This window comes from Streptomyces seoulensis, assembly GCF_004328625.1.
GTDB lineage: Bacteria > Actinomycetota > Actinomycetes > Streptomycetales > Streptomycetaceae > Streptomyces > Streptomyces seoulensis.
Map to the genome: position 1 here is coordinate 2,032,741 of NZ_CP032229.1, position 56,486 is coordinate 2,089,226.

Annotated in this window: 49 protein-coding genes and 2 tRNA genes (2 of these 51 only partly in view); 28 read left to right on the plus strand and 23 right to left on the minus strand. The window is 72.2% G+C overall.

The genetic code is table 11. The annotated features are described in order from the left end of the window. The 5 genes from clpX to D0Z67_RS09500 all read right to left on the minus strand — a co-directional run. Nucleotides 1-449, minus strand: partial view of an ATP-dependent Clp protease ATP-binding subunit ClpX gene (gene clpX / locus D0Z67_RS09480; RefSeq protein WP_031182281.1) — the 5' end (the start) only. Its footprint begins 838 nt before the window's first position; the window shows 449 of its 1,287 coding nt (coding positions 1-449); its start codon is at nucleotides 447-449; its stop codon lies beyond the left edge, outside the window. A 170-nt stretch (nucleotides 450-619) separates the two neighbouring features. Continuing rightward, entirely contained in the window at nucleotides 620-1,285 is a 666-nt protein-coding gene (locus D0Z67_RS09485; RefSeq protein ID WP_031182282.1) for an ATP-dependent Clp protease proteolytic subunit, read from the minus strand. 65 nt (nucleotides 1,286-1,350) lie between these two features. Next, nucleotides 1,351-1,956 carry an ATP-dependent Clp protease proteolytic subunit gene (locus tag D0Z67_RS09490; protein WP_031182283.1) on the minus strand — a complete coding sequence of 202 codons (606 nt, stop codon included), beginning with the start codon at nucleotides 1,954-1,956 and terminating at the stop codon, nucleotides 1,351-1,353. Nucleotides 1,957-2,203: 247 nt separating this feature from the next. Next, entirely contained in the window at nucleotides 2,204-3,577 is a 1,374-nt protein-coding gene (gene tig, locus D0Z67_RS09495) for a trigger factor (protein ID WP_031182284.1), read from the minus strand. A gap of 174 nt (nucleotides 3,578-3,751) precedes the next feature. Continuing rightward, nucleotides 3,752-3,828, minus strand: a tRNA-Pro gene (locus tag D0Z67_RS09500). A 157-nt stretch (nucleotides 3,829-3,985) separates the two neighbouring features. On the opposite strand from D0Z67_RS09500, the gene D0Z67_RS09505 reads away from it, so the two are divergent. Beyond that, a tRNA-Gly gene (locus D0Z67_RS09505) sits at nucleotides 3,986-4,056 on the plus strand. Between the two features lie 64 nt (nucleotides 4,057-4,120). Here D0Z67_RS09505 and D0Z67_RS09510 read toward each other — a convergent pair. Next, entirely contained in the window at nucleotides 4,121-4,315 is a 195-nt protein-coding gene (locus D0Z67_RS09510) for a hypothetical protein (RefSeq protein WP_031182285.1), read from the minus strand. Nucleotides 4,316-4,769: 454 nt separating this feature from the next. On the opposite strand from D0Z67_RS09510, the gene D0Z67_RS09515 reads away from it, so the two are divergent. Continuing rightward, on the plus strand, nucleotides 4,770-5,915 hold the full coding sequence (locus D0Z67_RS09515) for an acyltransferase family protein (RefSeq protein ID WP_031182286.1): 1,146 nt from the start codon (nucleotides 4,770-4,772) through the stop codon (nucleotides 5,913-5,915). 10 nt (nucleotides 5,916-5,925) lie between these two features. Here D0Z67_RS09515 and D0Z67_RS09520 read toward each other — a convergent pair whose 3' ends face one another. The 4 genes from D0Z67_RS09520 to D0Z67_RS09535 form a co-directional block, all read right to left on the minus strand. Beyond that, nucleotides 5,926-6,378: an HD domain-containing protein gene (locus D0Z67_RS09520; RefSeq protein WP_031182287.1), complete on the minus strand. Its 453-nt coding sequence runs from the start codon at nucleotides 6,376-6,378 to the stop codon at nucleotides 5,926-5,928. A 22-nt stretch (nucleotides 6,379-6,400) separates the two neighbouring features. After that, nucleotides 6,401-7,573 carry a PP2C family protein-serine/threonine phosphatase gene (locus D0Z67_RS09525; RefSeq protein ID WP_031182288.1) on the minus strand — a complete coding sequence of 391 codons (1,173 nt, stop codon included), beginning with the start codon at nucleotides 7,571-7,573 and terminating at the stop codon, nucleotides 6,401-6,403. Between the two features lie 238 nt (nucleotides 7,574-7,811). Beyond that, the gene (locus D0Z67_RS09530) at nucleotides 7,812-8,621 is read right to left on the minus strand and encodes an Fpg/Nei family DNA glycosylase (RefSeq protein WP_031182289.1); all 810 of its coding nucleotides are present in this window, start codon (nucleotides 8,619-8,621) and stop codon (nucleotides 7,812-7,814) included. Between the two features lie 67 nt (nucleotides 8,622-8,688). Continuing rightward, complete coding sequence (locus D0Z67_RS09535) at nucleotides 8,689-9,174, minus strand: ribose-5-phosphate isomerase (protein ID WP_031182290.1); 486 nt, start codon at nucleotides 9,172-9,174, stop codon at nucleotides 8,689-8,691. A gap of 245 nt (nucleotides 9,175-9,419) precedes the next feature. On the opposite strand from D0Z67_RS09535, the gene D0Z67_RS09540 reads away from it, so the two are divergent. Continuing rightward, nucleotides 9,420-10,844: an amino acid permease gene (locus tag D0Z67_RS09540; protein ID WP_031182291.1), complete on the plus strand. Its 1,425-nt coding sequence runs from the start codon at nucleotides 9,420-9,422 to the stop codon at nucleotides 10,842-10,844. 469 nt (nucleotides 10,845-11,313) lie between these two features. On the opposite strand, the gene D0Z67_RS09545 is transcribed toward D0Z67_RS09540, so the two are convergent. Next, the gene (locus D0Z67_RS09545) at nucleotides 11,314-11,889 is read right to left on the minus strand and encodes a biotin transporter BioY (RefSeq protein WP_031182292.1); all 576 of its coding nucleotides are present in this window, start codon (nucleotides 11,887-11,889) and stop codon (nucleotides 11,314-11,316) included. A gap of 308 nt (nucleotides 11,890-12,197) precedes the next feature. On the opposite strand from D0Z67_RS09545, the gene D0Z67_RS09550 reads away from it, so the two are divergent. Beyond that, nucleotides 12,198-13,580 (plus strand): amino acid permease, encoded by a 1,383-nt coding sequence (locus D0Z67_RS09550; RefSeq protein WP_031182293.1) that lies wholly within the window; start codon nucleotides 12,198-12,200, stop codon nucleotides 13,578-13,580. Between the two features lie 143 nt (nucleotides 13,581-13,723). Beyond that, a complete protein-coding gene (locus D0Z67_RS09555; protein WP_031182294.1) occupies nucleotides 13,724-14,371 on the plus strand; it encodes a superoxide dismutase in 648 nt (215 codons plus the stop codon). Between the two features lie 110 nt (nucleotides 14,372-14,481). Here D0Z67_RS09555 and D0Z67_RS09560 read toward each other — a convergent pair whose 3' ends face one another. Beyond that, nucleotides 14,482-15,144 carry a mycothiol-dependent nitroreductase Rv2466c family protein gene (locus D0Z67_RS09560; protein ID WP_030814089.1) on the minus strand — a complete coding sequence of 221 codons (663 nt, stop codon included), beginning with the start codon at nucleotides 15,142-15,144 and terminating at the stop codon, nucleotides 14,482-14,484. Nucleotides 15,145-15,283: 139 nt separating this feature from the next. On the opposite strand from D0Z67_RS09560, the gene pepN (D0Z67_RS09565) reads away from it, so the two are divergent. Together pepN (D0Z67_RS09565) and D0Z67_RS09570 are read left to right on the plus strand one after the other, a co-directional pair. Beyond that, the gene (pepN, locus tag D0Z67_RS09565; protein ID WP_031182295.1) at nucleotides 15,284-17,854 is read left to right on the plus strand and encodes an aminopeptidase N; all 2,571 of its coding nucleotides are present in this window, start codon (nucleotides 15,284-15,286) and stop codon (nucleotides 17,852-17,854) included. Between the two features lie 206 nt (nucleotides 17,855-18,060). Further along, nucleotides 18,061-19,098, plus strand: a complete 1,038-nt coding sequence (locus tag D0Z67_RS09570; protein ID WP_031182296.1) for a hypothetical protein — start codon at nucleotides 18,061-18,063, stop codon at nucleotides 19,096-19,098. On the opposite strand, the gene D0Z67_RS09575 is transcribed toward D0Z67_RS09570, so the two are convergent. Beyond that, nucleotides 19,095-19,562, minus strand: a complete 468-nt coding sequence (locus tag D0Z67_RS09575) for an NUDIX hydrolase (protein WP_199812212.1) — start codon at nucleotides 19,560-19,562, stop codon at nucleotides 19,095-19,097. The two genes, D0Z67_RS09570 and D0Z67_RS09575, sit on opposite strands and share 4 nt — an antisense overlap. Nucleotides 19,563-19,762: 200 nt before the next feature. Between D0Z67_RS09575 and D0Z67_RS09580 the strand changes: the two genes are divergently transcribed. The 3 genes from D0Z67_RS09580 (at nucleotide 19,763) to pepN (D0Z67_RS09590) (ending at nucleotide 27,119) form a co-directional block, all read left to right on the plus strand. Beyond that, nucleotides 19,763-23,062, plus strand: a complete 3,300-nt coding sequence (locus D0Z67_RS09580; protein WP_031182298.1) for a S8 family serine peptidase — start codon at nucleotides 19,763-19,765, stop codon at nucleotides 23,060-23,062. A 331-nt stretch (nucleotides 23,063-23,393) separates the two neighbouring features. Beyond that, nucleotides 23,394-24,410, plus strand: coding sequence for an aspartate-semialdehyde dehydrogenase (locus tag D0Z67_RS09585; protein ID WP_031182299.1), 1,017 nt, complete (start codon nucleotides 23,394-23,396; stop codon nucleotides 24,408-24,410). A 138-nt stretch (nucleotides 24,411-24,548) separates the two neighbouring features. Next, nucleotides 24,549-27,119, plus strand: a complete 2,571-nt coding sequence (gene pepN / locus D0Z67_RS09590; protein WP_031182300.1) for an aminopeptidase N — start codon at nucleotides 24,549-24,551, stop codon at nucleotides 27,117-27,119. A 56-nt stretch (nucleotides 27,120-27,175) separates the two neighbouring features. On the opposite strand, the gene D0Z67_RS09595 is transcribed toward pepN (D0Z67_RS09590), so the two are convergent. Next, nucleotides 27,176-27,589, minus strand: coding sequence for an ATP-binding protein (locus D0Z67_RS09595; RefSeq protein WP_031182301.1), 414 nt, complete (start codon nucleotides 27,587-27,589; stop codon nucleotides 27,176-27,178). A 142-nt stretch (nucleotides 27,590-27,731) separates the two neighbouring features. Between D0Z67_RS09595 and D0Z67_RS09600 the strand changes: the two genes are divergently transcribed. Then, the gene (locus tag D0Z67_RS09600) at nucleotides 27,732-28,274 is read left to right on the plus strand and encodes a UTRA domain-containing protein (RefSeq protein WP_031182302.1); all 543 of its coding nucleotides are present in this window, start codon (nucleotides 27,732-27,734) and stop codon (nucleotides 28,272-28,274) included. Beyond that, the gene (locus D0Z67_RS09605) at nucleotides 28,271-29,047 is read left to right on the plus strand and encodes a GntR family transcriptional regulator (protein ID WP_031182303.1); all 777 of its coding nucleotides are present in this window, start codon (nucleotides 28,271-28,273) and stop codon (nucleotides 29,045-29,047) included. The genes D0Z67_RS09600 and D0Z67_RS09605 overlap by 4 nt, the downstream gene beginning before the upstream one ends. A gap of 5 nt (nucleotides 29,048-29,052) precedes the next feature. Here the strand turns inward: D0Z67_RS09605 and D0Z67_RS09610 are convergent, their stop codons facing one another. The 4 genes from D0Z67_RS09610 to D0Z67_RS09625 form a co-directional block, all read right to left on the minus strand. Beyond that, the gene (locus D0Z67_RS09610; RefSeq protein WP_031182304.1) at nucleotides 29,053-30,462 is read right to left on the minus strand and encodes an FAD-dependent monooxygenase; all 1,410 of its coding nucleotides are present in this window, start codon (nucleotides 30,460-30,462) and stop codon (nucleotides 29,053-29,055) included. A 104-nt stretch (nucleotides 30,463-30,566) separates the two neighbouring features. Further along, nucleotides 30,567-30,803, minus strand: a complete 237-nt coding sequence (locus D0Z67_RS09615) for a hypothetical protein (protein WP_031182305.1) — start codon at nucleotides 30,801-30,803, stop codon at nucleotides 30,567-30,569. A 71-nt stretch (nucleotides 30,804-30,874) separates the two neighbouring features. Next, entirely contained in the window at nucleotides 30,875-32,977 is a 2,103-nt protein-coding gene (gene malQ / locus D0Z67_RS09620) for a 4-alpha-glucanotransferase (RefSeq protein WP_031182306.1), read from the minus strand. Beyond that, a complete protein-coding gene (locus D0Z67_RS09625; RefSeq protein ID WP_031182307.1) occupies nucleotides 32,978-33,205 on the minus strand; it encodes a hypothetical protein in 228 nt (75 codons plus the stop codon). A gap of 144 nt (nucleotides 33,206-33,349) precedes the next feature. On the opposite strand from D0Z67_RS09625, the gene D0Z67_RS09630 reads away from it, so the two are divergent. Genes D0Z67_RS09630 through D0Z67_RS09650 form a run of 5 tightly spaced genes read left to right on the plus strand, consistent with a single transcriptional unit; the run spans nucleotide 33,350 to nucleotide 37,478 of the window. Beyond that, entirely contained in the window at nucleotides 33,350-33,916 is a 567-nt protein-coding gene (locus tag D0Z67_RS09630; protein ID WP_031182308.1) for an RNA polymerase sigma factor, read from the plus strand. Further along, entirely contained in the window at nucleotides 33,913-34,758 is an 846-nt protein-coding gene (locus D0Z67_RS09635) for a zf-HC2 domain-containing protein (protein ID WP_031182309.1), read from the plus strand. Before D0Z67_RS09630 ends, D0Z67_RS09635 begins: the two co-directional genes overlap by 4 nt. 16 nt (nucleotides 34,759-34,774) lie before the next feature. Beyond that, nucleotides 34,775-35,554, plus strand: a complete 780-nt coding sequence (locus tag D0Z67_RS09640; RefSeq protein ID WP_031182310.1) for an ABC transporter ATP-binding protein — start codon at nucleotides 34,775-34,777, stop codon at nucleotides 35,552-35,554. Then, entirely contained in the window at nucleotides 35,551-36,882 is a 1,332-nt protein-coding gene (locus D0Z67_RS09645) for a hypothetical protein (RefSeq protein WP_031182311.1), read from the plus strand. Before D0Z67_RS09640 ends, D0Z67_RS09645 begins: the two co-directional genes overlap by 4 nt. Beyond that, entirely contained in the window at nucleotides 36,879-37,478 is a 600-nt protein-coding gene (locus D0Z67_RS09650; protein WP_031182312.1) for a hypothetical protein, read from the plus strand. The genes D0Z67_RS09645 and D0Z67_RS09650 overlap by 4 nt, the downstream gene beginning before the upstream one ends. Nucleotides 37,479-37,512: 34 nt before the next feature. Here D0Z67_RS09650 and D0Z67_RS09655 read toward each other — a convergent pair whose 3' ends face one another. After that, the gene (locus tag D0Z67_RS09655; RefSeq protein ID WP_031182313.1) at nucleotides 37,513-38,049 is read right to left on the minus strand and encodes an HNH endonuclease; all 537 of its coding nucleotides are present in this window, start codon (nucleotides 38,047-38,049) and stop codon (nucleotides 37,513-37,515) included. Between the two features lie 288 nt (nucleotides 38,050-38,337). On the opposite strand from D0Z67_RS09655, the gene D0Z67_RS09660 reads away from it, so the two are divergent. The 10 genes from D0Z67_RS09660 (at nucleotide 38,338) to D0Z67_RS09705 (ending at nucleotide 52,410) form a co-directional block, all read left to right on the plus strand. Continuing rightward, complete coding sequence (locus tag D0Z67_RS09660) at nucleotides 38,338-39,459, plus strand: mechanosensitive ion channel family protein (protein WP_031182314.1); 1,122 nt, start codon at nucleotides 38,338-38,340, stop codon at nucleotides 39,457-39,459. A 129-nt stretch (nucleotides 39,460-39,588) separates the two neighbouring features. After that, nucleotides 39,589-40,854 carry a 6-phospho-beta-glucosidase gene (locus D0Z67_RS09665; protein WP_031182315.1) on the plus strand — a complete coding sequence of 422 codons (1,266 nt, stop codon included), beginning with the start codon at nucleotides 39,589-39,591 and terminating at the stop codon, nucleotides 40,852-40,854. Continuing rightward, nucleotides 40,845-41,825: an N-acetylglucosamine kinase gene (locus tag D0Z67_RS09670; RefSeq protein ID WP_031182316.1), complete on the plus strand. Its 981-nt coding sequence runs from the start codon at nucleotides 40,845-40,847 to the stop codon at nucleotides 41,823-41,825. Before D0Z67_RS09665 ends, D0Z67_RS09670 begins: the two co-directional genes overlap by 10 nt. Before the next feature lie 175 nt (nucleotides 41,826-42,000). Further along, entirely contained in the window at nucleotides 42,001-43,407 is a 1,407-nt protein-coding gene (locus D0Z67_RS09675) for a hypothetical protein (RefSeq protein WP_420824430.1), read from the plus strand. Nucleotides 43,408-43,421: 14 nt separating this feature from the next. Beyond that, nucleotides 43,422-44,456, plus strand: a complete 1,035-nt coding sequence (locus tag D0Z67_RS09680; protein ID WP_031182318.1) for a glutamate ABC transporter substrate-binding protein — start codon at nucleotides 43,422-43,424, stop codon at nucleotides 44,454-44,456. A 45-nt stretch (nucleotides 44,457-44,501) separates the two neighbouring features. Then, the gene (locus D0Z67_RS09685; protein WP_031182319.1) at nucleotides 44,502-45,815 is read left to right on the plus strand and encodes a coiled-coil domain-containing protein; all 1,314 of its coding nucleotides are present in this window, start codon (nucleotides 44,502-44,504) and stop codon (nucleotides 45,813-45,815) included. 53 nt (nucleotides 45,816-45,868) lie between these two features. Beyond that, nucleotides 45,869-48,268: a serine/threonine-protein kinase gene (locus tag D0Z67_RS09690; protein WP_420824444.1), complete on the plus strand. Its 2,400-nt coding sequence runs from the start codon at nucleotides 45,869-45,871 to the stop codon at nucleotides 48,266-48,268. A gap of 2 nt (nucleotides 48,269-48,270) precedes the next feature. Then, nucleotides 48,271-49,572, plus strand: coding sequence for a PP2C family protein-serine/threonine phosphatase (locus D0Z67_RS09695; RefSeq protein ID WP_031182321.1), 1,302 nt, complete (start codon nucleotides 48,271-48,273; stop codon nucleotides 49,570-49,572). Nucleotides 49,573-49,662: 90 nt separating this feature from the next. Continuing rightward, nucleotides 49,663-50,976: a vWA domain-containing protein gene (locus D0Z67_RS09700; RefSeq protein ID WP_031182322.1), complete on the plus strand. Its 1,314-nt coding sequence runs from the start codon at nucleotides 49,663-49,665 to the stop codon at nucleotides 50,974-50,976. Nucleotides 50,977-51,018: 42 nt separating this feature from the next. Further along, nucleotides 51,019-52,410, plus strand: a complete 1,392-nt coding sequence (locus D0Z67_RS09705) for an FHA domain-containing protein (RefSeq protein ID WP_031182323.1) — start codon at nucleotides 51,019-51,021, stop codon at nucleotides 52,408-52,410. A gap of 19 nt (nucleotides 52,411-52,429) precedes the next feature. Here the strand turns inward: D0Z67_RS09705 and D0Z67_RS09710 are convergent, their stop codons facing one another. After that, a complete protein-coding gene (locus D0Z67_RS09710) occupies nucleotides 52,430-53,407 on the minus strand; it encodes a methyltransferase domain-containing protein (protein WP_031182324.1) in 978 nt (325 codons plus the stop codon). A 106-nt stretch (nucleotides 53,408-53,513) separates the two neighbouring features. Here D0Z67_RS09710 and D0Z67_RS09715 point away from each other — a divergent pair, with 106 nt between their 5' ends. Next, nucleotides 53,514-53,918 (plus strand): globin, encoded by a 405-nt coding sequence (locus D0Z67_RS09715; RefSeq protein ID WP_031182325.1) that lies wholly within the window; start codon nucleotides 53,514-53,516, stop codon nucleotides 53,916-53,918. A gap of 51 nt (nucleotides 53,919-53,969) precedes the next feature. Here D0Z67_RS09715 and D0Z67_RS09720 read toward each other — a convergent pair whose 3' ends face one another. The 3 genes in view from D0Z67_RS09720 to ettA are tightly spaced (at most 7 nt apart) and all read right to left on the minus strand, a layout consistent with a single transcriptional unit that may run on beyond the window. Next, complete coding sequence (locus D0Z67_RS09720) at nucleotides 53,970-54,653, minus strand: DUF8185 domain-containing protein (RefSeq protein ID WP_031182326.1); 684 nt, start codon at nucleotides 54,651-54,653, stop codon at nucleotides 53,970-53,972. Further along, nucleotides 54,650-55,066 (minus strand): acyl-CoA thioesterase, encoded by a 417-nt coding sequence (locus D0Z67_RS09725; protein ID WP_031182327.1) that lies wholly within the window; start codon nucleotides 55,064-55,066, stop codon nucleotides 54,650-54,652. Before D0Z67_RS09725 ends, D0Z67_RS09720 begins: the two co-directional genes overlap by 4 nt. Nucleotides 55,067-55,073: 7 nt before the next feature. Next, nucleotides 55,074-56,486, minus strand: partial view of an energy-dependent translational throttle protein EttA gene (ettA, locus tag D0Z67_RS09730; RefSeq protein WP_031182328.1) — the 3' portion only. 252 nt of this gene lie beyond the right edge of the window; only the last 1,413 of its 1,665 coding nucleotides appear in the window; its start codon lies off the right edge, out of view — the gene reads right to left on this strand; it ends in the stop codon at nucleotides 55,074-55,076.

Consider the following 56,486-nt stretch of genomic DNA (forward strand, 5'->3'; position numbering starts at 1 on the left):
GCGGTGGCGTCCGCGATGGCGAAGGGGACGTTGAGCATGCGGGCCAGGGTCTGGGCCAGCAGCGTCTTGCCGGAGCCGGTGGGGCCGAGCAGCAGGATGTTGGACTTGGCCAACTCGATGGCGTCCTCGCGGCCTTGGCCGCCGCCGTTCTCCCCGGCCTGGACGCGCTTGTAGTGGTTGTACACCGCGACGGAGAGGGCCTTCTTGGCCGCTTCCTGGCCGACCACGTAGCTCTCGAGGAACTCGTAGATCTCACGGGGCTTGGGGAGTTCCTCCCAGCGCACCTCGCTGGTCTCGGCCAGCTCTTCCTCGATGATCTCGTTGCAGAGATCGATGCATTCGTCGCAGATGTACACACCGGGACCTGCGATGAGCTTCTTGACCTGCTTCTGGCTCTTGCCGCAGAACGAGCACTTGAGCAGATCGCCGCCGTCACCGATGCGTGCCACGGTGTGCTTCCCCTTCGCCTGGGAGACGCCTGGACACAGAACGGGTCCAACGACTCCTGGTGCTGCCTTATGTCGACGGTACCTTGCCGGGCCCGGTGTTCGGGCCCCCCTTGGCAGGGTTCACTTTGACGTGCACCCTGCCAAGAGGGCCCCGAAGTGCGCAACCTCGGTCAGCGGACCGCTTCGTTGTTCATCTTGCGGGTGGAGATGATCTGGTCGACGAGGCCGTACTCCAGCGCCTCCTCGGCCGTGAGGATCTTGTCGCGCTCGATGTCCTCGCGGATCTTCTCGATCGGCCGGTTGGTGTGCGTCGCCAGCATGTCCTCCAGCTGCTCACGCATCCGGGTGAACTCCTTGGCGATGATCTCCAGGTCGGAGAGCTGACCGCGCCCGGTGGAGCCCGCCGGCTGGTGGATCAGCACACGCGAGTTCGGCAGCGCCATGCGCTTGCCGGGGGTGCCGGCGGCGAGCAGGATGGCGGCGGCCGAGGCGGCCTGGCCCATGCACACCGTCTGGATGTCCGGCTTCACGAACTGCATGGTGTCGTAGATGGCCGTGAGGGCCGTCATGTCACCGCCGGGGCTGTTGATGTAGATCGAGATGTCCCGGTCGGGGTCCATCGACTCCAGGCACAGCAGCTGCGCCATGACGTCGTTGGCCGAGGCGTCGTCGATCTGGACGCCCAGGAAGATCACGCGCTCCTCGAAGAGCTTCGCGTACGGGTCGTACTCGCGGACGCCCTGGGAAGTGCGCTCGACGAAGCGCGGGATGATGTAACGGCTGTCGGGGCGGGGGCCCTCGTACATACCGCTGGCGGCGCCGGGAAAGTCGTTCATGGGGTGTTCACCGTCCTGGTGGCGTGCTGGGAGCTGTCGATGGCGTGCGTGCGGGGCGTGGCCGGTCAGGCGCCGGTGCCGCCGCCTCCCGGGACACCCGAGGCGTGCGTGATGATCTCGTCGATGAGACCGTACTCCTTGGCCTCTTCCGGGGTGAACCAGCGGTCGCGGTCACCGTCGCGGATGATCGCCTCCACCGTCTGGCCGGAGTGCTGGGCGGTCAGCTCGGACATGCGCTTCTTCGTACGCAGCAGGTACTCGGCCTGGATCTTGATGTCCGAGACCGTACCGCCGAGGCCCGCGGAGCCCTGGTGCATCATGATGTCCGCGTGCGGCAGCGCGAAGCGCTTGCCGGCCGCGCCGCCGGTGAGCAGGAACTGGCCCATCGAGGCCGCCATGCCCATGGCGATGGTGACCACGTCGTTCGGGATGTACTGCATGGTGTCGTAGATCGCCATGCCGGCCGTCACCGAGCCGCCGGGGCTGTTGATGTAGAGGTAGATGTCCTTCTCGGGGTCGGCGGCGAGGAGGAGCAACTGGGCGGTGATCTTGTTGGCGATGTCGTCGTCGACCTGCTGGCCGAGGAAGATGATCCGCTCGCCCAGCAGCCGGTTGTAGACCTGGTCACCGAGGCCACCACCGATGGAGGGCTCGCCGGCGGCGGTAGGCATCAGATTCGTCACGTATCCACCTGCTCGTCTTACGACGGCGCCGGGCCGTCTCACGTAGTCCTGCCGGGGCTTGGCGGGGTCGGCTGATTCCCCTGCTCCCCGTATTCATGGACCCTAACGCTCTGGTCCCCCGGGAGAATCCCGCAGAAGCAGGTGTTCGCCGGGGGCGTAGTGCTGTGTGGTGATGCGACAGGCCCCCGGAAGACTCGCTTCCGGGGGCCTGCTGTCAAGCGGACGTACCTGAGGGTCAGCCCTCGGTCTTCTCGTCGGCGGACTCGGTGGCCTCGGTGGTCTCCTCGGTCTCCTCGTCCTCGTCGTCCAGGTCGACGATCTCGCCGTTGGTGTCCTTGACGGTCGCGGCCTCGACCACGACGGCCAGGGCCTTGCCGCGGGCGACCTCACCGACGAGCAGCGGCACCTGGCCGCCCTCGACGACGGCCTGGGCGAACTGGTCGGGGGACATGCCGGAGGAGGCGGCGCGGCGCATGAGGTGCTCGGTGAGCTCCTCCTGGTTGACGCCCAGGTTCTCCTTCTTCACCAGCTCGTCGAGGACGAACTGGGTCTTGATGCCCTTGACCGCGGCCTCACGGGTCTCGGTGTCGAACTCCTCGGCGGTCTTGCCCTGGATCTCCAGGTACTTGTCGAGGGTCAGGCCCATCTGGCCGAGCTGGTGGTGCTCCAGGTTGTGCTTGCGGGTGTTGACCTCGTCCTCGAGGAGCTTCTCGGGGACGGGGACCTCTACCAGCTCGAGGAGCTTGTCGAGCACACGCTCCTGGGCCTGGGTGGCCTGGTCGTACTGCTTCATGTTGGCCAGGCGCTTGGTGCTGTCGGCCTTCAGCTCGTCCAGGGTGTCGAACTCGGACGCGAGCTGCGCGAAGTCGTCGTCCAGCTCGGGCAGTTCACGGGCGGCGACCTGAGTGACCTTGACGGTGACCTCGGCCTCGCGGCCGGCGGCGGAGCCGCCCTTCAGCTCGGAGGTGAAGGTGGCCTCCTCGCCGGCGGACAGGCCCTTGACGGCCTCGTCGATGCCGTCGAGCAGCTCGCCGGAGCCGATGGTGTAGGACACGCCGCTGGCGACGCCGTCCTCCAGCACGTCGCCGTCGACCTTGGCCTCCAGGTCGATCGTCACGACGTCGCCGTCCTCGGCGGCACGCTCGACCGGGGAGGTCGAGGCGAAGCGCTCACGGAGCTGCTCGACCGACTTCTCGACGTCCTCGTCGCTGACCTCGATGGCGTCGACCTCGACCTCGATGCCGGAGTAGTCCGGGATCTCCAGGGTCGGGCGGATGTCGACCTCGGCGGTGAAGTTCAGCGTCTCGCCGTCCTTCAGCTCGGTGATGTCGACCTCGGGCTGGCCCAGCGGGGTCAGCTCGGCCTCGTTGACCGCCTCGGTGTAGAACTTCGGGAGCGCGTCGTTGACGGCCTCTTCGAGCACCGCACCGCGACCGAACCGCTGGTCGATGACGCGGGCCGGGATCTTGCCCTTGCGGAAGCCCTTCACCGTGACCTGCTGGTTGATCTTCTGGTACGCCGCGTCGAGGCTGTCCTTGAGCTCCTCGAAGGGCACCTCGACAGTGAGCCGAACCCGAGTCGGGTTCAGGGTCTCCACGGCGCTCTTCACGGTTCGGTCTCCTTGTGGCTGACTTCTTGGGTTCTGCCGGAGCCAGACAGCCCCGGCGGATAGCCGCCCGGAGGAGTAGCAGGCCATGAGGCCGGACACACGGGCGCGCAGCTTGCATAGTAACCGCAGCCGGTCAGCGCCCCAAAAGGCGATCTTCACGACACCGTGAGCCAGTGGTCGGGGTGGCGGGATTTGAACCCACGGCCTTCCGCTCCCAAAGCGGACGCGCTACCAAGCTGCGCCACACCCCGTCTGGTGCGAGTCGTAGGGTACATGCCCCGGCCGGGCGCGTCGTCGCGTCGCGCGGGGCACCGGGGGCACCCCGTGGCACCGCCAGGTTCGCCCGCACGCCGGGGGCTCCGCTACGATGCCTCCAGTGCCGCGGTCACCGACGCGCGGTGCGCACTCGCGGGCGTAGCTCAATGGTAGAGCCCTAGTCTTCCAAACTAGCTACGCGGGTTCGATTCCCGTCGCCCGCTCTTATGACTCAGGGGCCCGGCTGCCGTCACGGCGGCGCCGGGCCCCTGAGTCGTTCGCGCGACCTCAGAAGCTGATGGAGTTGACCATCTCCGCTATCGAGTTGAGGAAGCGGCTGATGGAGGGCGCCATCCCGGTGGAGGCGAGGAAGAAGCCGAAGAGGATCGCCACGACGGCCGGACCGGCCTTGATGTTCCCTCCCCGCATCAACACCACCAGGATGATCGCCAACAGCAGCACCACGGACAGTGAAATGGCCACAACTGATCACACCCTCGGTCGGTTCGCTCTCCCGGCCTGGAGGCACCGTGCAGCACACCTCCGCCAGAACCATCGTGCCACCAACCAGCCCTCTGTATGCGGCTAGTGACACATCGTCGGCCAGGTGTCCCGGCGCGGGGCGTGCCCCGGTCGCCAATTCGACGTCTCACCATGGGTGATGGCGACAGTAATTGCCCAACATCATTTCCACACCCACACATCGCCGCGTGAACCTCTCTCACGGGTAATTCCCATTGAGCGGTGACCGGTCGACCATGACCCAATTCGGATGGATGAATCGGGACATCGAGGGGCAAAGAACCGACCGTATTGTGCCTGCCATCACCCCGCTTCCGCAGGCACGTTGCGGGATTTCCGGGGTATCCGAAGCCGATAAACGTGAATGACCTCGATGGTTTTACGGACTCACACACGCGAGGCTAGGGTGCCTGAGATGTTCGACGCCTCCCCGTCCCCCGGTCAGACCCGCGCGCCGACGCCACCGGCTGCCCAGCCGGTGCCGGAGAGATCCGCGAAGCAGCGCGACTCGTTCTTCGACAACGCCAAGTACCTGGCGATCGTGCTGGTGGCGATGGGGCACTCGTGGGAGGCGCTGTACGCGGACAGCCGCGTGCTCCGGTCCCTGTACATCTTCGTGTACACCTTCCACATGCCGGCGTTCATCATCATCTCCGGCTACTTCTCGCGCAGTTTCGACATGCGCCCGGACCGGCTGAAGCGGCTGATCACCGGGGTCGCCGTGCCGTACGTGATCTTCGAGACGGTCTACTCCCTCTTCCGGGACCACTTCGGCCAGGACGGCGAGACCGGGATCACCCTGCTCGACCCGTACTTCCTGTCCTGGTTCCTGGCGGCGCTGTTCGTGTGGCGGCTGACGACCCCGCTGTGGAAGGTCGTTCGCCGGCCGCTCCCGCTGGCCCTCGCCATCGCGATGCTGGCGACCGTCTCCCCCGCGATCAGCAACGACCTGGACTTCCAGCGGCTGTTGCAGTTCCTGCCGTGCTTCGTGCTGGGGCTGTGCCTGAAGCCGGAGCACTTCCGGATGGTGCGCACCCGTGCCATGCGCATCGCCTCGGTGCCGATCGTCGCGGGCGCGCTGGCCGTGGCGTGGCTCGTGGTGCCGCACATCGACTTCGGCTGGTTCTACCGCCGGGACGCCGCCCAGGAGATGGGCGCCCCCTGGTGGACCGGCCCGCTGATGACGCTGGCCCTGTTCGCCTGCTCGGTGGTGCTGACGGCCTGCTTCCTGGCCTGGGTGCCGGGGCGCCGGATGTGGTTCACCTCGCTGGGCGCGGGCACGATCTGCGGCTATCTGCTGCACGGCTTCGTCCTCAAGTACACCCGCTGGGAGGGCTGGTACGACGCCCACTGGCTGCACAGCCCGCTCGGCGCGCTGCTGGTGACCGCCTTCGCGGTCACGGTCGTCACGCTGCTGTGCACGGCTCCGGTGCGCCGGGTGTTCCGGTGCGTGATGGAGCCGAAGATGGAGTGGGCGTTCAAGCAGGACCCCGCCCAGCAGGCGCGGGAGCGTCAGCACGGCGAGCGCAAGCAGCCCGTACGGGAGAAGGCGGGCGTGTAGCGCGCCTCCCCTACTCCTCTTCCGGCCGGCCGAGAAGCGCGCGCATCCGCGTGTACTTCTCGGCCAGTCGCATGCGGGTCGGCCCGTCCAGCACCGCGAGGCGGGCCGGGTCGGCGTTGTGCGCGAGGTCGGCGTGCTTGACCAGGGCGGCGCCCGGGGTGGCGAGGATGCGGCGGGCGTACTCCTCGGGCGGCTCGCCGGGGCGCTTGGTGAGGGCGAGCACGATGGCCTTGGTGCGCGGGGTGAGGGCGGCGCCGTCGAGCCACTCCTCGGTGAGCGCGTCGTCCTCGACGGAGTCGTGCAGCCAGGCCGCCGCGATCTGCTCCGCGTCGCCCCCGCGTGCCCGTACCCCCTCGGCGACGGCCGCGAGGTGTTCGGCGTACGGGCGGCCCGCCTTGTCGGTCTGGCCGGCGTGGGCGTGGCGGGCGAGGTCCTCGACCTGGGCCAGGGTGAGCTCAGTCATCGGTCCAGTCTCGCACCGGGGTTCAGCGCACGGGCGCGGATGCCTCGCGGCAGATCAGCAGCAGGGCGCGGTCGTCGTTGACGTCCTTGGCGACGGCCTCGATGAGGTGCCAGGCGGCGCCGTGGAAGCCGCCGGCCACATAGCGGTCGGCCTCGCCGGTGAGGCGGTCGATGCCCTCGGCGATGTCCCGGTCGCTGGCTTCCACCAGGCCGTCGGTGAAGAGCATCAGGACGTCTCCGGGCCGCAGGGTGCCCTTCGTGGAGTCGAACTGGCCCCCGTCGTACACCCCGAGGAGATGCCCCTCGGCGGCCTTCTCCTCCCAGCGGCCGGTGCCGGCGCTGAGCTGGAGGCCCGGGGGGTGTCCGGCGGAGTACAGCTCGTAGTCGCCGGAGTCGAGGTCGAGCACCAGGTGGATGGAGGTGGCGAAGCCCTCGTCCCAGTCCTGGCGGAGCAGGTAGCCGTTGGCGGCGGGCAGGAAGGAGTGCGGGGGCAGCGAGCCGAGCAGGCCGCCGAAGGCGCCGGACAGCAGCAGGGCGCGGGAGCCGGCGTCCATGCCCTTGCCGGAGACGTCGGTGAGGACGACCTCCAGGGTGCGGCCGCCGTTGGTGCGGGCGGCGACGACGAAGTCACCGGAGAAGGACTGGCCGCCCGCCGGGCGCAGCGCCATCTCCTGGTGCCAGCCCCGCGGCAGCTGCGGCAACTCGCTCTGGGCGCGGATGCGTTCGCGGAGGTCGAAGAGCATGGTGCCGCCGCGGCGCCAGGGCACGCCGACCCGGCTGCGGAACTGGGCGGTCAGCAGCCCGAAGAACCCGCAGGCGGCGACGACCAGCACGATGCCGGGGGTGACCCTGGAGGGTCCCTCGGTGTACGGGCCGAGCCGTACCGACTCCACGATGAGGGCGGCGGCCGCCGTGGCGTACAGGCCGAGCAGGCTGGCGGGGCGCAGGACCAGGCCGCCGGCGACGATCGGGATGACCAGGGTGGCCGGGGAGCACCAGACGGAGTTGGCCAGTGTGAGGGCCATGAGCGCGGGAATGGTGAGGAGCAGGCCGACCAGGGCTATCCAGTCGGGGCCGTCGCCGCGGAAGTAGTCGACCGCGCTTCTGCGCAGCGCGACGCGGACCCGGTGCCACTCCATCTTCCACCGGGCCGTGAACGTCTCGGCCTTCGCGCGCCGTTCTCGTCCTGCTGCCATCAGTTCGGGACCCTATCCATCCAGCCGGCCGCGTGGTACGGGAGGTCCCACTTGTCCCCCGTGCGAGGTCACTTCGCGTTTCGACCACGCGGTCCGACTACACAGTGAACGGCACGGAAGGCCATCCGCGCTGCCACCCGGCGGAAATTCCCCGCCCTCCCGGGCGGCAGGCTGCGCTTACTGGCAGGACAGAACGGGGCGCACGACCGGTTCACGGATGCGCACGGGGCGCACGAGGTCAGCCCGGCTGACAGGCGGGGCACCAGAAGAGGTTGCGGCCGGCGAGCCCGGCGGTGCGGATCTCGCTGCCGCAGAGGTGGCAGGGCTGGGCGGCCCGGCGGTAGACGTACACCTCGCCGCCATGGTCGTCGACGCGGGGCGGGCGGCCCATCGCTTCCGGGGTGTGCTCGGGGCGGACGGTGTCGATGCGGCCCAGGCGTACGCCCTCGCGCATCAGCGCCGCAAGGTCGGCCCAGATCGCGTCCCACTCGGCCTTGGTGAGGTCGCGGCCGGCGCGGTAGGGGTCGATGCCGTGCCGGAAGAGGACCTCGGCGCGGTAGACGTTGCCGACGCCCGCGATGACCTTCTGGTCCATCAGCAGGGCGGCGACCGAGGTGCGGCTGCGGCTGATCCGCGCCCAGGCGGCGGCCGGGTCGGCGTCGGGGCGCAGCGGGTCGGGGCCGAGGCGGTCGTGGACGGCCCGCTTCTCGGCGTCGGTGATCAGCGCACAGGTGGTCGGGCCGCGCAGGTCGACGTAGGCGGTGTCGTTGGCGAGGCGGAGCCGGACGGTGTCCGTCGGCGGGGGCGCGGGGGCCGGGCCGAAGGCGACCTTGCCGAAGAGACCGAGGTGGATGTGGACCCAGTCGCTGTCGCGGAAGCCGAGGAAGAGGTGCTTGCCGTGGGCGTCGGTGGTGGTCAGCCCGGCGCCGGTGAGCAGATCGGCGGCGTCGGCGAACTTGCCCTGGGGGCTGGTCACCAGCGGGGCGGTACCGGCGAAGCGCTCGGCGTAGTCCCGCGCCAGCCGGTGGATCGTGTGCCCTTCTGGCACGGCCGGGCGTCCTTCCTGGGTCTGCGGGGCGCCCCCGCCGCGCTCGGGCGGCGGGGGCGACGCGGGGTTACTGCTGGGGGTGGTGCGCCGGGATGGGCGGGAGCTCGCCGGTGTTCTCGTACTCCGTCAGCATGTCGATGCGCCGGACGTGGCGCTCCTCGCCGGAGAACGGGGTGCCCAGGAAGATCTCGACGAACTTGGTCGCCTCGTCCTCGGTGTGCATCCGGGCGCCGACGGCGATGACGTTGGCGTCGTTGTGCTCGCGGCCGAGCGCGGCGGTCTCCTCGCTCCAGGCGAGGGCGGCGCGCACCCCCTTCACCTTGTTGGCGGCGATCTGCTCGCCGTTGCCGGAGCCGCCGATCACGATGCCGAGGGAGCCGGGGTCCGCGACGGTGCGCTCAGCGGCCCGGAGGCAGAAGGGCGGGTAGTCGTCCTGGGCGTCGTAGATGTGCGGCCCGCAGTCGACGGGCTCGTGCCCCGCCGCCTTCAGCCACTCGACGAGGTGGTTCTTGAGTTCGTAGCCCGCATGGTCGGAGCCGAGATACACGCGCATGGACCGAGTGTGTCACGCCCGAATCCGGGCAGCAGCTCCGGGTTCGATCGGGGATATGTGATGCGGACCATAGAACCTCAAGGAAACCTCAAGTAACAATCCGGATTCAGAGGTTCCCGAATTCGTTCCCCTCAGATTCACTGGACCGCCTCGTACACCGCTCGTGCGAGGCCCCGTACGACGACGTACGACTGCTGCGCCGTACGTACGGGAACCGCTCCACCTGGCGCAAAGGAATTCCGCCCATGTCCCATGGTTCCGGGCTGCAAGCAGGTCTCAAGAACCGCCACCTTTCGATGATCGCCATCGGAGGTGTGATCGGTGCCGGTCTTTTCGTCGGCTCCAGTACGGGTATCGCCACCGCGGGCCCCGGCATCCTGCTGTCCTACGCCCTCGTCGGCACGCTCGTCGTCCTCGTGATGCGGATGCTGGGCGAGATGTCCGCGGCCAACCCGACCTCCGGGTCCTTCTCCGCGCACGCCGACCGCGCGCTCGGCCGCTGGGCCGGGTTCTCCATCGGCTGGCTGTACTGGTTCTTCTGGGTCGTGGTGCTCGCCGTCGAGGCGACGGCCGGCGCGAAGATCCTGGAGGGCTGGATACCGGCCGTCCCGCAGTGGGGCTGGGCGCTGATCGTGATGCTGGTGCTCACGGCCACCAACCTGGTCTCGGTGGGCTCCTACGGCGAGTTCGAGTTCTGGTTCGCCGGGATCAAGGTCGTGGCGATCGGCGCGTTCATCGTGGTCGGCGCGCTGGCGGTCTTCGGGGTGCTGCCGGGGGCGCACAGCGACAAGGCGGGCCTGTCCAACCTCACCGCGCACGGGGGCTTCCTGCCGCACGGGCCGGGCGCGATCCTCACCGGTGTGCTGCTGGTCGTCTTCTCCTTCATGGGCTCCGAGATCGCCACGCTGGCGGCCGGTGAGTCGGAGAACCCGCAGCGCGCGGTCACCAAGTCGACCAACAGCATCATCTGGCGCATCGCGGTCTTCTACCTGGGCTCGATCCTCGTCGTGGTCTCGCTGCTGCCGTGGAACGACCCGTCGATCAAGACCGACGGCTCCTACGTGGCCGCGCTGAACTCGCTGGGTATCGCGCACGCCGGTCAGATCATGAACTTCATCGTGCTGACCTCGGTGCTGTCCTGTCTGAACTCGGGTCTGTACACCGCGTCCCGGATGGCGTTCTCGCTCGGTGAGCGGGGTGACGCGCCGAAGATGTTCGCGAAGACCAACTCCCGCGGTGTGCCGATGGCCGCGATCCTGGCCTCGGTGCTGTTCGGCTTCGTCGCGGTGTTCTTCAACTACAAGTTCCCCGACTCGGTCTTCCTCTTCCTGGTGAACTCCAGCGGCGCGGTCGCGCTCTTCGTCTGGCTGGTCATCTGCTTCTCGCAGCTCCGGATGCGGAAGATCATCCAGCGGGAGGCGCCGGAGAAGCTCGTCGTCAAGATGTGGCTCTACCCGTACCTCACCTGGGCCACGGCCGCGCTGATCGTCTTCGTCCTCGGCTACATGCTGACCGACACGGAACACGACGGCCGCGAGACGGTCCTGCTCTCCCTGATGGTCGCCGCCATCGTCCTGATCATCGCCTTCGTGAAGCAGTCGGTCACGGCGAAGAAGAACCAGCCGGAGATCCCGGCGACGGAGGACCCGGAGAAGGTCCCGGCGGCCTAGCCTCCGGCCCGACATCGACGTGAGAGGGGAGGGAGCCCGGCGGGGCTCCCTCCCCTCTCACGTCTCTGTCAGCCACCGAGCACGAGCCCCACGCCGACGAAGAGCGGCAGTGTGAGGAGCACCCTGATCGGCAGCCCCGCGGGGAACGGCGGCAGTTCGGCCTCCGGCACCCCGGCCTCCCGGGCGAGGACCGGCGTGCCAGGCCCTCGTGCTGGCCTGGCACGGACAGCGTCATACCGAAGAGCATCCCGCTGAACGCTCCGAGACACCCCGCGACGGAGCGGCCCTCCAGGGCGTAGAGCCCCATCGCCACCAGAACACCCAGAGGGAGGGCGAGTCAGAGTGGCCCGGCCGCGCGGCCGGCCCCCAAGGGCGTGACGACACGGCTCCGTCCTCGGACCACGCGCGCGCCGACCTCGTGAAAAAGCCCCAGGACCGGTCGGTCCTGGGGCTTTTTCGGTGCCTGGCGTCAGCGCTTCAGGAACTTCCACGCCGTCGGGAGGACGCCCATCGCCAGGGCCGCCTTGAGGGCGTCACCGATGAGGAAGGGGGTCAGGCCCGCCGCGATGGCCGCTGTGGCGGACATGTGGGCGGTGAGGGCGAGGTAGGGGACGCCGACGGCGTAGATGATGGCCTCGCCGACGAGCATCGTGCCCGCCATGCGCAGCGGGGAGCGGTCCGCGCCCCGGCGGGCGAGGGCGCCGACGGCCGCGGCGGCGAGGAGCATGCCGAGGACGTAGCCGAAGGAGACGGACGCGCCGGAGCCGCCCTGGGCGAACCACGGCACACCGGCGAGGCCCGCGGCGGCGTACAGCGCGAGGGCGGCGAAGCCGCGGCGGGCGCCGAGCGTCGTGCCGACCAGCAGCGCGGCGAAGGTCTGCCCCGTCACCGGGACCGGCGAGCCGGGCACCGGCACCGCGATCTGGGCCGCGACACCGGTGAGCGCAGCCCCGCCGAGCACGAGGGCGGCGTCGCGCACGCGCGAGGTGGGAAGGAGGTCGGCGAGGACGGCGCCGGGCCGAGCGGTGACGCTGGCGGTGCTCATGGGGACTCCGCGGGTCTGTGGACAGGGGCAGGGGACAACACCGCGACGCTATACCGGCCCGCACGCGCCGATCACCGTCTGTGCTCGACAAAGGCGTGAACAGCGGCTTGGTGGGCTTCGCACAAAGGATGCGCCTTACACCGGACCCGGCGTGATACCGGTCACCGAGCGCCCCGCCACCCGGTGAACGGACGTAAGCATTCCGTAGGCACACCGTCCGCATACCGGACACTCCGCGTACCCCCCGGCCGGCTTCGCCCAGACTGGGGGAGTTTTTACCCACCTACCGCACTGGACGAGCCGCGCCGATGCCCAGCACCACCACGCAAGCGTCCCAGGAGCAGAAGCAGGGCGTCCCGCTCTCCTCCGGCCTCAAACAGCGCCACCTCTCCATGATCGCCCTGGGCGGGGTGATCGGCGCGGGCCTGTTCGTCGGCTCCGGCGCCGGTATCGCCGCCGCGGGCCCCTCCATCGTGGTCGCCTACACCCTCTCCGGCCTGCTGGTCCTGCTGGTGATGCGGATGCTGGGCGAGCTGTCCTCGGCGTACCCCTCCTCGGGGTCGTTCTCCGCGCACGCCGAGCGCGCGATCGGGCCGTGGGCCGGGTTCACCGTCGGCTGGTCGTTCTGGGTCATGCAGTGCACGGTGGTCGGCCTGGAGGGCATCGGCGCCGGGAAGATCGTCAGCGGCTGGCTGCCCGGGACCCCGCAGTGGGCCTGGGTCGCGCTGTTCATGCTGGTCTTCTGCGGCGCCAACCTGACCGCGGTGAAGAACTTCGGCGAGTTCGAGTTCTGGTTCGCCGCCCTCAAGGTCGCCGCGATCTGCGGCTTCCTGCTGCTCGGCGTGCTGGCCATAGCGGGCGTACTGCCCGGCACCCACTCCCCCGGCGCCTCCCACCTCACCGACTTCCTGCCCAACGGCGGCGAGGGCCTGGTCCTCGGCCTGCTCGCGTCGGTGTTCGCGTACGGCGGTCTGGAGACGGTCACCATCGCGGCCGCCGAGTCCGAGGACCCGGTGCGGGGCGTGGCGAGCGCGGTGCGCACCACGATGTGGCGGATCGCGCTGTTCTACATCGGCTCGATGGCCGTCGTGGTCACCCTGGTGCCGTGGGACTCGAAGGAGGTCGTGGAGCGCGGCCCGTACGTCGCCGCCCTGGACACCCTCGGCATCCCCGGCGCCGGCCGCGTGATGGACGTCGTGGTGCTGGCCGCGCTGCTCTCCGCGATGAACGCCAACATCTACGGCTCCTCGCGCATGCTGCACTCCCTGGTCCAGCGGGGCCTCGGCCCGAAGGCGCTGGCGAAGGTGTCCGGCGGGGTGCCCCGGATCGCGGTGCTGGTCTCGTCGGTGTTCGGCTTCGGCTGCGTGCTGCTGAGCTACTGGCGCCCGGACGACGTGTTCATGTGGCTGCTCAACATGATCGGCGCGGTCATCCTGGTGGTCTGGATGTTCGTCGGCGCCTCCCAGCTCCTGCTGCGCCGCCGCGCCGAGCGCGCCGGTGACCCGCCGCCCGCCGTGCGGATGTGGGCGTTCCCGTGGCTGACCTGGGCCGCGCTGCTGGGCATGGTGGTGATCCTGGTACTGATGGCCCAGCAGCCCGGTACCCGCGTCCAGCTCTACTCCACCGGCGGCATGACCCTGGCCCTGGCGGCGGGCGGCTACGTCTGGCAGCGGGCGCGCGCCCGGAGCTGAGCCCCCGCAGCAGCCCGCAGAAGAAGGCCCTCACGTGCACGACACGTGGGGGCCTTTCGCGTACCCCCATGTCCGGGCGGAGCTTTTTGTTGCTAGCGTGTAGTTGCAAGTAAGTTGCAATAAGGCTCGGAGGGGACCCGTCCATGTCCGTCTACACGCTGCCCGAACTGCCCTACGACTACGCCGCGCTCGCGCCGGTCATCAGCCCCGAGATCATCGAGCTGCACCACGACAAGCACCACGCGGCCTATGTGAAGGGCGCCAACGACACCCTGGAGCAGCTCGCCGAGGCGCGGGACAAGGACGCCTGGGGCTCGGTGAACGGGCTCGAGAAGAGCCTCGCCTTCCACCTCTCCGGCCACATCCTGCACAGCATCTACTGGCAGAACATGACCGGCCCGAAGGACGGCGGCGGCGAGCCGCTGGAGCGGGACGGGGTGGGCGAACTGGCGGACGCGATCAAGGAGTCGTTCGGCTCCTTCGCGGCCTTCAAGGCCCAGCTGACCAAGGCGTCGGCCACCACCCAGGGCTCCGGCTGGGGCGTGCTGGCGTACGAGCCGCTGAGCGGCCGGCTGATCGTGGAGCAGATCTACGACCACCAGGGCAACGTCGGCCAGGGCTCCACCCCGGTGCTGGTGTTCGACGCCTGGGAGCACGCCTTCTACCTCCAGTACAAGAACCAGAAGGTCGACTTCATCGAGGCGATGTGGCAGGTCGTGAACTGGCAGGACGTGGCCCGGCGCTACACCGCCGCCAAGTCCCGCGCGGACGTGCTGCTGCTGGCCCCCTGAAGTTTCCGAGCGTCCCGCCTCGTGATCGTCTTCTCAACCTTCACCCGGCGGGCGGATGAAGGAAGCCCCCCGCGAGGACGTGACTCGCGGGGGGCTTCTTCACACGGCGGCTAGAGGTTGCTGAAGTCCGGGCCGACCGTACGGCTGCGCTTCAGCTCGTAGAAGCCCGGCACCGAGGCGACCGCGAGGGTGCCGTCCCACAGGCGGGCCGCCTCCTCGCCCTTGGGGGCCGGGGTGACGACCGGGCCGAAGAAGGCGATCTGCTCGCCGTCCGGGCCGGGGACCGCGATGACCGGGGTGCCCACGTCCTGGCCGACCTTCTCGATGCCCTCCTTGTGGGAGGCGCGCAGCTCGGCGTCGAACTCGAAGTCGGTCTGGTCGAAGTAGTCGATCAGGTCGGCGGGCAGGCCGACCTCGTCCAGCGCGCCCACGACGGCCTCGCGGCTCGGGCCCTCGCCCTCGTTGTGGATACGGGTGCCGAGCGCGGTGTACAGCGGGCCGAGCACGTCCGCGCCGTGCTTCTGCCAGGCGGCGGTGACCACCCGGACCGGCTGCCACGCCTTGGTGGCGAGCATCTCCCGGTACTCCTCGGGCAGCTCGTCGATGCGGTCCTCGTTGAGGACGGCGAGGCTCATGATGTGCCAGCGCACCTCGATGTCCCGGACCTTCTCCACCTCCAGCACCCAGCGGGAGGTCATCCAGGCCCAGGGGCAGAGCGGGTCGAACCAGAAGTCCACCGGGGTCTTGCCCGACGTGGTCGCGGTCTCGGACATGTCTCTCCTCGCGAGAAGGTCTTTTCAGCGGCAACAGCGCCCCGGGCCGCGCAATTCCCCGATGCCGCCGGTCAGGGCCGCATGGCAGGATCGTCCCGTTCAGTGCCCCGCATCTTGCGACCACAAGGGAGTGCCGCCCGTGCCCGGTGAGAATCTGTCCCGCGACGAGGCCCGTGAGCGGGCCGCCCTGCTGTCCGTCGACGGGTACGACGTGGCGCTGGACCTGCGCTCCGCCGTGGGCGAGTCCGAGGCCGAGCCGCGGACCTTCCGCTCGGTGACCACGATCCGCTTCCGCTGCGCCGAGCCGGGCGCGACGAGCTTCGCCGACCTGATCGCGCCGGGCGTGACCGCGGTGTCGCTCAACGGCCGCGACCTCGACCCCGGCGAGGTGTTCGACGGCACCCGGATCACGCTGGAGGACCTGGCCGCCGACAACGAGCTGATCGTGGATGCCCAGTGCGCCTACTCCCGCACCGGCGAGGGCATGCACCGCTTCGTCGACCCCGAGGACGGCGAGGTCTACCTCTACACGCAGTACGAACCGGCCGACTCACGCAGGGTGTTCGCCAACTTCGAGCAGCCCGACCTCAAGGCGCCCTTCCGCTTCGAGGTCCGCGCGCCCGAGGGCTGGACGGTGTGGAGCAACGGCGCCGGTGAACTCACCGACGGGGTCTGGCGGTTCGCGGAGACCAAGCCGATCTCCACCTACATCACCTGCGTGGTGGCGGGCCCGTACCACTATGTGACCGACTCCTACGAGCGTGTGCTGGCGGACGGGTCCACGCTGGAGATCCCGCTCGGCGCGATGTGCCGCAAGGGTCTGGCGCCCTACTTCGACGCCGAGGACGTCTTCCTGATCACCAAGCAGGGGCTGGACTTCTTCCACGAGAACTTCGACTACCCGTACCCCTTCGGGAAGTACGACCAGGCGTTCGTGCCGGAGTACAACCTCGGCGCGATGGAGAACCCGGGGCTGGTGACCTTCCGGGAGGAGTACATCTTCCGGGGCAAGGTCACGCAGGCGTCGTACGAGGCGCGGGCCAACGTCATCCTGCACGAGATGGCGCACATGTGGTTCGGCGACCTGGTCACCATGGTGTGGTGGGACGACCTGTGGCTGAAGGAGTCCTTCGCGGACTTCATGGGCACCTTCGGCAACGTGGGCGCGACCCGCTTCAAGGACGCCTGGACGACGTTCGCCAACCGCCGCAAGGCATGGGCGTACCGCGCCGACCAGCTCCCCTCCACGCACCCGATCACCGCCGACATCCGCGACCTCCAGGACGCCAAGCTCAACTTCGACGGCATCACCTACGCCAAGGGCGCCTCCGTCCTCAAGCAGCTGGTGGCGTACGTCGGCCAGGACGCCTTCCTGGAGGGCGCCCGGCGCTACTTCAAGCGGCACGCGTACGGCAACACCCGGCTGGGCGACCTGCTGTCGGTGCTCGCGGAGACCAGCGGCCGGGACATGTCGGCGTGGTCGGCGGCCTGGCTCCAGACGGCCGGGGTCAACTCCCTCACCCCGCAGGTGCTGTTGGACGACGAGGGCCGGATCGCCGAGCTGGCCGTGGTGCAGGAGGCGCCGGAGTCGCATCCCGAACTGCGCCCGCACCGGGTGAAGGTGGGCCTGTACCGGCTGGACGATAAGGGCGGGCTGGAGCGGTACCGGAGCATCGAGGCGGACGTCGAGGGCCCGCGCACGGTGCTGGCCGAGCCGGCCGGCGCCCAGGCCCCCGACCTCGTCCTGGTCAACGACGACGACCTCACCTACTGCAAGATCCGCTTCGACGAGACCTCGCTCGCCACCCTCCGCGAGCACCTCGGCGACCTGGCCGACCCCCTCGCCCGTGCCCTGTGCTGGTCGGCGCTGTGGAACCTGACGCGGGACAGCCTGCTGCCCGCGCGGGAGTTCGCGGGGCTGGTGCTGCGGTTCGCGGGCCGGGAGTCCGACATCGGCGTGCTCCAGATGCTGCACGCCTGGGCCGGCACGGCCCTGGAGCGGTACGCGGCCCCCGAGTGGCGGGCCACGGGCGGGGAGCTGCTGGCGCAGGGCGCGCTGAAGGAGCTGAGGTCGGCCGAGCCGGGCAGCGAGGCGCAGCTGGCCTGGGCGCGGTTCTTCGCCTCGGTCGCGACCGGCGCGGCCGACCTCGCCCTGCTGAAGGACCTGCTGGACGGCACCGAGACGGTCGAGGGCCTCACCGTGGACCAGGAGCTGCGCTGGGCGTTCCTGGAGCCGCTCGCCGCGCACGGGGTGGCCGGTGAGGAGGTGCTCGCGGCCGAACTGGCCCGCGACGACACCGCTTCGGGCAAGCGGCACCAGGTGCGCTGCCTGGCCGCCCGGCCCTCGGCGGCGGTCAAGGCGCAGGCGTGGGCGCAGGTCGTGGAGTCGGACGCGCTGTCCAACGCGCTGGTGGAGGCGACCCTTTCGGGCTTCGGCCGGCCGGGCCAGGAGGAACTGACCGCGCCGTACGCGGAGAAGTACTTCGCGGTGCTGGAGCGGGTGTGGCGGGAGCGGTCGATCCAGATCGCCATGCACATCGTCAACGGACTGTTCCCGGCGCACCAGGACCGGCCCGAGACGCTCGCGGCGACGGACGCGTGGCTCGCGGAGCACGCGGACGCGGCCCCGGCGCTGCGGCGGCTGGTGCTGGAGGCGCGGGACGACCTGGCGCGGGCGCTGCGCGCACAGGCGTGCGACGCGGGAGCCTGATCCTTGGCCTGAGCTTCGGCACCCGGTGACCGTTACGGAATCCGGGCACGGCGCCCCGTAACCCCTGGTCCTTCCCGATCGGACCAGGGGTTTTGGCCGCCTAGTCGGCATCCGAACACCCGTCCTTTAGTACCGTGTTGTCCGCATTGTTCGACGAATGTGTAACAGCGGTTACGGGTGGGCCGGAAGTAGGGCATTCCAGAGCCATGACGCACGACACCCCGCTCTCCCCCCGCCCCCTCCGCCACCTCACCGAGGTCCACCGCCGGGTCCTCACCGCCGCCCAGCTGCGCACCCACGGGGTGACCACCGCCGAGCTGAACGAGCGGTGCCGGGCCGACGGCCCCTGGCGGCTGCTGCTGCCCAACGTGGTCCTGCTGCACCCCGGTTCGCCCACGAGCGAGGAGCGCCTGCACGGCGCGCTGCTGTACGCCTCCCGCGAGTCCGTGCCCGGTGTGCCCGCCCAGCCCGGCGCGGGCGACCCGCACCGGGGTGCCTACGCCGAGGCGATGCTCACCGGCCTGGCCGCCCTCGCCCTGCACGGCCTGCCCTCCGCGCCCCCGCTGCTCTCCCTGGAGCGGATCGACGTCCTGGTCCCCCGGCTTCGCCGGCTGCGCTCGACCGGCTATGTGCGGGTGGTGCGCACCGCGGACCTCCCGGCGGCGCGGCCCGTCGCGGGCCTGCCGGTGGCCCCGGTGGCGCGGGCGGTCGCGGACGCGGTGGCCCATCTGACGGACGCGGACACGGTACGGCGGCTGCTGGCCGAGGCGGTACGCGACGGCCACTGCGATCCGGCAGGGCTGGTACGGGAGTTGACCGAGGCCAGGCTGATGGGCCGGGCCCATGTGGTGGACGCGGTGGACTCGCTGGTGGCCGAGGGCCGCGCGGTCGCCGAGGACCGGCTGTACCGGATGGTCACCGGGTACGGGCTGCCCGACCCGGTGTGGAACGTGGACCTGCGCCTGCCCGGCGGCCCCCACCTGGGCGGCCTGGACGCCTACTGGCCCGAGCAGGCGGTCGCCGTCGAGCTGGACACCCGGGCCCCGCGCCAGGACGAGGACGCGACCTGGTCGGAGTACGCCCGCAAGCGGGAGCACCTGGAGCGGCTCGGCATCACGGTCGTCCACATCACCCCGAAGAAGCTCAGGGAAGCGGCCGAACAGCAGGCCGCGGTCGTCCGCACGGCCCTGATGGCCGCCGGCGACCGCGACCCGGCCGCGTATGTGGTGGTGCTGCCCCGCTAGCCGGTCTCGCCCAGCGTGCCCAGGCGGCCGGTGGGCGGGCGGTCGCGCCACAGACCGAGGGCGGTGTCGACCAGGGAGACGCGGGTCAGGCCGGGCACGGCACCCAGGTCGTGCCAGGCGGCCAGGTCGGTGGAGCCGCCCACCTCGTAGCGGAGTTCACCGCCGGTGACGTGCGCCGCGTACAGCAGCCGGACCCCGTGGTGGTCGATCTGGCGGCCGGGGAAACGGCCGGGCAGCACCGCCCGGTTGGTGTGCACGCCGAGCAGGTCGGTCACCTCCACCCGGTACCCGGTCTCCTCGGCCACCTCGCGGCGCACGGTGTCGTACGGGTCCTCGCCGAACTCGGCGCCGCCGCCCGGCAGTACCCACTCGTGGCCGCCGCCCCGCGCGGGTGAGCGGGCGAGCAGGAGCTGTCCGTCGCGGACACACACGGCGTAGGCCGCCACCCTCAACTTGCGTCGCATGACGGGACGTTAGCGCGTCCGGTGCGGGAAACGAGTGAATTCGGGCTCATTCGGTCCCCAACCGCACACATCGCATCGCGGGTTTTCCCCATACATCGATCTCGTTTCGGTCAACGAACCCCAAAATCCGGTCGCTTGGGAAAGGCTGCGCTGGTCCGGCACCGGACCTCGCGGACAACCCTCACCGACTAAGGGATGCGATGACCCACTCCCCCGACCGTGACCCCATACCCGGCCCGAGACGCCTGGCGCGCCTGACGCTGGCCGCCGGCGTGGTAGCCGCCCTCTGCGCGGCCGGCCCCGTGCCCATGGCGCTCGCCGCCGACGCGCCGCCCGCCCAGGCCGCCGACCCCGGCGCCAAGCCCGCGCCCCGCAAGCTCGGCGCGGACGACGCCGACCGGCTGGCGGAGGCCAAGGCGGACGGCGCCAAGAGCGTCACGATGATGATCGCCACCGCGCCGGGCGCCACCGGACAGGTCGCCTCCCAGCTCGACGCCGCCGGCACCGTGGGCCGCACCTTCGACAAGGTCGGCTACGTCCGCGCCACCGTCCCGACCACCAAGGCGGACTCGGTCATCGCCGCCGCGGCGAAGCTCTCCTCGGTGCAGGCGATCGACCTGCGCCAGGAGATCCCGCTGGACGACCCGGCGCCGGGCGCGGACACCGCGAAGGACGCCAAGAACGCCCGTACGGAGGCCACTTACCCGGCGCCCGGCAGCAGGACCCCGGCGAAGAACCCGTACAACCCGTCCTTCGAGACCGGTGCCGTCGACTTCGTGCAGAGGAACCCGAAGGCGGACGGGCGCGGGGTCACCATCGGCATCCTCGACTCCGGGGTGGACCTCGGCCACCCCGCGCTGCAGAAGACCAGCACCGGTGAGCGCAAGATCGTGGACTGGGTCACCGCCACCGACCCGGTGAGCGACGGCGACGGCACCTGGCGGCGGATGACCGCGGCGGTCTCCGGCCCGTCCTTCTCCGTCGGCACCGGTGCGAACGCGGAGACCTTCAAGGCCCCGGAGGGCTCGTACAAGTTCAACTACCTGTACGAGTCCGCGACCGCCGGCGGCGACATGAAGGGCGACCTCAACCGCGACGGTGACACCACCGACGCCTGGGGCGTGCTGTACGACCCGGCCACCGGCACGGTCCGCGTCGACACCGACGACGACCTGGACTTCACCGACAACCCGCCGATGAAGCCGTACAAGGACGGCTACCAGATCGGCTACTTCGGCACCGACGACCCGACGACGGACGTCGTGGAGCGCATCCCGTTCGTGGTCGAGATCCGCAAGGACGTCGTCTACAACGCCTCGGGCGCCAAGGCCGACTACGTCAACATCGGCGTCATCGAGTCCGAGCACGGCACCCATGTCGCGGGCATCACCGCGGCCAACGGGCTGTTCGGCGGGAAGATGAACGGTGCCGCGCCCGGCGCCAGGATCGTCTCCTCGCGCGCCTGCACCTGGTCCGGCGGCTGCACCAACGTCGCCCTCACGGAGGGCATGATCGACCTGGTGACCAACCGGGGCGTGGACATCGTCAACATGTCCATCGGCGGTCTCCCGGCGCTGAACGACGGCAACAACGCCCGCGCCGCGCTGTACACCCGGCTCATCGACACCTACGGCGTCCAGCTCGTCATCTCGGCCGGCAACTCCGGCCCCGGCGCCAACACCATCGGCGACCCCGGCCTGGCCGACAAGGTCATCTCGGTCGGCGCCGCGATCTCCAAGGAGACCTGGGCGGCGAACTACGGCTCGGCGGTGACGACCCCGTACGCGCTGATGCCGTTCTCCTCGCGCGGCCCGCGTGAGGACGGCGGGTTCACGCCGACCATCACCGCGCCCGGCGCCGCGATCAACACCACCCAGACCTGGCTGCCCGGCTCCCCGGTCGCCGAGGCGGGCTACACCCTGCCCGCCGGCTACTCGATGCTCCAGGGCACCTCGATGGCCTCCCCGCAGGCCGCCGGCGCCGGCGCGCTGCTGCTCAGCGCAGCCAAGCAGAAGAACATCGACCTCACCCCGGCCGTGCTGCGCACCGCGCTAACCTCGACCGCGCACCACATCAAGGGCGCGCAGGCGTACGAGGAGGGCTCCGGCCTGATCGACGTCGTGGACGCCTGGACCGCGATCCGGCTCGGCGCCTCGGCGCACGAGTACGACGTCAGGGCCCCCGTCGACACCGCGCTCGACGGCGCCCTGAAGACCCCCGGCTTCGGCACCGGCCTGTACGACCGCGAGGGCGGCCTGAAGTCCGGCCAGCGCAAGATGTACGAGGTCACGGTCACCCGCACCACCGGCGCCGACCGCGCGGTGTGGCACCTGCTGAGCTTCGCCAACGACCCGGAGCACACCTACCGCGTCGTCGGCAGCCCGCTGGTGCGGCTGCCGCTGAACCAGCCGGTCACCGTCAAGGTCGAGGCCGCGCCGAGGTCGGCCGGGCTCAAGAGTGCGATCCTGCGCGTGGACGACCCGCTGACCGTGGGCGTCGACAAGCAGATCCTCACCACGGTCGTGGTGGCGAGCCCGGTGGACTACGCCCGCTCCTTCTCCGCCTCGGTGCAGCGCAACAGCACCCGGTCCTACTTCCTGACCGTGCCCGAGGGCGCGAAGTCGCTGGAGGTGGCCATCGGCGGCCTGAAGTCCGGCAGCCAGACCCGCTTCATCGCCATCCACCCCTACGGGACGCCGGTCGACAACACCAGCACTCCGTACTGCTACAACAACTACCTCGACGGCAACGGCTGCAAGCCCGACGTGCGCTCCTACGCCGACCCGCAGGCCGGTGTCTGGGAGGTCGAGGTCGAGGCGCGCCGCACCTCTCCCCTGCTGGACAACCCCTACCAGCTGGACGTCTCCGTGCTCGGCGCGGTCTTCGACCCGGAGACCGTGACGGTGCCCGAGGCCAAGGTGGGCGTCCCGGCCACCGCGTCCTGGAAGGTCACCAACAAGTACGCCGCGCTCGACGGCAAGCTGACCGGCGGCCCGCTCGGCTCCGCGAAGGCCGCCCGCCCGGCGATCAAGGAGGGCGAGACCGCGACCACCACGGTCGACGTCCCGGCCGGCGCCAAGTCGCTGGACGTGGCCATCGGCAAGGTCTCGGACCCGGCCGCCGACCTCGACCTCGCGGTGTACGACGCCGCGGGCAAGCTGGTCGGCCAGTCCGCCGACGGCGACTCCGAGGAGGCCGTCTCCATCGTCTCCCCCGCCGCGGGTACCTACACCGTCCAGGTCGTGGGCTACTCCGTCCCGGCCGGCTCCACCGACTACGACTACCGGGACGTGTTCTTCTCCGACACCCTCGGCGCGGTCACGGTCGACGGCTCCCCGGTGAAGCTCGCCACGGGCGCCTCCGCCACGGTGACCGGCCAGGTCACGGCCGCCGCCGAGGCCCCGGCGGGCCGCGAGTTCTTCGGCCGCGTCCAGCTCGTGAACGCGCGCGGCACGGTCGCGGGTACCGCGAGTGTGCAGATCGGCAAGGTCACGCCGTAGCGGTGTGAGTCTCCGGCCGAAGGGGCGGGTGTCCTGGTGGGCGCCCGCCCCTTCGGCGTGTGCGGCGTGCGTCACACCTCCGTATGGCGGTGGGCCGGACGGGCAGGGGCCGGACAGCACGGCTTGCGGCCGACGGGTCCGGGGGAGGGAACTTCTACGGCCGCTCCCCGCGCGGGACCGCAGGTCCGCAACCGTTCGTCCGGCTACGGGTGTCCCTCACATCGGGCACATCCGTACAAAGGATTGGACACGCGGCCCTGTGTCGGCCGCATGATGGAAAAGTGCCGGTCAAGCAAGTGACCCGGTACTGGGACAGACAGAGGGAGTCGTCGTGAGGGTCGGAATCGTCGGAGCCACCGGTCAGGTCGGCACGGTCATGCGCAAGATCCTCAAGGAGCGGGACTTCCCGGTCACCGAGCTGCGCCTGTTCGCCTCCGCCCGCTCGGCCGGGACCGTGCTGGACGGCGTCACGGTGGAGGACGCCTCGGCCGCCGACTACTCCGGCCTCGACATCGTGCTCTTCTCGGCCGGCGGCGCCACCTCCAAGGCGCTCGCGGAGAAGGTCGCCGCGCAGGGCCCGGTCGTGATCGACAACTCCTCGGCCTGGCGCCGGGACCCCGAGGTGCCCCTGGTGGTCTCCGAGGTGAACCCGCACGCCATCGCGGACCGCCCCAAGGGCATCATCGCCAACCCGAACTGCACCACGATGGCCGCGATGCCGGTACTGAGCCCGCTGCACGAGGAGGCCGGGCTCGAGGCGCTGGTCGTCGCCACCTACCAGGCGGTCTCCGGCTCGGGTCTCGCGGGCGTGGCCGAGCTGCACGGGCAGGCGCAGAAGGTCATCGCCGACGCCGACAAGCTGACCCACGACGGCGACGCGGTGGACTTCCCCGAGCCGGGCGTCTACAAGCGCCCGATCGCCTTCAACGTGCTCCCGCTGGCCGGCTCCATCGTGGACGACGGTCTGCACGAGACCGACGAGGAGCAGAAGCTCCGCAACGAGTCCCGCAAGATCCTGGAGATCCCCGGACTGAAGGTCTCCGGCACCTGTGTGCGCGTCCCGGTCTTCTCCGGCCACTCCCTCCAGGTCAACGCCCGCTTCGCCCGCCCGATCTCCGTCGAGCGCGCGACCGAGCTGCTGGCGCAGGCGCCGGGTGTCGCCCTCTCCGAGATCCCGACCCCGCTCCAGGCGGCCGGCCAGGACCCCTCGTACGTGGGCCGCATCCGCACCGACGAGACGGTGGACAACGGCCTCGCCCTGTTCATCTCCAACGACAACCTCCGCAAGGGCGCCGCGCTCAACGCGGTACAGATCGCGGAGCTGGTGGCGGCCGAGCTGAAGAGCTGAGCCCGCTTCGAGAAGGGGCGCGCACCGGTTCCGGTGCGCGCCCCTTCTGGTGCCGGTGACCGGCGGCATAAGGACATCGCGTTCGCGGATCTCCCGTGGAAGGATGGCGCAACCCACACATAACGAGGAGATGACCGCGTGCCTGGCACAAACCTGACTCGGGAAGAGGCGCAGCAGCGGGCCGACCTGCTCAGCGTCGACTCGTACGAGATCGATCTCGACCTTTCCGGCGCGCAGGAGGGCGGGACCTTCCGGTCCGTCACCACGGTGCGCTTCGACGTGGCCGAGTCCGGCGCCGAGTCCTTCATCGACCTGGTGGCACCGGCCGTGCGCGAGGTGACGCTCAACGGGGACGCGCTGGACCCGGCGGAGGTCTTCAAGGAGTCCCGGATCGCGCTGCCCGGTCTGCTGGAGGGCCGCAACATCCTGCGGGTGGTGGCCGACTGCGCGTACACCAACACCGGTGAGGGTCTGCACCGGTTCGTGGACCCGGTCGACGAACAGGCGTACCTGTACACGCAGTTCGAGGTGCCGGACGCGCGGCGCGTGTTCGCCAACTTCGAGCAGCCGGACCTCAAGGCGACGTTCCGGTTCACGGTGACCGCGCCCGAGGGCTGGACCGTGATCTCCAACTCCCCGACGCCGGAGCCCAAGGACAACGTCTGGGCGTTCGCGCCGACCCCGCGCATCTCGACGTACATCACCGCGCTGATCGTGGGCCCGTACCACTCGGTGCACAGCGTGTACGAGAAGGACGGGCAGTCCGTGCCGCTCGGCATCTACTGCCGGCCCTCGCTCGCCGAACACCTCGACGCCGACGCGATCTTCGAGGTCACCCGGCAGGGCTTCGACTGGTTCCAGGAGAAGTTCGACTACGCGTACCCCTTCGAGAAGTACGACCAGCTGTTCGTACCGGAGTTCAACGCGGGCGCGATGGAGAACGCGGGCGCGGTGACCATCCGCGACCAGTACGTCTTCCGGTCCAAGGTGACCGACGCGGCGTACGAGGTACGGGCGGAGACGATCCTGCACGAGCTGGCGCACATGTGGTTCGGCGACCTGGTCACCATGGAGTGGTGGAACGACCTGTGGCTGAACGAGTCGTTCGCCACCTTCACCTCCATCGCCTGCCAGGCGTCCGCGCCCGGCTCGCGCTGGCCGCACGCGTGGACCACGTTCGCCAACTCCATGAAGACGTGGGCGTACCGGCAGGACCAGCTCCCCTCCACGCACCCGATCATGGCCGAGATCCGGGATCTCGACGACGTCCTCGTCAACTTCGACGGCATCACGTACGCCAAGGGCGCCTCGGTGCTCAAGCAGCTCGTGGCGTACGTCGGTGAGGACGAGTTCTTCCGGGGCGTGCAGGCGTACTTCAAGCGCCACGCGTTCGGCAACACGCGCCTCTCCGACCTGCTGGGCGCGCTGGAGGAGACCTCCGGGCGCGATCTGAAGACCTGGTCGAAGGCGTGGCTGGAGACGGCGGGGATCAACGTCCTGCGTCCCGAGCTGGAGACCGGCGCGGACGGTGTGATCACCTCCTTCGCGGTCCGCCAGGAGGCCCCCGCGCTCCCCGTGGGCGCCAAGGGCGAGCCGACGCTGCGCCCGCACCGCATCGCGATCGGCTTCTACGACCTGGACGACGCGGGCAAGCTGGTCCGGGTGAAGCGGGTCGAGCTGGACGTGGACGGCGAGCTGACGGCCGTGCCCGAGCTGACCGGTGTCCGCCGGCCGGCCGTGATCCTGCTCAACGACGACGACCTGTCGTACGCGAAGGCCCGCATGGACGAGGAGTCCCTCGCGGTCGTCACCGAGCACCTCGGTGACTTCGCGGAGTCGCTGCCGCGCGCGCTGAGCTGGGCGTCGGCGTGGGACATGACGCGGGACGGCGAGCTGGCCACCCGTGACTACCTCTCGCTGGTGCTGTCCGGCATCGGCAAGGAGTCCGACATCGGTGTCGTGCAGTCCCTGCACCGGCAGGCCAAGCTGGCCATCGACCTGTACGCCGACCCGGCGGCCCGCGAGACCCTGCTGACCCGCTGGACCGAGGCGACCCTCGCCCACCTCCGCGCGGCCGAGGCGGGCAGCGACCACCAGCTGGCCTGGGCGCGCGCCTTCGCGGCGACCGCCCGGACGCCGGAGCAGCTCGACCTGCTGGAGGCGCTGCTGGACGGCTCCCGGACCGTCGAGGGCCTCGCCGTCGACACCGAGCTGCGCTGGGCGTTCGTGGAGCGCCTCGCCGCGGTGGGCCGCTACGACGAGGCGGAGATCGCCGCCGAGTACGAGCGCGACCGCACCGCCGCCGGCGAGCGCCACGCGGCCACCGCCCGCGCGGCCCGCCCCACCGCCGAGGCGAAGGCGGAGGCGTGGGCCTCGGTCGTCGAGTCCGACAAGCTCCCCAACGCCGTCCAGGAAGCGGTGATCATCGGTTTCGTCCAGACCGACCAGCGCGAACTCCTCGCCCCGTACATCGACCGCTACTTCGACTCCGTCAAGTCCGCCTGGGACTCGCGCTCCCACGAGATGGCCCAGCAGATCGCGGTCGGCCTCTACCCGTCGGTCCAGGTCTCGGAGGAGACCCTGCGCAAGACGGACGCCTGGCTGACGGCGACTGAGCCCACCCCGGCTCTGCGCCGCCTGATCTCCGAGTCCCGCGCGGGCGTGGAGCGGGCGCTGAAGGCCCAGCGGGCGGACGCGGCTTCGGCGTGACCGAGTAGCAGCACGAAAGGGGCGCCCGGCACTGTGCCGGGCGCCCCTCCTTGTCGTTACGACCGGCGCTCCCCCGCATCGCACACCGGGGCGGCCTTGAACACAGTCCAGACCGTTTTACCGGGGTTGTGGGCGGTCACCCCGAAGTCGTCGGCCAGCGTGCGCACAAGCCGCAGTCCCCTGCCGCCGGTCTCCTCTGCCCCGCCCTCCTTGACCACCGGCACTCCCCCGCCGCTGTCACGTACCTCGATGCGCACCGAAGCATCGTCAACCGTGAGGGCGAGCAGGAACTCGCGCCCCGGCGGCACCCCGTGCAGTACTGCGTTCGTGGCCAACTCCGAGACGCAGAGGCGGATGTCGTCCTGCCGGTCGCGGTACCCCCACTCCTGAAGGGTCTCGACGGCGAAGATGCGGGCAGCTCCGACGGATCTGCGAGCGCGGGGGAATCGTCGTTGTCGTAACAGGGGCATGGAGCACCACCTACTTGCGCCGAGGTACGAGATCGACCGAACCGTACCACATTCACGAAAAGCAGACAGGTACTCTGAGAGTAGTCGGCCGAGACGGTTCGCCTAACGTGTAGACCGGCAAGCCCCGATACAGGAGGACAGCGTGAGTGACAGCAGGTGGGTCAGTTCCTCGATGCCGTATCTGACGCCGCGGGATCGGGGGCAGTCCGATACGTGGGGCGCGGAGGCGGTGGCTCGCGGCGGGAAAGGTGGCCAGCGGATCGTGCATGCCGGCGAGGTGCCCGCATCGGACGAGGTCGCCGATCTGCTCGGGGTAGCTGCCGGAGGTGCGGTGGTTGTACGTCGCCGGATCATCGAACTCAATGGTCGCCCTTGTGAGTTGACCGACACCTACTACCCGGCTGCCATCGCTCGAGGTACCCGCCTCGCCGAACGGGGCAAGATTCCCGGTGGTGCGGTGACCCTTCTCGCCGAGCTCGGCCACCGTGGCGCCCGCGTGCGCGAAGACGTGACAGCCCGGATGCCCGGCCCGGATGAGCGCGAGGCCCTGCATCTGGAAGCCGACGAACCGGTCCTACGTTTGAGCAGGCTCACCTTGAACGACGCCGACCAGCCCATCCAGGCGGACCTGATTGTCATGCCCGCCCATCGTCAGCAGCTTCGCTACGAGATTCGGATCGGATGACCGTGCCCATCAACGACTCCGGCGCTCTCGATCGACGCTCCCTGCACGAGCGGATCGCCGCCGACCTGCGCGACGAGATCATGAGCGGCGACCTTGCAGCGGGCGCCAGCCTGCCGTCCACCGTCCAGCTCAAGGAGCGCTTCGCCGCCTCCAACGCCACCATCCAGAAGGCGTTGCAGATACTGAAGGACGAACAGCTCGTCATCGGCCGGGCCGGAGCAGCCGTCACCGTCCGCGAGCACCGGCAGCGCACCATGCGCCCCGCTTCGTACATGGCCCCGGCAGCGCCGGGAAGGCCGTACCGCTGGCTCACCGAGACGGCGAAGCGGGGAACGCGGGCCCACAGCACGCTGCTGGACGTCCGAGAGGCACCCGCGCCTGCCGACGTGGCCGCCGCCCTGCGGATCACCGGCGACGAAACGGTGCTTCTGCGTCAACAGCTCCTCACCCTCGACGACGAGCCCGTGGAACTGGTCAAGTCGTACTACCCGATGGCCATCGCAGGAGGTACCGCCATCACGGAGAAGCGGAAGATCAGAGGCGGCACCCCGGCACTCCTGGCCGAACTCGGCTTCCCACCCCACACCAGCGTGGACCGGGTCTCCGCGAGGGTTCCGACGCAGGAGCAGTACCAAGCGCTGAGGCTGCCCAGCGATCTGCCTGTGCTCCGCACCCTGCGTGTGGTGTTCAGCGACGACCGCCCCGTCGAAGCGACCGTCATGGTCAAGGCAGGCCATCTCTACGAGCTTCAGTACGAGTTCTCCGCAGAGTGAGTGGGTCAGTCCGGCGCGCCCATGTGCTCAAGTAGCGCCTTCTCCAAGGCTGTTGGCGTGGGGGACTTCGCCGACCAGGCGACGTAGCCGTCCGGGCGGATCAGGACGGTCGCTGGGCCGGGCCATGCGGAGGTGGTGAGGTGGGGCCGGCTGGGGTCCTCGTAAGGGGTCTGCGTCAGCAGGACGAAGTTGCCCGGCCGCAGAGCCTCGTAGAGGCGGGTGCCGGACGGTAGCGGGATGTCCGGGGCTCGCTTGCCGGTGAGGCCGTGGCCGTATGAGTAGCCCAGGCCCGTTACCTGGTGGAGGGCTCTGCGGCGTAGGGCGGGGAAGTGGGTGACCGACTTCGCCAGGAGCGTCCGGAGTCCCCGCGTCCAGGGGCGGTGCGCCATGGCCAGGCGGATCAGGGCGCCGCTGCTGCGGAGGACGGTGCGGCCCACCGGGTGGCGTTCGGTGTCGTACGTGTCCAGGAGGGACGCGTCCACGCGGCCGGAGAGCACCGCGGCCAGTTTCCAGCTCAGGTTCGCCGCGTCCTGGAGCCCCGTGTTCATGCCCTGCCCGCCCGCCGGGGAGTGGACGTGGGCGGCGTCGCCGGCGAGGAAGACGCGGCCCACGCGGTACGCAGGGGCCTGGCGTTCGTCGGCGTGGAAGCGGGACAGCCAGCGCGGGTCACGCATGCCGTGGTCCCGGCCGAGGGCGGTGCGGACGATGTCCCGGATCTCGGCGAGGTCCAGCGGGGCGTCGTCGGGGACGTCGTGCGAGCGGTGCCAGCCGACGACCCGGTGGTAGCCGTCGCCGAAGGGGATCAACAACGCGAAGGCGTCGCCCGTCGTGCCCGCGGTGAGCAGGTCCGGCGGGTCCTCGGAGAGGCGTACGTCGGCCAGGACCACCGAGCGGATGACCGACCGGCCGGGGAAGGGCAGGCCCACCGCCTCGCGTACCGCGCTGCGCATGCCGTCCGCGCCGACCACGTACGCGGCCCGCAGCGGCTCCATGCCCCGCCCGAGGACCGTCACGCCGGACGCGTCCTGGGTCAGTGCGGTCACCTCGGCCTCGTGGACGAACGTCGCGCCCGCCTCCCGCGCCCGGCGCTCCAGTACCCGTTCCACCTCGTACTGCGGGATCACCAGGACGTGCGGGAAGCGGGTGGGCAGGCCGGAGAGGTCGAGGGTGAGGCCGTCGAAGAGGCCGAGCCGGGTCATGGGACGGCCGAGGGATTCGAGTTCGTCCGCGAGGCCCCGCATGTCGAGCTGCTCCAGCGTGCGGGCGTGCAGCGCGAAGGCCCGGGTGAGGTTGCTGATGCCGGGCGGGCGCTTCTCCAGCACGGTGACGGGGACGCCGGCCTCGGCCAGGTCACCGGCGAGAAGCAGTCCGGTCGGGCCGGAGCCCACGACGACGACGCCGTTGGTGCCTGCCATCCGCGGCTCCTCGGGGGAACGGGGGAACAAACACGCCGGGGGCGCCGTCCGTCCTCACGCGTACGCGGGCGGACAGGCGCCCCCGGCCGGGGACCAGGGGTCCGTCAGCTCTTGGAGGACGGCCGCGACTTGTCCAGCACCATCACCAGGCCGGCGATGACGACGAACAGGCCCACCGGGATCAGCACGTAGAGGCCGATGGTCTCCCAGGCGGAGAGACCGGGGCCGGGGTCGTCACCGTCGTCGCGGCTGAGCGCGAGCGCGGGGGACGACATGAGCAGCATCATCAGCGTCGTGCCGGCCGCCAGGGCTCCGGCGCGCAAGGCGTTCTTCTTGTCCACGCTCCCCAAGTTAGCGAACCGCCGTACCGGCCGCGCGTCCGGGGTGCCGTACGCACGGCCGGTACGGCCCCTCACACCCCGCCGTGCCCCAGCCCCGCCCGGACCGCCGCCAGCAGCGCGCCCAGCCTCGGGGACGCCGTCAGCTCCTCCAGCGGCACCGGACGCCCCTGGGGGTCGGACACCGGCAGGCGCCAGTTCGGGTACTGGTCCCAGGTGCCGGGCACGTTCTGCGGGCGCCGGTCCCCGATGCCGTCCGGGAGCCAGATGCCGACCAGCCGGGCCGGGGTGCGCAGCAGGAACCGGTGGAAGCCCTGGATCTCGGCCTCCTCGTCGCTGCCGGGCAGCCCGGCGGCCGGGGTGTCCAGCAGGCCGAGGCTGCCGAGCAGCGCCAGCCACTCGGCGGTGTCCGCGACCGCGTCCGCCCGCTCGTCGGCGCCGGACTTGATGAGCAGGCCGAGCTTCTCGCGCAGGTCGACGTGCTCGCCGGTGAGCCGGGCCGCCGTGGGCGGCAGGTCGTGGGTGGTCGCGGTGGCCAGGCAGTCCTCGCGCCAGCTCTCCGGGGGCAGCGGGCGGCCGTCGCCGGTCCAGTCCCGCTCGAACCACAGCACGGAGGTGCCCAGCACCCCGCGCCGCTGGAGCGTCTCCCGTACGCCGGGCTCTACGGTGCCCAGGTCCTCCCCGATCACCAGCGCGCCCGCGCGGGACGCCTCCAGCGCGAGCAGGGCGAGCATCGCCTCGGCGTCGTAGCGGACGTAGGTGCCGTCGGTGGGCGGGCTGCCCTCGGGGACCCACCAGAGCCGGAACAGGCCCATCACGTGGTCGATGCGCAGCGCGCCCGCGTACCGGAACAGGGCGCGCAGCAGCATCCGGTACGGGAGGTGGCCGGACTCCGCGAGCCGGTCGGGGCGCCAGGGCGGCAGGCCCCAGTCCTGGCCGCGCGCGTTGAAGGCGTCCGGCGGGGCGCCGACCGACATCCCGGCGGCGAAGTGGTCCTGCTGGGACCAGGCGTCGGCGCCGACCGGATGCACGCCGACCGCGAGGTCGTGCACGATCCCGATCGGCATCCCGGCCTCCTCGGCGGCCCGCTGGGCGGCGCGGAGCTGCCCGTCGGTGAGCCAGGCGAGCCGGGTGTGGAACTCGACCCGGTCGGCGAGCCGGGCGCGGGCGCGCGCGGTCTCCGCCGAGCGGGGGTCGCGCAGCGGCTCGGGCCAGGTCCGCCAGTCCGGGCCGTGCTCCTCGGCGAGGGCGTACCAGGTGGCGTGGTCGTCGAGCGCCTGGCCCTCCTCCGCGCGGAACGCGTCGTACGCGGCCTGCCGGCCGGGGCCGAGCGGGACCCGTACGACCTGCTCCAGCGCCTGGCGCTTCAGCTCCCACACCGCGTCGCGGTCGATGAGGGCGCCCTTGTCGAGCACGTCGGCGCGCAGCCGCTCGGCGCGCTCGCGCAGCCGGGGGTTCAGCTCGGCGTAGGAGTACTCCGGCACGTCCTCGACGCGCAGGTGCACCGGGTCGGGGAAGCGACGGGAGGAGGGGCGGTACGGGGAGGGGTCGGTGGGGGCGCCGGGTACGGCCGCGTGCAACGGGTTGACCTGCACGAATCCCGCGCCGTGGGTGCGCCCGGCCCAGGCGGCCAGCTCGGCGAGGTCCCCGAGGTCGCCCATGCCCCAGGAGCGGTGGGAGAGCACGGAGTAGAGCTGGGCGAGCAGGCCGTAGGAGCGGCCCGCGGGAGCGGGGAGACGCTCGGGGGCGACGATGAGGTGAGCGTGGCCGGTACGTCCGTCGGGGGCCGTGACGGTGACGTGGTGGACGCCGGTCGGGAGGTCGTCGACGGAGGTGTGCCGCTCGCCCTGCTCGGTGTCGATCTCCAGCCGGGTGCCGGGCGGCAGGACGTCGAAGGGGTCCGGGAGGGCGGGGGTGCCGGTGCCCGCGACGGGCTGGCCGGTCCAGCGGACCACGGTCGGCGGCAGCAGCCGCTCCCGCAGCTCTCGCTCCCGCTCGACGAGGGCGGCACGGACGGCGTCCGGGGTGCTCGCGTCGACGTCCAGGGCGGCCAGGGCGGCGATCACGGCGGGGGCGGGCACCGCGACGATGATCTCCGGGGAGGGGCTGTAGGAGGTGGCTACACCGTGCAGCTCGGCGAGCGCGCGCAGCTCGTCGTCGTCCAGCGCCGCGGCCATCTACTCGGCCGGGCCGAAGCGGACCGGGACGGGGTCGGCGTCACCGGTGAGCGGGACGACGTCGGCGAGCGGGGGCTCGCTGGTCAGCGGCTCGGCACCGGGCAGCGGCGGCTCGCTGGTGAGCGGCGCCTCCACACAGGCGCTCTCCGCGCTGAACGCGCGGTCGGCGGGCGTCTCCGCCTCGGGTTTCCACTGGGCGGGCAGGAACAGGTGAGCCGCTGCGGCCACGGGAGCCTCCTTGGTCACGGGGGGCGGGTGCGTTTTGCCGGATTACCCAGCCCTACCCAGACACACGGATGCCACGCCCACACGCACGAGTGATCCACCGCTCGGGGGCGGGGCGATAGAGGGGGTGTGAGACTGTTCCGCCCCATGGGGGGCCAGCGGGAGAAGGACGACGGTGCCCTGTTGCGAGCCGTCGCGGCGGGCGACCAGGCCGCCCTCGCCGACCTGTACGACCGGCACGCGGGGTGGCTGCACGCCCGGCTGGCCCGGCGCTGCGCCGACCCGGAGGTGGTCCGGGAGGTGCTCCAGGACACCTTCGTCACGGTGTGGCGGTCGGCCGCCGGGCACCGGGGCGCGGAGGCGGGCGGCTGGCTGTGGACGATCGCGGCCCGGCGCCTGGTCGACGCCCGGCGCGCCCAGGAGCGCACCGCGCGGGCCGCGCCGGAGCCGGATGCGGCCGCCGTCCCGTCCGCCGAGGACCGGGTGCTGGCCCGGCTGGAGTACGGCGATGTCGGCACCGCCCTGGACCGGATCTCCCCCGAGCTGCGCGAGGTGCTGCGCGCGACGGTGGTCGACGGCCTGACCACCCGCGAGGCGGCCCGGCTGCTCGGCATACCCGAGGGCACCGTCAAGTCCCGCGCCCGGCGCGCCCGTACCGAACTGCGTGCCGCGCTGGCCCAGTTGAACCCGTCACCGCTGGGAGGCCCGGCATGAGCAGGCAGTGGCACACGAGCGAGGCCCAGGCCGCCCGGTACGCCGACGGCTCCCTGCCGGAGGCGGACGCGTGGTCCCTGGAGAAGCACCTGGAGTCCTGCGCGGGCTGCGCGTCCCGTGTCTCGGGCGTGGTGCGGGGGACGGCGGCGGGCGCGGTGCTCCTGGACGTACGGACGGCAGTGCTGGCCGCGGCGGGGCGGGAGGTGACGCCGGTTCCCGCACAGGGGTCGGGAACCGGCGCCTTCGCGGGCCGGACCCGTCTCCTGTGGGCCGTTGGGCCCGCCGTACGCGGGGCGTGGCTGGTCGCCCTCCTGGTGGTGGCCGGGGGCGCGATGCTGCTCGGCCTCACCGGAGGGGCGCCGGGGGCGCGGATGCTGCTGCTGGCGATCGCCCCGGTGATGCCCGTGGCCGGGGTCGCGCTGTCCTACGGTCCGCACGCCGACCCGCTGCACGAGGTGGCCGCGTCCACACCGGGCGGCGGATTCCGGCTGGCCCTGACCCGGACGGCGGCCGTGCTCGCGGTGAGCCTGCCGGTGCTGACCCTCGCCGGCGCGCTGCTGCCCGCCTCCGGCGCCCCGGCCGCCGCCGCGTGGCTGCTGCCGGGGCTGGCGCTGACGCTGGCGACCCTGGCGCTGGGCCCGCTCGCCGGATTCCGTACCGCGTCCGCCGTGACGGCGGGCGGCTGGCTGTGCACCGTGCTCGCGCCGTCGCCACAGGAGATCGGCGCCCGGCTGGCCCGGTGCCTCGACGGCGCCCCGGCCCAGTCGGCGTGGGCGGCGGCGGTCGCCCTGAGCGCCCTGGTGCTGGCGGCCCGCCGCACCGCGTACGACCGCACCTACTAACTTCCGAGGAGATCCCTTGTCCATCCGCGTCACCGGGCTGCGTGTCCGGCATCGCAGAACCGTCGCCCTCGACTCCCTCGACCTGGAGCTGGGCACCGGCGTCCATGGCCTGCTCGGGCCGAACGGCGCCGGGAAGACCTCGCTGATCCGGGTGCTCGCCACCGTGGCCCGCCCCTCGGCCGGCCGTGTGGAGCTGCTCGGCCGGGACAGCGCCGGCCAGCGTGAACGCTCCGAGATACGGCGACGACTCGGCTATCTGCCACAGGAGTTCGGCCATTACCCGGCCTTCACCGTACGGGAGTTCGTGGCCTACGTGGCCTGGCTGAAGGAGGTCCCGGCCGACCGGGTCCCGGCCGCCGTGGAGCGCGCGGTGGGGCGGGTCGGCCTCGCGGACCGGGCCGACGCGAAGATCCGGACGCTGTCCGGCGGCATGGTCCGCCGGGTCGGCATCGCCCAGGCCGTCGTCAACGATCCGAGCGTGCTGCTGCTGGACGAGCCAACCGCCGGTCTCGACCCCGAGCAGCGGGTGGAGTTCCGCGAACTGCTCCGCGAACTCGGGACCTCCGCGACGGTGGTGGTCTCCACCCACCTGGTGGAGGACGTGGCCGCCGCCTGCACGGAGGTCGCCCTGCTGGACGGCGGCCGGATCGCGTACCAGGGCACCCCCGCCTCCCTGACCCGGCTCGGGGAGACCTCGGACGGCCCCGGCGATCATCCGATCGAGCGCGGCTACACGGCGGCACTGCGGGCCCACCGGGCACGGGGCGCCTCGGACGTACGGGAGACGGTGCGATGACCACGGTCACCACGCGGGCGGCCACCGTGCCGAAGGCACTGCCGCCGCACCCCCTGCGCGCCGAGGTGGTCCGGGGCTTTCCTCCGCTCGCCGGGGCCGCTGTGCTGCTGATGCTCGGGGTGCTGCTGACCGCCTCCTCCCGCACTTGGCAGGGTGGCTGGGCGGAGACCGCCGCGCTGACGCACGACGCCCTGCTGATCGCCCTGCCGCTGACCGCCGCGGCCGGCTGCTGGCAGGGCGGCCGCGAACGGCGGCGGCACACGGAGGAGCTGTGGGGCACGGCTGTCCGCGCGCCGCTCCACCGGCTGCTGGCCTCCGCCCTGCCGGTCGCGCTCTGGGTGGCCGTCGGTTACCTGGTCGCCGTCGCCCTGGCCGCGCTCGCCACCTGGCCGTACTCCATGGGCGATCATCCGCACCTCACCCGGGTACCGGGGGACACCGCCGCACTGATGGCCGCGGCGCTGCTGGGCCATCTGGTCGGCCGGGTCGTGCCCACTCAGCTCGCGGCTCCGGTGCTCGGGGTCGTCGGTTACGCGGGGCTCGGGATGGCGGCGCGCCAGAACGCCCTGGACGCGCTCGACCCCGCCGCCTTCGCCGTGGCCGGCACGCACCCTGTGTGGTGGCAGCCGCTCGCCATGGCCGCGTGGACGCTCGGCCTGGCCCTCGCCCTCACCCTGGTGTACGCGGCCCGGCGGCGGGCGACCGCCCTGCTGCCGCTGGCCGCCGCGCTGACCGCGGGCGCGCTGCTCGTGCAGGGCGGGAGCGGCATGTGGCGGAGCGATCCCCTGGCCGACCGCCAGGTGTGCGACACCTCCACCACGCCGGCGATCTGCGTGAACGCCCGGTACGCGGGTCTCCTTCCCGAGGTCACCACCGCGCTGTCCCGGGCCACCGGCAGGCTGAGCGGCGTGCGGAACCTCCCGGTGCGCTGGGCGGACCGGCAAGGCACCCCGCGCGCCGGTGAGGTGCAGTTGCCGACACTCGCGCCGTTCGGCTGGTACGTCGTACGGGGGCGGCTGATGCAACCGCAGCAATACGCGTGGGAGGCGGTCGCGGCACTGTCCGGGCACGGCGACTGCGTCGACCGGTCCGAGGGCGCCATGCTCGCGGACGACGCCGTGCAGGCGTACCTGGCGCCCAGCCCGTTCCAGAGCCACTTCGACGCCCGCCAGGCCGAGGGTGACGCACCCACCCGCGCACAGCTGCGGAGGAGCCTCGCCGCGCGGGCGAAGCTGGCCGGGATGGACGAGCAGCGGCGCCGGGCCTGGCTGTCCGCGTACTTCGCGGTCCGCGCCCACTGCGGCACCGAGGGGATGCCGTCCCTGTGAGCGCCCACGGTCTCCTGCTCTACGCCCGCTCCCGCGCCCTCCCCGTGTCCCTGGCGGCCCTCGCCGCGACCACCGGTTTCGCCGTCTGGGCGGCCGGGGCCCTGGACGCCTACCTCGACCCGGACCGCCGGGTGCCGGTCGTCGCCCTGGCGCCCCTGCTGGCCGCCGCCGTGATCGGGGCGAGCCTGCACACGGCCTCGGACGAACTGGACCGCACGGCCGTACGCCCCTGGTGGCGGCGCCGCCTGGCGCACGTGGTCGCGCTCACCGCACTCGCCTCGGCCATGCTGTCGCCGGCCGTGGCCGGGCACGTGGACACGTTCGGGCCACCGGCGATGCTCCGCAACACGCTGGGCTGCGTCGGGGTCACGGCCCTCGCCGCCGTCGTCCTCGGGGCCCGGCTGAGCTGGCTCCCCGCCTTCGGGTACGTGTCCGCCGTCTACCTGGCCTCCTCCGGCGCGCACGGCCGTGCGGCCACGGTGTGGGCGTGGCCGGTGCAGCCAGGGCCGCAGCCGGGTGCCTGGGCCGCCGCGCTGGCCGCCTTCGTGCTGGGCACCGTGCTCTACGCCGTGCGGGGGGCGCGTCCGGGCGGCTGACCCGTCGTGGCCGGGGTACGCGCGGCCCGGGTCCTCAGGCCGAGATGCCGTCGATCCGGGCCAGCGCGGCCTCCGCACCATAGGGCTGCAAGTACGGGAGCCAGCGGGGGTCGCGGTGGCCGGTGCCGATGATGCGCCAGGCCAGGCCGGTGGGCGGGGCCGGCTGGTGGCGCAGGCGCCAGCCGAGTTCGACGAGGTGGCGGTCGGCCTTGACGTGGTTGCAGCGGCGGCAGGAGGCCACCACGTTGTCCCAGACGTGCTTGCCCCCGCGTGAGCGCGGGATGACGTGGTCGACGCTGGTCGCGACCCCACCGCAGTACGCGCACCGGCCCCCGTCCCGCGCGAACAGCGCGCGCCGGGTCAGTGGAACGGGCCCCCGGTAGGGAACCCGCACGAAACGCTTGAGCCGGACCACGCTGGGTGCGGGGACTGTGACGGACGCGCTGTGCAGATAGGCGCCGGATTCCTCCAGGGAGACGGCCTTGTTCTCCAGGACGAGGACGAGCGCGCGGCGGAGCGGTACGACGCCGAGGGGCTCGTACGACGCGTTGAGGACCAGGACATGCGGCACAGGGGCCTCCTTGGGCGTCGGCGGCGCGTGGCTCGCGCCGGGACGATCTGGTTCAGTCTCCCCTCATGCCTGCTCCGAGCGCCACCATGTGCCGGTAACGGGCTCGAAGTGTTTTCGACCACATGAGCGGCGCCGTGCGGCCCGCATGGCCTGTTCAGGCGCGGGCGGGGCAGGGGGCCTCCGGAGAAGCGGCGAGTGGGCGCGCGATGCCCCGTTAGTGTGGTGGTCCCGTCCGCCCGGTGACCTTCCCGTGACCTTGCCCGCCCCGCCGGCGCGGACCGCAGCACCATGGAGGTACCCGCCGTGTCCCTGCCCGTCGCCCTGCTGGCCGCCGGAGTCTCGCCGTCTCCCTCGCCATCGGGCTCGGACCCGGCCGTGCCCTCGCTCCAGGACGCCCAGGAGAACGCGGCGAACGCGGCGAGCTGGGTCGAGCAGAACTGGTCGACCTGGCTGGCGATGGGGCTGCAGATCCTGCTGATCGTGATCATCGCGGTCGCGCTTCGCGCGGTGGTGCGCCGGGCCATCACCAAGCTGATCGAGCGGATGAACCGCACCGTGCAGGCGGTGGACCAGTCCCCGCTGGGCGGGCTGCTGGTCAACAACGAGCGGCGCCGTCAGCGCTCGGCCGCCATCGGCTCCGTACTGCGCTCGGTCGCGTCCTTCACCATCCTCGGCACGGCCGCCCTGATGGTGCTCTCCACCTTCAAGATCAACCTGGCCCCGCTGCTCGCCTCCGCCGGTGTCGCCGGTGTGGCGATCGGCTTCGGCGCCCGGAACCTCGTCACCGACTTCCTGTCCGGCGTCTTCATGATCATCGAGGACCAGTACGGCGTCGGCGACACCATCGACGCCGGGGTGGCGACCGGCGAGGTCGTCGAGGTCGGCCTGCGCGTGACCAAGCTGCGCGGCGACAACGGCGAGATCTGGTACGTCCGCAACGGCGAGGTCAAGCGCATCGGCAACCTCTCCCAGGGCTGGGCCACGGCGGGCGTCGACGTCACCGTCCGCGCCGACGAGGACCTGGACAAGGTCAAGGCCGTACTGGACGAGGTCGCGGAGAAGATGGGCAAGGAGGAGCCGTGGAACGAGCTGCTCTGGAGCCCCATCGAGGTGCTGGGCCTGGACAGCGTGCTGATCGACTCCATGGTCATCCGGGTCTCCGCCAAGACCATGCCGGGCAAGTCGGTGTCGGTCGAGCGTGAGCTGCGCTGGCGGATCAAGCGGGCCTTCGACAAGGCGAGCATCCCGATCGTCGGCGGTGCCACGGCCGTGATCCCGGCGGAGGACACCCCGGACCCCTCCGCCTCCATCGCCGCGCCCTCGGCGTTCGCCAACTCCACCTCCCCGCAGTCCCTGGCCAGCAACCCGCTCACCTCCCCGGTCACCACGCGCAAGCCCCCGGCCAAGTAGCGGCCGGCCGCGGTCCCGACGCGCCCCGGCACACCTGCGTGTGCGGGGGGGCGCTTCGTTGACGGACTTCCCCGGCTGCGCCTAGGTTCCTGCTGGCCGAGGAGCCGTCGTACGCGAGGGAGTTCGCCCGTGAGACTGACCGTGGTCGGTGGAGGTTCGACCTACACGCCGGAACTCGTCGACGGCTTCGCCCGGTTGCGGGACACGCTGCCGGTGAGCGAGCTGGTGCTGGTGGACCCGGTGGCGGACCGGCTGGAGCTGGTGGGCGGACTGGCCCGCCGCATCTTCGCCCGGCAGGGGCATCCCGGCCGGGTGGTCACCACCTCCGACCTGGACGCCGGGGTGGCGGGCGCGGACGCCGTGCTGCTCCAGCTCCGGGTGGGCGGTCAGGCGGCGCGCGAGCGGGACGAGACCTGGCCGCTGGAGTGCGGATGCCTGGGCCAGGAGACGACCGGCGCGGGCGGCCTGGCCAAGGCGCTGCGCACGGTCCCGGTGGTACTGGACATCGCGGAGCGGGTCCGGCGGGCGAACCCGGACGCGTGGATCATCGACTTCACCAACCCGGTCGGCATCGTCACCCGCGCCCTCCTGAAGGAGGGACACCGCGCGGTCGGCCTGTGCAACGTGGCGATCGGCCTCCAGCGCAAGTTCGCCGCCCTGCTCGGCACCGACCCGGGCGAGGTCCACCTCGACCACGTCGGCCTCAACCACCTCACCTGGGAGACCGCCGTGCGCCTCGGCGGCCCCGAAGGCGAGGACGTGCTCCCCCGCCTGCTGGACGGGCACGGCGACGCCGTCGCCGCCGACCTGCGCCTGCCGCGCCCCCTGCTGGAGCGGCTGGGCGCCATCCCGTCGTACTACCTGCGCTACTACTACCTGCACGACGAGGTGGTGGACGAGCAGCGGATCAAGCCCTCGCGGGCGGCCGAGGTCGCGGCGCTGGAGCGGGAGCTGCTGGCGATGTACGCCGACCCGGCGCTGGACGAGAAGCCCGCGCTGCTGGCCCGGCGCGGCGGGGCCTTCTACTCGGAGGCGGCCGTGGACGTGGCGGCGGCCCTGCTGGGCGGCGGGGGCAGCCCGTACCAGGTGGTGAACACGGTCAACGGGGGCACGCTGCCGTTCCTCCCCGACGACGCGGTGATCGAGGTGCCCGCCGCCGTGGGCCCCGCCGGGGCGAAGCCGCTTCCGGTGCCGGGCGTGGACCCGCTGTTCGCGGGCCTGATGGCGAACGTGACGGCGTACGAGGAACTCGCGCTGGACGCGGCCCTGCGCGGCGGCCGGAACCGGGTGTTCCGGGCGCTGCTGGCGCATCCGCTGGTGGGCCAGTACGCGTACGCCGATCAGCTCACCGACCTCCTGCTCGCGCACAACCGGGAGCACCTGGCGTGGGCCTGACCGGGACCGTGCTCGCCGTCGACGCGGGCAACAGCAAGACCGACGTGGCCGTGCTGGACGCGAGCGGCGAGGTGCTGGCCACGGCGCGCGGCGGCGGCTTCCGGCCCCCGGCGGTCGGCGTGGAGCGGGCGCTGGCGGCGCTCGCCGAGCCGGTGGAGCGGGCGCTGGCCGAGGCGGGGATGTCGTACGTCTCGCATGTCTCGGCCTGCCTGGCCAACGCCGATCTCCCGGTGGAGGAGGAGCAGTTGGCGGCGGCCGTGACCGCGCGGGCGTGGGGCGCGTCGGTGGCGGTGCGCAACGACACCTTCGCCGTCCTGCGCGCCGGGGTGGCCGAGCCTCGGGGGGTGGCCGTGGTGTGCGGGGCCGGTATCAACTGCGTGGGCATGCGCCCCGACGGCCGTACGGCACGCTTCCCGGCGCTCGGCCGGCTCTCCGGTGACTGGGGCGGCGGCTGGGGGCTGGCCGAGGAGGCCGTCTGGCACGCGGCCCGCGCGGAGGACGGCCGGGGCGCTCCGACCGAGCTGACCCGCACCCTCCCGGCGCACTTCGGCCTGCCCACCATGGCGGCCCTGATCGAGTCCCTGCACCTGGGCCGGCTCGCCCCGGCCCGCCGCCACGAGCTGACCCCGGTCCTCTTCGCCACGGCGACGGACGGCGACCCGGTGGCCGGCTCCCTGATCGACCGCCTCGCCGGGGAGGTGACCCTGATGGCCACGGTCGCCCTGACCCGCCTGGACCTCCTCACCGAGCCCACCCCGGTCCTGCTCGGCGGCAGCGTCCTCGCGGCGGGCCACCCCCGGCTGGACGACGGCATCCGCACGCGGCTGGCAGCCCAGGCCCCGCTGGCACAGGCCCAGTCGGTGTCCGCTCCCCCGGTCCTGGGCGCCGCCCTCCTGGGCCTCGACCACCTGGACGCGCCCCCCGGGGCGCTGGAACGGGCCCGCCTGGCCTGGGAGCCGAGCCGCGCCTGAACCGGCGCCGCCGGAACGGCCCGGGGAACCAACGTGATTGACTCCGCGTGTTTCTGGACAGAGGGGGTAGAGCCCGCTTCTCCGCCCGATCCGATCAAGATGCGGTGAAGGCTGGTGCGAAGGGGGGCGGGTGCGGCGATACTGGCGGCCAACGGATGACCATGGGGGAGGTCAGGTGACACAACCGCCGCAGGGCAGAACCGCGTTCGCGCCGTCGGCCACCGCCACGATCCCCGCCCAGCGCGGGCCGTCCGGCGTGCCTCCGGTGCGGCGGACCGCGTTCGCCGAGGGGGCCGAGCGGCTGCGGGACGCCGCGACCACCGAGCCGGGGCGGCTGCGGGTGATCGGGGCCGTACTCGCTCTGCTGGTCGTCGCGTTCGGCGCGGTCACCGCCTGGCAGAGCGGGGAGCGGGCGAGCGCCGCCGACGACGTGCTGACCCGCAGCCAGCCGCTGAGTTCGGGCGCGGCCGCGATCTACCGCTCGCTGGCCGACGCCAACACCGCCGCCTCGACCGGCTTCCTGGCCGGCCCGAGGGAGAGCACGGCGAACCGCGAGCGGTACGAGGACGACATCCGTACCGCCGCCTCCGGCCTGGTCCGCGCCGCCGCCGACACCGAGCCGGGCTCGCCCTCCGAGGCCACCGTCCGCAAGCTGAACCGGCTGCTGCCCGAGTACAAGGGCCTGATCGAGCGGGCCCGCGTCTACAACCGCCAGGGCTACCCGGTGGGCGGCGCCTATCTGCGGTACGCCAACGAGAAGATGCAGACGGAGATGCTCCCGGCCGCGCAGGACCTGTACACCAAGGAGAACCAGCGGCTGGACGCCGACTACGCGGACGCCACCCCCTACCCCTGGGCGGCGATCGCGCTGGGCCTGCTCGCGCTGGCCGCGCTGGGGCTCGCCCAGTACCGGGACTTCCGCCGCACCAACCGCGTCCTGAACCACGGCCTGGCCGCCGCCTCGGCCGCGACCGTGGTGGTGCTGCTGTGGCTGGTCGTCGGCCACTCGGTGGCCCGCTCCGGGCTGTTCGGCTCCTACGACCACGGCATCCGCTCGCTGAACGTGCTGCACAACGCCCAGATCGCCGCCCTGAAGGCGCGCGGCAACGAGAACCTGAGCCTGGTGGCGCGCGGAGCGGAGACCGTCGAGGTGAACGGCGCCAAGCAGGACGCGTACTACTACGCCTTCGACCATGACCTCGCCACGCTGGACGCCCGGCTCACCGAGGCCCGGCGGCTCGCGGACGACGACATGGGCGGCGCACCGGTCGACTCGGCGCTGGGCGACTCGGCCGAGTGGAAGAAGCGGCACCAGGCCGCCCGTACCGAGGACGAGCGGGGCAACTACCAGCGCGCGCTGGACCAGGTGATCGGCGCCGACGACACCACCGGCGCCGCCTTCGACGGCGTGGACGGCAGCCTGACCCGCGCGCTCGGCCACGAGCAGACGGAGTTCGACCGGGCCGCGGCCGACGGCCGGGACGCCATGACCGGGCTGCCCGGGGGCGCGGCCGTGCTCGGCGTGCTGGGCGCGGCGGGCGCGGTGTTCGGCATCGGGCGCAGACTTTCGGAGTACCGGTGACAGGGGGCCAGGCGATGGAGGCGGCGCGGATGCGCACCCGGCTGCGCGGCTGGGGCGGGGTCGGCGCGATGGCGGTGCTGTGCGCGCTGGCACTGGCGTTCGCGCTGCTGCTCCCCCGTACCCAGGCGCACCCGGCGTCCGGCGCGGCACCGGCGGGCCGGAGCCTGGCCGACGGCCGCCCGGCCCGCGCGGACGACTGCCAGGAGCCGTCGGCGCAGAACCGCACCCCTGCCCCGTCCGGCGCGGACGGCCCGACCATCGACGCCATCAAGGCCCGCAAGGGCGACCGGCGCAAGCTGGTCGTGGGCATCGACCAGAACAGCTACCGCTGGGGCTACCGCAATCCCAACACCGAGGGCGCGGAGCTGGAGGGCTTCGACATCGACCTGGTGCACCGCATCGCCAAGGACATCCTCGGCAGCCCGGACGACGTCCAGTTCAAGGCGATACCGACCAGCCAGCGCATCCCCGCGATCCAGGACGGCACGGTCGACATGGTGGTCCGCACGATGACCATCACCTGCGACCGGCTGCGCGATGTGGCTTTCTCCGCGCCCTACTTCAAGACCGGCCAGCAGCTCCTGGTCCCCGACGCCTCCGGCATCAAGGGCTACGACTCCACACTGGCCGGCAAGAAGGTCTGCACGGCGGCCGGTTCGACCGCGTACAGCAGGCTGAAGGCGGACCGGGAGCGCAAGGCGCTCCCCGCGACCACGGACTTCTCCGCGACCGTGCCCAACCAGCTGGACTGCCTGGTCAGGCTCCAGCTCGGCGAGGCGGACGCGGTGGTCACCGACGGCGCGCTGGCCGCCAGCCAGGCCGCGCAGGACCCCACGGTGAGGGTGCTGGGCAAGCCGTTCACCACCGAGTACTACGGCGTGGCGATGAAGAAGGACGCCACCGACCTCGTACGCCGCGTCAACCGCGTGCTGGTGGACTACCGGTCCGACGGCTGGCAGGCGTCGTACGACAAGTGGCTGTCGGCCACACTGGGCGGGGACGCGCGGTCCTCCAGACCGCCCGCCCCGAAGTACCTGCGCGAGAGCTGAAGTACGCACGGGCCGGATGGACCACACAGCAGCGAGAGGTGATCGATGGGCGTCACGGACCCCGCCGGGCCGGTGATGGACCGGGACGAGGTGGACCGTGCGCTGGCGCGGCTCGGCCAGGAGCACGAGGCCGTCGAGACCTCGCTGTTCGCGCTCCAGGACCACGCCGGCCGCCGCCTCCTCGAAGGCGCGGAGCTGACCGGTGTGACCAAGGAGCGCTGGGCCGCCGCGGAGGCGTCGATCACCCTGCTGTGGACCTGCTTCGACGCGTACACCGACGCGCTGCGCGAGGCCCGCGAGATCCGCTCCCGGCGCCGCTGGTCCAGCCGGGAGGACCTGGTGGAGCTGACCGGCCTGCTGCGCGGGGAGTCGGTCACGGTGGCGGGCGGCGCCTCGGGCTCGGCCGTGCTCAGCGAGAGCTTCACGCTGGCCGCGCTGGTGGACCGGATGAACGAGCTGTACGCGTCCTCGCTGGACATGGTGGTGGCCGCCGACGCGGTGTGGTCGGCGCTGCCCGCCCGTATCGACCTGCTGGCCGCCGAACTCCAGCGCACCCGCAGGCTGGCCCACTCCGTCGGCGTCCGCCCCGGTGAACACCCCTCCGGGGACGACCTGGAGGGCATCACGGCCACGCTGACCGCGCTGCGCGAGGACGTCGTCCGTGACCCGCTGGCGCACTGGGTGCCGGCCGGGGGCGGTTCGGCGCCCGGCGGGGGGCGCCCGGACACCACGGTGTACGACCGGGAGGCGCGGGCGCTGGAGGACGTGCGCCGGGAGATCGAGGCGGTGCTCACCGTCCGGCAGGACGCGGAGGAGCGGCTGATCCGGCTGCGCGACGTGCTCTCGCGCGCCGACCGCACCCTGGCCGAGGCCCGTACCGCGCGCGGCGAGGTGCTGGCGAAGATCGCCGCGACCGAGGTCCCGGTGGTGAGCGGCCCGCCGACCGTGCTCCAGGAGCAGCTGGCGACGGCGGCCGAGTACCGCCGCCAGGCCCGCTGGCACCGCCTCTCCCCGCTGCTGGAGTCGCTGGAGCAGCGGGCGGAGGACGAACTGCTGCGCGCCCGCGAGTCGTTGACGGCCGTCACCGCGCCGCTCGCGGTCCGCGCCGAGCTGCGCGGCCGCCTCGACGCCTACCGCGCGAAGGTCACCCGGCACGGCCTGGCCGAGGACCGGCTGCTGATCGAGCGGTACGACGCGGCCCGCCGGATGCTGTGGAGCGCGCCCTGCGATCTGCGCGTGGCCGAGCAGGCGGTGTGGCGCTACCAGCAGGCGGCGGCCGAACTGCTGGCCCCGCCACGGGTGCCGGAGCCGTACGCGCCGGAGGACGGCACGAGGGACGACATGGGGGACGGGGAGTGAGCGAGGAGCGGCGCACCTGCCAGCGCCCGGACTGCGCGGGCGCCTACGAGGACATGGGCGGCGGCGAGCTGTACTGCGACACCTGCGGCCTGGCCCCCGTGGTGCCACCCAAGGCGGGACCGGCGCCGGAGCCGGTGGGTTCGGTCGGTTCGGCGCCGACCGGGATCAACGGCGCTACGACGGGCAGTTCCTCGCAGTCGGCCCGCTCCCGGCGCTCGGTGTCGGGGCGGCTCTCCCGCTCGCTGCCGGGGAGGTCGGGCGGCCGCTCGGTGTCGGTGCGCGGCTCCGGCTCGGCCTCCGGGTCCTCCGGGCGCGGGCGGCTGGGCGCCGGTCTGGTCGTGGTGCCGCAGGTGCCGAGGCCCGACCCGCGCGCGATGGTGCTGGACAACCCGCAGGTGCCCGAGCGCAAGCGGTACTGCTCCCGCTCGGACTGCGGGGCGCCGGTGGGCCGGGCGCGCGGGGAACGGCCTGGTCGCACGGAGGGGTTCTGCACCAAGTGCGGGCACCCGTACTCCTTCGTGCCCAAGCTGCGCGCCGGGGACATCGTGCACGGGCAGTACGAGGTGGCGGGGTGCCTGGCGCACGGCGGGCTGGGCTGGATCTACCTCGCGGTGGACCGGGCGGTGTCCGACCGCTGGGTGGTGCTCAAGGGCCTGCTGGACACCGGGGACCAGGACGCGATGGCGGCGGCGATCTCCGAGCGCCGGTTCCTGGCGGAGATCGAGCACGCGGGCATCGTCCGCATCTACAACTTCGTCGAGCACCTCGACCAGCGCACCGGCTCGCTGGACGGCTACATCGTCATGGAGTATGTCGGCGGCAAGTCGCTGAAGGAGATCGCCAACGGCCGCCGCACCCCGGACGGCAGGCGCGACCCGCTGCCGGTGGAGCAGGCGTGCGCGTACGGCATCGAGGCGCTGGAGGCGCTCGGCCATCTGCACAGCCGCAACCTGCTGTACTGCGACTTCAAGGTCGACAACGCCATCCAGACCGAGGACCAGCTCAAGCTCATCGACATGGGCGCCGTCCGCCGCATGGACGACGACGAGTCCGCGATCTACGGCACGGTCGGCTACCAGGCCCCCGAGGTCGCCGACGTCGGCCCCTCGGCCGCCAGCGACCTGTACACGGTGGGCCGCACCCTGGCCGTCCTCACCTTCGACTTCCAGGGCTACACCACCGTCCACTCCGACTCGCTGCCCGACCCGGACACCATCGAGGTGTTCCGCCGCTACGAGTCCTTCTACCGCTTCCTGGTCCGCGCCACCGACCCCGACCCGGCCCGGAGGTTCGCCTCGGCGCAGGAGATGGCCGACCAGCTCACCGGGGTGCTGCGCGAGGTCGTCTCGCTGAGCACCGGGCAGGCCCGGCCCGCGCTGTCGACCCTGTTCGGGCCCGAAGTACGGGTGACGGACACCGAGTTGTTCCCGGCGCTGGACGGCGACGTGTCCCGCCTCGGCGCCCGCGCACTGCCCGGCCCCGCCCGCCCGCCGGCCCTGCCGCCCGCCCTGGTCCGGCCCGTGGACACCCCGGCCGCCGCGCTGGCGCTGCCCGTGCCGCTGGTCGACCCGAACGACCCGGACGCCGGCTTCCTGGCCGGCCTGAGCACCTCCGCGCCGGGCGAGCTGATCGCCGCGCTGGAGGCGGCCCCGGGCCGGGGTGTGGAGACCCGGCTCAGACGGGTGCGGGCCCGGCTGGAGAACGGCGACCGGGAGGCCGCGCTGGCGACGCTGGCCCGGCTGGACGAGGAACGGCCCGACGACTGGCGGGTGGTCTGGTACCGGGGCGTGGCCGCCCTGGTCACCGGCGACTTCGAGAGCGCCGCGCTCGCCTTCGACGCGATCTACGACGCCTTTCCCGGCGAGGCCGCGCCCAAGCTGGCGCTCGGCCTGTGCGCGGAGGTGCTGGGCCAGCTCGACAACGCCGCCGAGTACTACCGGCTGGTGTGGACGACCGACCCGAGCTTCGTCAGCGCCGCGTTCGGCCTGGCCCGGGTGCGGCTGGCGAGCGGGGACCGGGCGGGCGCCGTACGGACGCTGGAGTCGGTGCCGGAGTCGTCCATCCACTACACGGCCGCACGGGTCGCGGCGGTGCGGGCGCGGCTGCGGCACCGCACGGCGGCCGCCGGTGACGTACCGTTCCTGGACGACCTGACCGCCGCGGCGGGCCAGGTGGAGGCGCTGGACGCGTACGGGCTGGACCCGGCGCGACGCGAGCGGTTGTCGGCCGAAGTCCTCGGCTGCGCCCTGGACTGGATACTCTCCAGGGGTCAGGACACCGCTCGGCCGGTCGACGGCGGGCGGGTGCTGCTCGGCAGCGGTCTGGACGAGCGGGGCCTCCGCTTCGGACTGGAGCGCGCCTACCGCACGCTGGCCCGGCTGGCGCCCGGCGGCGAGGAGAGGATCAACCTGGTGGAACGGGCCAACCGTTACCGCCCCCGGACGTGGGTGTAGTCATGTCACAGATGCCCCAGCAGGCCGCACTGTCCAAGTGCCCGAGCTGCGCGGAGCCGCTCGAGGCGGGCGACCTCTTCTGCGGCGCGTGCGGATACGACCTGTCGGCCGCGCCCGCGCCGCCGGCGGACGAGCCGACGCTGACCATGACCGGCGCGCCGGACGAGGACGTCGACTGGCCCGAGCCGGAGCCGGCCACCACCGGCAGCACCGAGCCGCGCGCCCACCGGGCCGCCGACGTGCCCGGCACCGACTCCGGCGGCACCCCGCTGCACGCGCCCCAGCCGCCCGCGTCCGGGGTGCGCTTCGACCGGCCCGCCGAGGCCGGGGAGCCGGCCGAGCCGGAGGAGTACCCGCTCCAGGCCCCCGATCCACGCGCCGAGGCCCCCGCGCAGGTGTGCGTGGCCTGCCGCGCGGGCCGGGTGGACGGCGACGGCTACTGCGAGAACTGCGGGCACGCCCAGCCCCGCGAACGCGACCACATGGAGCGGGAGTCGGGCCCGGTGGCCGCGATCAGCGACCGGGGCCTGCGCCACCACCGCAACGAGGACGACTTCACCGTCGCGCACACCGCGCTGCCCGACGGCTCGCCCGCCGCGCTCGCCGTGGTCTGCGACGGCGTCTCCTCCGCGACCCGCCCCGACGAGGCGTCCACCGCCGCGTCGCGGGCCGCCGGGGACGTGCTGCTGGCGGCCCTGCCACGCGGCACGCATCCGCAGGCGGCGATGCACGAGGCGATCGTGGCCGCCGCGAAGGCCGTGGACGCGCTCGCCGAGGCACCCGACGGGGCCCGCGAGCACGCCCCGCACCAGAACGCCCCGGCCTGCACGATCGTCGCCTCGGTGGTCGCCTCCGGCCTGCTGGTGGTCGGCTGGGTCGGCGACAGCCGCGCCTACTGGGTGCCGGACGACCGCTCCACTCCCCCGGCCCGGCTGACCGAGGACGACTCCTGGGCGGCCCAGATGGTGGCGGCCGGCCTGATGAACGAGGCGGAGGCGTACGCCGACGAGCGCGCCCACGCCATCACCGGCTGGCTCGGCGCCGACGCCTACGAACTGGAGCCGCACACCGCGTCGTTCAAGCCCGACCGGTCCGGTGTGGTGCTGGTCTGCACCGACGGCCTGTGGAACTACGCCGAGGCGCCGGAGGAGATGGCCGAGGTACTGCCCCCGGACGCGGCCGCCCGCCCGCTGCACGCGGCGCGGGTGCTGGTGGGGCACGCGCTGGACGCCGGGGGCCACGACAACGTAACAGTGGCCGTCGTGCCGTTCCCCACCCCGCCCGAGGGGGCAGGATCGGCCTGAGGGACGACGGGCGGAGCCGGAGGGGACCGGTCCGCCCGAACGCACCGCCTCGCGGGGAGCGGGGCGTGTCCGAGGGGGATGTGAACCAGCATGGCCAATTTCGCCAAGCCGGGCGGACCGCGGTTCTCGGTGGACGTCTACCAGAACGAGTATCTGCCGGAGGGCGGCCGCGAGGTCAACGCCATCGTGACCGTGACCGCCAAGGGCGGCGGGGCACCCGCCGGTCCGGGGGCGCCGGCCGCCGTGGTGCTGATGGTGGACTGCTCGGGGTCGATGGACCACCCGCCCACCAAGATGCGCAACGCCCGCGACGCCACCGCCGCCGCCGTCGACACCCTGCGCGACGGGACGCACTTCGGGATCGTCGACGGTACGCACGTCGCGCGCGAGGTCTATCCGGGCGGCGGCCGGCTCGCGGTGGCCGACCCGACGACCCGCGCCCAGGCCAAGCAGGCGCTGCGCCGGCTGCGCGCGGGCGGCGGCACCGCGATCGGCACCTGGCTGCGGCTGGCGGACCGGCTGCTGGCCGGGGCGGACGTGTCGATCCGGCACGGCATCCTGCTGACCGACGGACGCAACGAGCACGAGTCGGCGGCGGAGCTGAAGGACACCCTGGACGCGTGCGCCGGGCGCTTCACCTGTGACGCGCGGGGCGTGGGCACCGACTGGGAAGTGAAAGAAGTCACAGGCGTCGCCTCGGCGTTGCTCGGCACCGCCGACATCGTCGCCGATCCGGCCCGGCTCACTGAGGACTTCACCCGCATCATGGAGTCGACGATGGGCAAGGAGGTCGCCGACGTCGCTCTGCGGGTGTGGACGCCGGTCGGCACCCGCATCAAGTTCATGAAGCAAGTGGCGCCCACGGTCGAGGAGTTGACCGACCGGCGTACCGAGGCGGGCCCGCGCGCCGGGGACTATCCCACCGGCTCCTGGGGCGACGAGTCCCGCGACTACCACCTCTGCGTGGAGGTCCCGGCGGCCGGACTGGGCCAGGAGATGCTCGCCGCACGGGTCTCGCTGGTGGCGGCCCAACCGGACAGAGAGGTACAGAACCTCGGCGCCCAGGGACTCGTACGGGCCGTCTGGACCGACGACATGGCGGCCTCGACCTCGCTCAATTCCCAGGTCGCCCACTACACCGGCCAGGCCGAACTGGCGCAGGCCATCAGGGAAGGGCTGGATCTCCGCAAAGCGGGCGATATGGATGGAGCAACGTCCAAACTGGGACGTGCCGTTCAGCTGGCGGGGGTGTCGGGGAACGCGGATACTGCGAAACTGCTTGCGAAGGTGGTGGACGTGGTCGACGCCCCGACCGGTACTGTGCGGTTGAAGGCGAAGGTCGCGGAGGCCGACGAGATGACCCTCGAGACCCGCTCCACGAAGACTGTTCGCGTCAAGAAGTGACCCTGTAGACACCGATACCTCAGCAGAAGGGGTACCACCGACATGCCGACCTGCCCGAACGGACACCAGTCGGGTTCCGACGACTGGTGCGAGGTCTGTGGTCACCGCATGGCCGGTGCCGTGCCTCCGCCCCCGCCCGCGACCGGCGGCGGCTACGGGTTCCCGCCGCCGAGGAACGAGGGACGCCCCTCCTCCGGCGCGCAGGGCGAGCTGTGCCCGCAGTGCCGTACGCCCCGCGAGGGCGGCGCGCCCTTCTGCGAGGAGTGCCGGTGGAACTTCCTCACCAACACCGCCACCTCGTACACCCCGGCGGCCCCGCCCCGGCAGCAGCAGCCCCGCTACCAGCCGCCCGGCCAGCCCTTCGGCGGCGGCGGTGACGGGTACGAGTACCAGGGCTCGCGGCCCTCGCGGGTGAACCGGCCGGCCGAGCCGATACCGTCCTTCGACTCCGAGCCCTCGGGGCCGACGCCGTTCGGCAACGAGCGCCGTCCGGCGTCCCCGCCGCCCACCTCGGGCGGGCAGTCCCCGTTCGGCGAGCGCCGGCAGGGGCCTCCGCCGCCGCCTCCGCAGGGGTTCGGCGGGGGGCCTGGGCAGCGACCCGGCCAGCAGGGTGGGCCTGGGCAGCAGGGTGGTCCCGGTCAGCAGGGTCCTGGCCCGCAGGGGCGTCCTGGTCAGCAGGGTCCGGGTGGGCCGGGTGGTCCCGGCGGGCCCGGTTACGGCCGTCCCGGTGGTCCTTCCGGGCAGGGTGGCCCCTCCGGTCCCCCGCCGTTCGGGCGTGAGCCGTCCGCCTTCGGCACCGCTCCCTCCCGGCAGGCTCCCCCGCCGTCCGCGCCGTCCGGCTTCCCGCAGGAGACCGGCCGTACCCCTGCCCCCGGCCCGTCCTTCGCCGACGACGACTGGGTGATCCCCCCGCCGCCGTCGAACAACGGTCCGGCGGGCGGCCCCGGCGGCGGGTACGGCTACCCGCAGCCCGGCGCCGGGCAGCAGAACCAGGGCTTCCCCCCGGCTCCGCAGGCCCCGCAGGGACCGGCGACCTGGACCGCGACCATCGGCCCGGACCGCGACTACTTCATGGCGATGATGCAGCGCTCCGGCCCCGAGGCCGCCGGGCTCAACCTGCCCGCGTACTCGCCCGAGCAGCAGCGCACGCTCACCGGCAACCAGGTGACCATCGGCCGCCGCCGGCACTCCACCGGCGACACCCCGGACGTCGACCTCTCGGTGCCCCCGGAGGACCCCGGTGTCTCGCACCAGCACGCGGTGCTGGTGCAGCAGCCGGACGGCGGCTGGGCGGTCGTCGACCAGAACTCGACGAACGGCACCACGGTCAACGGCTCCGACGAGCCGATCCAGCCGTTCGTGCCGGTGCCCCTCCAGGACGGCGACCGGGTGCACGTGGGCGCCTGGACGACGATCACCGTCCACCGGGGCTGACTGCCGCTGAACCGGGCGTTCACGGCAGCGGCCAGGCGTGGCGGCCCTCGGGGTCGTCCAGCCAGGCCCAGGCGCGCGGGCCGCTGACCGTGACGCCGTACCGATCGCGGTCCGGCATGCCCACGCTCTCCCACAGCGCGTACGCCCGGGTGGGTTCCAGCGCGCCCCGGAGCAGCCCCAGCAGGAAGCGGAACGACTCCTGATCCCGCGCCCGCCCCGGCAGTCCCCTCGTGGACACCGGCTCGGCGGGCGCGCGGCTCTCCCCGCGCAGCGGGACGAAGTAGGCGCCGGTGGGCAGGAAGCGGCCCTCGGCGCGGCCGGACCCGTCGACGTCCAGCGCGAGCAGTCCGTTGTTCAGCGGGGCGATGATCCGGGCGCCGGGCGCGCACTGGGCGATCCAGGGGCGGGGCACCGTGGGCAGCATGCAGGTGGCCATGATCCGGTCGTAGGGGGCGTGCGCGGGCACCCCGTGCGCCCCGTCGCCGGTGACCACCACCGGGTGGTACCCGGCCCCGGCCAGGTGCTGCCGGGCGGGCTCGGTGATCTCCGGTTCCATGTCGACGGTGGTGACCAGGGAGTCGTCGCCGAGCCGGTGGGCGAGCAGGGCCGCGTTGTAACCGGTGCCGGTGCCGACCTCCAGTACCCGGTCGCCGTCCCGGACGCCCAGCGCGACCAGCATCCGCGCCATCAGCGAGGGCTGGCTGCTGGAGGAGACCAGCTCGCCGTCGTGCAGCCGCGTCGCCAGCGGGGCGTCCGCGTAGGCGCCGCGCGCCCAGCGCTCCCGCCCGGCCGGATCGGGGTCGTCGGCCGCGTACCGCTCGTATCCGCCGACGACGCCGACGTAGTAGTACGGCACGAACAGGTGCCGGGGCACCTCGGCGAAGGTCTCCCGCCACACCGGATCCGTGCGCCAGGCGCCCTCGCGGTCGATCTGCCGGATCAGCGCGGCCCGCGCCTCGGCGGCCACCCGGGTCAGCTCGGAATCGTAGGCGCCCATACGTCCACAGTAGGCACGATCCGGGGGGCGGGAGGGACGGGAGGGGTGGGCGGTGGCCGGTCCTAGGGCTTGAGTCCTGGGCCCTGTGGTCTGAGACCATGGACGGGTGAACGAGATCCGACGCGGCACGCTTCAGGAGCAGACCTTCTACGAGCAGGTCGGCGGGGAGGAGACCTTCCGCCGGCTGGTCCACCGTTTCTACGAGGGCGTCGCCGGGGACCCGCTGCTGAAGCCCATGTACCCGGAGGAGGACCTCGGGCCGGCCGAGGAGCGGCTCACTCTGTTCCTGATCCAGTACTGGGGCGGACCCACCACCTACAGCCAGGAGCGCGGCCACCCCCGGCTGCGGATGCGGCACGCCCCGTTCGCCGTGGACCGGGCCGCGCACGACGCCTGGCTGAAGCACATGCGGGACGCGGTGGACGAGCTGGAGCTGTCCGAGGAGCACGAGCGGACGCTGTGGAACTACCTGACGTACGCGGCGGCGTCGATGGTGAACACGGCGGAGTGAGCGGGGCCGTGTGAGCGGGTGTCTGTGAGCAGGGCCCTGTGAACGGGGTTGTCAGCGCACGGTGACGCCGAGCGCGCCAAGTCCGGCTCGGCGTACGGCGACCGACCCGTAGGGGGTACGCAGCCGGAGCCACGCCCCGGAGGAGAACAGGCCCGTCTCCTCGGCGCTGTCGGGGGCGGGGGGCCGCAGGAAGCCCAACGAGTGCGCGGCGTGCACGGCCCGCACCGGCAGCCGGGTGGAGCCGACCTCGCGGGACCAGATCTCCCGCCCGATCCGGTCCAGCTCGGCACGGGTGCGCTCCTCGGGCGCCAACTCCTCGGTACGGGACCGGAATTCGGCCACCGACCGGGCAACCGTCCGGTGCAGCACCGCAGGTCCCGGCAGCCCCGGCTCGGCCTGCCAGCCGCCGCGCGGCGGCAGCACCCCGGCCCACGGGGGGCCGGTGACGGCGGCCGGCACGGCGGCGGTGGCCGCGCGCTCGTCCACCGACTCCAGCAGCTCGCCGGCGGAGACGGTCAGGTCGAGGCCGTCGTCGAGCCCGTCCTCGTACGGCTTGGCGAGGCGTACCGCGCGGACTGCCAGCACCTCGAAGGAGGGCGGGCGTCCGAACACGGCGAGCGCGGTCCCGGCCGCCTGGAGGCGTACCGCGGCCGCTCGGTCGTAGCGGAGCAGCCGGGTGAGGAAGGCGGCGAGGTCGGCCGCCTCCGTCTCGTCGGCGAGGTGGAGCACCGTCATGCGGCGACGGCCTTCTCCTCGGCGGGCTCGTCCCGGTACTCCTGGAGGAACTCCCGCTCCTCCGCGGTGATCCGGCGCGGCCGCTGGGCCTCGAAGTCGAAGGGGACGACGACGGTGGAGGCCCGTACGTACACGGTGTCCGCGTCCTTCACCTCGTAGGTGATGGTGAAGGACGCGGCCCGGATCTCGGTGATCCACAGCTCGACGTCCACCGGGTGGTGCCGGTGGACGAGCTGCCGCTTGTAGTCGATCTCGTGGCGCGCCACGACCGACCCCTGCTGGAAGTCCTTGTCCGGGCGGAACAGGAAGTCGATACGGGCTTCCTCCAGATAGCGGAGGAACACCACGTTGTTGACGTGGCCGTACGCGTCCATGTCCGCCCAGCGCAGGGGGCAGCGGTAGATGTGGCGCACGATGCGATCAGCCTCGGGTCAGCTTCTTGTAGGTGGCGCGGTGCGGACGCGCGGCGTCGGCGCCGAGCCGCTCGATCTTGTTCTTCTCGTAGGACTCGAAGTTGCCCTCGAACCAGAACCACTTGGAGTCACCCTCGTAGGCGAGGATGTGCGTGGCGACCCGGTCCAGGAACCACCGGTCGTGGGAGACGACCACGGCGCAGCCGGGGAAGTCCAGCAGCGCGTTCTCCAGGCTGGAGAGGGTCTCGACGTCGAGGTCGTTGGTGGGCTCGTCGAGGAGCAGCAGGTTGCCGCCCTGCTTGAGGGTGAGCGCCAGGTTGAGGCGGTTGCGCTCACCGCCGGACAGCACGCCGGTCGGCTTCTGCTGGTCCGGGCCCTTGAAACCGAACGCCGAGACGTAGGCGCGGGACGGCATCTCGACCTGGCCGACGTTGATGTAGTCGAGCCCGTCGGACACGACCTCCCACAGCGTCTTCTTGGGGTCGAGGTTGGCGCGCGTCTGGTCGACGTAGGAGATCTTGACGGTCTCGCCGACCTTGATGGCGCCGGAGTCCGGGGTCTCCAGACCCTGGATCATCTTGAACAGCGTGGTCTTGCCGGCGCCGTTCGGGCCGATGACGCCCACGATGCCGTTGCGCGGCAGGGTGAAGCTCAGGCCGTCGACGAGGATCTTCTCGCCGAACGCCTTGTTGAGGTCGTTGACCTCGACCACGATGCTGCCCAGACGCGGGCCCGGCGGGATCTGGATCTCCTCGAAGTCCAGCTTCCGCATCTTGTCGGCCTCGGCCGCCATCTCCTCGTAACGGGCGAGACGGGCCTTGGACTTGGCCTGGCGGCCCTTGGCGTTGGACCGCACCCACTCCAGCTCTTCCTTGAGCCGCTTGGCGCGCTTGGCGTCCTTCTGGCCCTCGACCTTCAGACGCGTCTGCTTGGTCTCCAGGTAGGTGGAGTAGTTGCCCTCGTAGGGGTACGCGCGGCCACGGTCGAGCTCGAGGATCCACTCGGCGACGTTGTCCAGGAAGTACCGGTCGTGGGTGATGGCCACGACGGTGCCCGGGTACTTGGCGAGGTGCTGCTCCAGCCAGTTCACCGACTCGGCGTCGAGGTGGTTGGTGGGCTCGTCGAGGAGCAGCAGGTCGGGCTGCTCCAGGAGCAGCTTGCAGAGCGCGACGCGGCGCTTCTCGCCACCGGAGAGGGTGGTGACGGGCCAGTCGCCGGGCGGGCAGCCCAGCGCGTCCATGGCCTGCTCGAGCTGGGCGTCGAGGTCCCAGGCGTTGGCGTGGTCCAGCTCCTCCTGGAGCTTGCCCATCTCGTCGAGCAGCGCGTCGGAGTAGTCGGTCGCCATCAGCTCGGCGATCTCGTTGAACCGGTCGAGCTTGCCCTTGATCTCGGCGACGCCCTCCTGGACGTTCTCCAGGAC

What these genes read in the sequence shown, in the direction of transcription:
- D0Z67_RS09560 (WP_030814089.1), bottom strand. Translation starts at nt 15,144, where the DNA reads ATGTCCGAGACCGCGACCACGTCGGGCAAGACCCCGGTGGACTTCTGG.
- D0Z67_RS09705 (WP_031182323.1), top strand. Translation starts at nt 51,019, where the DNA reads ATGCCGACCTGCCCGAACGGACACCAGTCGGGTTCCGACGACTGGTGC.
- D0Z67_RS09545 (WP_031182292.1), bottom strand. Translation starts at nt 11,889, where the DNA reads ATGAGCACCGCCAGCGTCACCGCTCGGCCCGGCGCCGTCCTCGCCGAC.
- D0Z67_RS09580 (WP_031182298.1), top strand. Translation starts at nt 19,763, where the DNA reads ATGACCCACTCCCCCGACCGTGACCCCATACCCGGCCCGAGACGCCTG.
- D0Z67_RS09700 (WP_031182322.1), top strand. Translation starts at nt 49,663, where the DNA reads ATGGCCAATTTCGCCAAGCCGGGCGGACCGCGGTTCTCGGTGGACGTC.
- D0Z67_RS09685 (WP_031182319.1), top strand. Translation starts at nt 44,502, where the DNA reads ATGGGCGTCACGGACCCCGCCGGGCCGGTGATGGACCGGGACGAGGTG.
- D0Z67_RS09610 (WP_031182304.1), bottom strand. Translation starts at nt 30,462, where the DNA reads ATGGCAGGCACCAACGGCGTCGTCGTCGTGGGCTCCGGCCCGACCGGA.
- D0Z67_RS09525 (WP_031182288.1), bottom strand. Translation starts at nt 7,573, where the DNA reads ATGGCAGCAGGACGAGAACGGCGCGCGAAGGCCGAGACGTTCACGGCC.
- D0Z67_RS09520 (WP_031182287.1), bottom strand. Translation starts at nt 6,378, where the DNA reads ATGACTGAGCTCACCCTGGCCCAGGTCGAGGACCTCGCCCGCCACGCC.
- D0Z67_RS09660 (WP_031182314.1), top strand. Translation starts at nt 38,338, where the DNA reads ATGGAGGTACCCGCCGTGTCCCTGCCCGTCGCCCTGCTGGCCGCCGGA.
- D0Z67_RS09680 (WP_031182318.1), top strand. Translation starts at nt 43,422, where the DNA reads ATGGAGGCGGCGCGGATGCGCACCCGGCTGCGCGGCTGGGGCGGGGTC.
- D0Z67_RS09635 (WP_031182309.1), top strand. Translation starts at nt 33,913, where the DNA reads ATGAGCAGGCAGTGGCACACGAGCGAGGCCCAGGCCGCCCGGTACGCC.
- D0Z67_RS09595 (WP_031182301.1), bottom strand. Translation starts at nt 27,589, where the DNA reads ATGCCCCTGTTACGACAACGACGATTCCCCCGCGCTCGCAGATCCGTC.
- D0Z67_RS09690 (WP_420824444.1), top strand. Translation starts at nt 45,869, where the DNA reads ATGGGCGGCGGCGAGCTGTACTGCGACACCTGCGGCCTGGCCCCCGTG.
- D0Z67_RS09490 (WP_031182283.1), bottom strand. Translation starts at nt 1,956, where the DNA reads ATGCCTACCGCCGCCGGCGAGCCCTCCATCGGTGGTGGCCTCGGTGAC.
- D0Z67_RS09550 (WP_031182293.1), top strand. Translation starts at nt 12,198, where the DNA reads ATGCCCAGCACCACCACGCAAGCGTCCCAGGAGCAGAAGCAGGGCGTC.
- D0Z67_RS09515 (WP_031182286.1), top strand. Translation starts at nt 4,770, where the DNA reads ATGTTCGACGCCTCCCCGTCCCCCGGTCAGACCCGCGCGCCGACGCCA.
- D0Z67_RS09485 (WP_031182282.1), bottom strand. Translation starts at nt 1,285, where the DNA reads ATGAACGACTTTCCCGGCGCCGCCAGCGGTATGTACGAGGGCCCCCGC.
- D0Z67_RS09535 (WP_031182290.1), bottom strand. Translation starts at nt 9,174, where the DNA reads ATGCGCGTGTATCTCGGCTCCGACCATGCGGGCTACGAACTCAAGAAC.
- D0Z67_RS09575 (WP_199812212.1), bottom strand. Translation starts at nt 19,562, where the DNA reads ATGCGACGCAAGTTGAGGGTGGCGGCCTACGCCGTGTGTGTCCGCGAC.
- D0Z67_RS09630 (WP_031182308.1), top strand. Translation starts at nt 33,350, where the DNA reads ATGGGGGGCCAGCGGGAGAAGGACGACGGTGCCCTGTTGCGAGCCGTC.
- D0Z67_RS09605 (WP_031182303.1), top strand. Translation starts at nt 28,271, where the DNA reads ATGACCGTGCCCATCAACGACTCCGGCGCTCTCGATCGACGCTCCCTG.
- D0Z67_RS09695 (WP_031182321.1), top strand. Translation starts at nt 48,271, where the DNA reads ATGTCACAGATGCCCCAGCAGGCCGCACTGTCCAAGTGCCCGAGCTGC.
- malQ (WP_031182306.1), bottom strand. Translation starts at nt 32,977, where the DNA reads ATGGCCGCGGCGCTGGACGACGACGAGCTGCGCGCGCTCGCCGAGCTG.
- D0Z67_RS09555 (WP_031182294.1), top strand. Translation starts at nt 13,724, where the DNA reads ATGTCCGTCTACACGCTGCCCGAACTGCCCTACGACTACGCCGCGCTC.
- D0Z67_RS09645 (WP_031182311.1), top strand. Translation starts at nt 35,551, where the DNA reads ATGACCACGGTCACCACGCGGGCGGCCACCGTGCCGAAGGCACTGCCG.
- D0Z67_RS09720 (WP_031182326.1), bottom strand. Translation starts at nt 54,653, where the DNA reads ATGACGGTGCTCCACCTCGCCGACGAGACGGAGGCGGCCGACCTCGCC.
- D0Z67_RS09540 (WP_031182291.1), top strand. Translation starts at nt 9,420, where the DNA reads ATGTCCCATGGTTCCGGGCTGCAAGCAGGTCTCAAGAACCGCCACCTT.
- D0Z67_RS09710 (WP_031182324.1), bottom strand. Translation starts at nt 53,407, where the DNA reads ATGGGCGCCTACGATTCCGAGCTGACCCGGGTGGCCGCCGAGGCGCGG.
- D0Z67_RS09570 (WP_031182296.1), top strand. Translation starts at nt 18,061, where the DNA reads ATGACGCACGACACCCCGCTCTCCCCCCGCCCCCTCCGCCACCTCACC.